General features: G+C 71.8%; 56 protein-coding genes and 1 pseudogene. 25 read left to right on the top strand and 32 right to left on the bottom strand.

Annotated features, from left to right (window positions below; translation table 11 throughout):
* Position 1: 1 nt before the first annotated feature.
* Complete coding sequence (locus ACLF3M_RS20310) at positions 2–1,705, bottom strand: dihydroxy-acid dehydratase (protein ID WP_430658800.1); 1,704 nt, start codon at positions 1,703–1,705, stop codon at positions 2–4.
* Positions 1,706–2,013: 308 nt separating this feature from the next.
* Between ACLF3M_RS20310 and ACLF3M_RS20305 the strand changes: the two genes are divergently transcribed.
* Entirely contained in the window at positions 2,014–3,468 is a 1,455-nt protein-coding gene (locus ACLF3M_RS20305) for an MFS transporter (RefSeq protein WP_430658799.1), read from the top strand.
* A 39-nt stretch (positions 3,469–3,507) separates the two neighbouring features.
* Positions 3,508–4,008: a flavin reductase gene (locus ACLF3M_RS20300; protein ID WP_430658798.1), complete on the top strand. Its 501-nt coding sequence runs from the start codon at positions 3,508–3,510 to the stop codon at positions 4,006–4,008.
* A 53-nt stretch (positions 4,009–4,061) separates the two neighbouring features.
* On the opposite strand, the gene ACLF3M_RS20295 is transcribed toward ACLF3M_RS20300, so the two are convergent.
* Complete coding sequence (locus tag ACLF3M_RS20295) at positions 4,062–5,708, bottom strand: tannase/feruloyl esterase family alpha/beta hydrolase (protein ID WP_430658797.1); 1,647 nt, start codon at positions 5,706–5,708, stop codon at positions 4,062–4,064.
* A gap of 107 nt (positions 5,709–5,815) precedes the next feature.
* On the opposite strand from ACLF3M_RS20295, the gene ACLF3M_RS20290 reads away from it, so the two are divergent.
* The gene (locus tag ACLF3M_RS20290; RefSeq protein ID WP_430658796.1) at positions 5,816–6,352 is read left to right on the top strand and encodes a DUF3237 domain-containing protein; all 537 of its coding nucleotides are present in this window, start codon (positions 5,816–5,818) and stop codon (positions 6,350–6,352) included.
* A gap of 5 nt (positions 6,353–6,357) precedes the next feature.
* Here ACLF3M_RS20290 and ACLF3M_RS20285 read toward each other — a convergent pair whose 3' ends face one another.
* Together ACLF3M_RS20285 and ACLF3M_RS20280 are read right to left on the bottom strand one after the other, a co-directional pair.
* Positions 6,358–7,926 (bottom strand): sulfatase-like hydrolase/transferase, encoded by a 1,569-nt coding sequence (locus ACLF3M_RS20285; RefSeq protein ID WP_430658795.1) that lies wholly within the window; start codon positions 7,924–7,926, stop codon positions 6,358–6,360.
* Positions 7,923–8,471 (bottom strand): ankyrin repeat domain-containing protein, encoded by a 549-nt coding sequence (locus ACLF3M_RS20280; protein WP_430658794.1) that lies wholly within the window; start codon positions 8,469–8,471, stop codon positions 7,923–7,925. Before ACLF3M_RS20280 ends, ACLF3M_RS20285 begins: the two co-directional genes overlap by 4 nt.
* 62 nt (positions 8,472–8,533) lie before the next feature.
* Here ACLF3M_RS20280 and ACLF3M_RS20275 point away from each other — a divergent pair, with 62 nt between their 5' ends.
* The 5 genes from ACLF3M_RS20275 to ACLF3M_RS20255 all read left to right on the top strand — a co-directional run bounded on the left by ACLF3M_RS20275 (position 8,534) and on the right by ACLF3M_RS20255 (position 12,423).
* Positions 8,534–8,788 (top strand): hypothetical protein, encoded by a 255-nt coding sequence (locus tag ACLF3M_RS20275; RefSeq protein ID WP_430658793.1) that lies wholly within the window; start codon positions 8,534–8,536, stop codon positions 8,786–8,788.
* Entirely contained in the window at positions 8,737–9,480 is a 744-nt protein-coding gene (locus tag ACLF3M_RS20270; RefSeq protein ID WP_430658896.1) for a tripartite tricarboxylate transporter substrate binding protein, read from the top strand. Before ACLF3M_RS20275 ends, ACLF3M_RS20270 begins: the two co-directional genes overlap by 52 nt.
* A 349-nt stretch (positions 9,481–9,829) precedes the next feature.
* Positions 9,830–10,564, top strand: a complete 735-nt coding sequence (locus tag ACLF3M_RS20265) for a hypothetical protein (RefSeq protein WP_430658792.1) — start codon at positions 9,830–9,832, stop codon at positions 10,562–10,564.
* Positions 10,565–10,588: 24 nt separating this feature from the next.
* Positions 10,589–11,812 carry an MFS transporter gene (locus ACLF3M_RS20260; protein WP_430658791.1) on the top strand — a complete coding sequence of 408 codons (1,224 nt, stop codon included), beginning with the start codon at positions 10,589–10,591 and terminating at the stop codon, positions 11,810–11,812.
* A complete protein-coding gene (locus ACLF3M_RS20255; RefSeq protein WP_430658790.1) occupies positions 11,809–12,423 on the top strand; it encodes a hypothetical protein in 615 nt (204 codons plus the stop codon). Before ACLF3M_RS20260 ends, ACLF3M_RS20255 begins: the two co-directional genes overlap by 4 nt.
* Positions 12,424–12,477: 54 nt before the next feature.
* On the opposite strand, the gene ACLF3M_RS20250 is transcribed toward ACLF3M_RS20255, so the two are convergent.
* Together ACLF3M_RS20250 and ACLF3M_RS20245 are read right to left on the bottom strand one after the other, a co-directional pair.
* Complete coding sequence (locus ACLF3M_RS20250; RefSeq protein ID WP_430658789.1) at positions 12,478–13,596, bottom strand: branched-chain amino acid ABC transporter substrate-binding protein; 1,119 nt, start codon at positions 13,594–13,596, stop codon at positions 12,478–12,480.
* A 130-nt stretch (positions 13,597–13,726) separates the two neighbouring features.
* Positions 13,727–14,017 (bottom strand): 4a-hydroxytetrahydrobiopterin dehydratase, encoded by a 291-nt coding sequence (locus tag ACLF3M_RS20245; protein ID WP_430658788.1) that lies wholly within the window; start codon positions 14,015–14,017, stop codon positions 13,727–13,729.
* A 52-nt stretch (positions 14,018–14,069) separates the two neighbouring features.
* Here ACLF3M_RS20245 and ACLF3M_RS20240 point away from each other — a divergent pair, with 52 nt between their 5' ends.
* On the top strand, positions 14,070–14,465 hold the full coding sequence (locus ACLF3M_RS20240; protein WP_430658787.1) for a metallopeptidase family protein: 396 nt from the start codon (positions 14,070–14,072) through the stop codon (positions 14,463–14,465).
* On the opposite strand, the gene ACLF3M_RS20235 is transcribed toward ACLF3M_RS20240, so the two are convergent.
* Complete coding sequence (locus tag ACLF3M_RS20235) at positions 14,462–15,208, bottom strand: trypsin-like serine peptidase (RefSeq protein ID WP_430658786.1); 747 nt, start codon at positions 15,206–15,208, stop codon at positions 14,462–14,464. The genes ACLF3M_RS20240 and ACLF3M_RS20235 overlap by 4 nt on opposite strands.
* Before the next feature lie 59 nt (positions 15,209–15,267).
* A complete protein-coding gene (locus tag ACLF3M_RS20230; RefSeq protein WP_430658785.1) occupies positions 15,268–15,975 on the bottom strand; it encodes an NAD-dependent deacylase in 708 nt (235 codons plus the stop codon).
* A 54-nt stretch (positions 15,976–16,029) separates the two neighbouring features.
* Here ACLF3M_RS20230 and ACLF3M_RS20225 point away from each other — a divergent pair, with 54 nt between their 5' ends.
* On the top strand, positions 16,030–16,824 hold the full coding sequence (locus ACLF3M_RS20225; RefSeq protein ID WP_430658784.1) for an alpha/beta fold hydrolase: 795 nt from the start codon (positions 16,030–16,032) through the stop codon (positions 16,822–16,824).
* On the opposite strand, the gene ACLF3M_RS20220 is transcribed toward ACLF3M_RS20225, so the two are convergent.
* The 17 genes from ACLF3M_RS20220 to ACLF3M_RS20140 all read right to left on the bottom strand — a co-directional run bounded on the left by ACLF3M_RS20220 (position 16,802) and on the right by ACLF3M_RS20140 (position 33,608).
* A complete protein-coding gene (locus tag ACLF3M_RS20220) occupies positions 16,802–17,917 on the bottom strand; it encodes an MFS transporter (protein ID WP_430658783.1) in 1,116 nt (371 codons plus the stop codon). The two genes, ACLF3M_RS20225 and ACLF3M_RS20220, sit on opposite strands and share 23 nt — an antisense overlap.
* Positions 17,918–17,924: 7 nt before the next feature.
* Positions 17,925–18,191 carry a glycosyltransferase family 9 protein gene (locus ACLF3M_RS20215; RefSeq protein WP_430658782.1) on the bottom strand — a complete coding sequence of 89 codons (267 nt, stop codon included), beginning with the start codon at positions 18,189–18,191 and terminating at the stop codon, positions 17,925–17,927.
* Entirely contained in the window at positions 18,131–19,252 is a 1,122-nt protein-coding gene (locus ACLF3M_RS20210) for a tetratricopeptide repeat protein (protein ID WP_430658781.1), read from the bottom strand. The genes ACLF3M_RS20215 and ACLF3M_RS20210 overlap by 61 nt, the downstream gene beginning before the upstream one ends.
* A 25-nt stretch (positions 19,253–19,277) precedes the next feature.
* Positions 19,278–20,528 (bottom strand): threonine ammonia-lyase, encoded by a 1,251-nt coding sequence (locus ACLF3M_RS20205; RefSeq protein WP_430658780.1) that lies wholly within the window; start codon positions 20,526–20,528, stop codon positions 19,278–19,280.
* A 78-nt stretch (positions 20,529–20,606) separates the two neighbouring features.
* Positions 20,607–21,080, bottom strand: a complete 474-nt coding sequence (gene greA / locus ACLF3M_RS20200; protein ID WP_430658779.1) for a transcription elongation factor GreA — start codon at positions 21,078–21,080, stop codon at positions 20,607–20,609.
* Positions 21,081–21,221: 141 nt separating this feature from the next.
* On the bottom strand, positions 21,222–24,473 hold the full coding sequence (carB, locus tag ACLF3M_RS20195) for a carbamoyl-phosphate synthase large subunit (RefSeq protein WP_430658778.1): 3,252 nt from the start codon (positions 24,471–24,473) through the stop codon (positions 21,222–21,224).
* Positions 24,474–24,478: 5 nt separating this feature from the next.
* Positions 24,479–24,778 carry a hypothetical protein gene (locus tag ACLF3M_RS20190; RefSeq protein ID WP_430658777.1) on the bottom strand — a complete coding sequence of 100 codons (300 nt, stop codon included), beginning with the start codon at positions 24,776–24,778 and terminating at the stop codon, positions 24,479–24,481.
* Between the two features lie 25 nt (positions 24,779–24,803).
* Positions 24,804–25,172: a hypothetical protein gene (locus tag ACLF3M_RS20185; RefSeq protein WP_430658776.1), complete on the bottom strand. Its 369-nt coding sequence runs from the start codon at positions 25,170–25,172 to the stop codon at positions 24,804–24,806.
* The gene (locus tag ACLF3M_RS20180) at positions 25,172–25,333 is read right to left on the bottom strand and encodes a hypothetical protein (RefSeq protein WP_430658775.1); all 162 of its coding nucleotides are present in this window, start codon (positions 25,331–25,333) and stop codon (positions 25,172–25,174) included. The genes ACLF3M_RS20185 and ACLF3M_RS20180 overlap by 1 nt, the downstream gene beginning before the upstream one ends.
* A 1-nt stretch (position 25,334) precedes the next feature.
* Positions 25,335–25,967: a LysE family translocator gene (locus ACLF3M_RS20175; protein WP_430658774.1), complete on the bottom strand. Its 633-nt coding sequence runs from the start codon at positions 25,965–25,967 to the stop codon at positions 25,335–25,337.
* 1 nt (position 25,968) lies between these two features.
* Complete coding sequence (locus ACLF3M_RS20170) at positions 25,969–26,724, bottom strand: SDR family NAD(P)-dependent oxidoreductase (RefSeq protein ID WP_430658773.1); 756 nt, start codon at positions 26,722–26,724, stop codon at positions 25,969–25,971.
* A 36-nt stretch (positions 26,725–26,760) separates the two neighbouring features.
* The gene (locus ACLF3M_RS20165; RefSeq protein ID WP_430658772.1) at positions 26,761–27,216 is read right to left on the bottom strand and encodes a hypothetical protein; all 456 of its coding nucleotides are present in this window, start codon (positions 27,214–27,216) and stop codon (positions 26,761–26,763) included.
* Between the two features lie 2 nt (positions 27,217–27,218).
* Positions 27,219–28,577: a glutamine-hydrolyzing carbamoyl-phosphate synthase small subunit gene (carA, locus tag ACLF3M_RS20160; protein ID WP_430658771.1), complete on the bottom strand. Its 1,359-nt coding sequence runs from the start codon at positions 28,575–28,577 to the stop codon at positions 27,219–27,221.
* Between the two features lie 131 nt (positions 28,578–28,708).
* Positions 28,709–29,509 (bottom strand): Bax inhibitor-1/YccA family protein, encoded by an 801-nt coding sequence (locus ACLF3M_RS20155; RefSeq protein ID WP_430658770.1) that lies wholly within the window; start codon positions 29,507–29,509, stop codon positions 28,709–28,711.
* Positions 29,510–29,648: 139 nt separating this feature from the next.
* Positions 29,649–30,152 (bottom strand): nucleoside deaminase, encoded by a 504-nt coding sequence (locus ACLF3M_RS20150; protein ID WP_430658769.1) that lies wholly within the window; start codon positions 30,150–30,152, stop codon positions 29,649–29,651.
* 20 nt (positions 30,153–30,172) lie between these two features.
* Complete coding sequence (locus ACLF3M_RS20145; protein ID WP_430658768.1) at positions 30,173–32,674, bottom strand: ABC transporter permease; 2,502 nt, start codon at positions 32,672–32,674, stop codon at positions 30,173–30,175.
* A gap of 217 nt (positions 32,675–32,891) precedes the next feature.
* On the bottom strand, positions 32,892–33,608 hold the full coding sequence (locus ACLF3M_RS20140; RefSeq protein WP_430658767.1) for an ABC transporter ATP-binding protein: 717 nt from the start codon (positions 33,606–33,608) through the stop codon (positions 32,892–32,894).
* A gap of 61 nt (positions 33,609–33,669) precedes the next feature.
* Between ACLF3M_RS20140 and ACLF3M_RS20135 the strand changes: the two genes are divergently transcribed.
* The 6 genes from ACLF3M_RS20135 to ACLF3M_RS20110 are packed head-to-tail and all read left to right on the top strand — an operon-like array spanning position 33,670 to position 36,658.
* Positions 33,670–34,302, top strand: coding sequence for an arylesterase (locus tag ACLF3M_RS20135; protein WP_430658766.1), 633 nt, complete (start codon positions 33,670–33,672; stop codon positions 34,300–34,302).
* Between the two features lie 27 nt (positions 34,303–34,329).
* Positions 34,330–34,866 (top strand): RNA 2',3'-cyclic phosphodiesterase, encoded by a 537-nt coding sequence (gene thpR / locus ACLF3M_RS20130; protein WP_430658765.1) that lies wholly within the window; start codon positions 34,330–34,332, stop codon positions 34,864–34,866.
* A gap of 45 nt (positions 34,867–34,911) precedes the next feature.
* On the top strand, positions 34,912–35,283 hold the full coding sequence (locus ACLF3M_RS20125) for a hypothetical protein (protein WP_430658764.1): 372 nt from the start codon (positions 34,912–34,914) through the stop codon (positions 35,281–35,283).
* Positions 35,284–35,319: 36 nt separating this feature from the next.
* Positions 35,320–35,820, top strand: coding sequence for a YcnI family protein (locus ACLF3M_RS20120; RefSeq protein WP_430658763.1), 501 nt, complete (start codon positions 35,320–35,322; stop codon positions 35,818–35,820).
* A gap of 11 nt (positions 35,821–35,831) precedes the next feature.
* A complete protein-coding gene (locus ACLF3M_RS20115) occupies positions 35,832–36,179 on the top strand; it encodes a hypothetical protein (protein WP_430658762.1) in 348 nt (115 codons plus the stop codon).
* A gap of 11 nt (positions 36,180–36,190) precedes the next feature.
* On the top strand, positions 36,191–36,658 hold the full coding sequence (locus ACLF3M_RS20110) for a copper chaperone PCu(A)C (RefSeq protein ID WP_430658761.1): 468 nt from the start codon (positions 36,191–36,193) through the stop codon (positions 36,656–36,658).
* A 9-nt stretch (positions 36,659–36,667) separates the two neighbouring features.
* On the opposite strand, the gene ACLF3M_RS20105 is transcribed toward ACLF3M_RS20110, so the two are convergent.
* Complete coding sequence (locus ACLF3M_RS20105) at positions 36,668–38,269, bottom strand: HWE histidine kinase domain-containing protein (RefSeq protein ID WP_430658760.1); 1,602 nt, start codon at positions 38,267–38,269, stop codon at positions 36,668–36,670.
* Positions 38,270–38,430: 161 nt separating this feature from the next.
* On the opposite strand from ACLF3M_RS20105, the gene ACLF3M_RS20100 reads away from it, so the two are divergent.
* Complete coding sequence (locus ACLF3M_RS20100; protein ID WP_430658759.1) at positions 38,431–39,300, top strand: oxygenase MpaB family protein; 870 nt, start codon at positions 38,431–38,433, stop codon at positions 39,298–39,300.
* Positions 39,301–39,310: 10 nt separating this feature from the next.
* Here ACLF3M_RS20100 and ACLF3M_RS20095 read toward each other — a convergent pair whose 3' ends face one another.
* Positions 39,311–39,805, bottom strand: a complete 495-nt coding sequence (locus ACLF3M_RS20095; protein ID WP_430658758.1) for an Lrp/AsnC family transcriptional regulator — start codon at positions 39,803–39,805, stop codon at positions 39,311–39,313.
* A 182-nt stretch (positions 39,806–39,987) separates the two neighbouring features.
* Here ACLF3M_RS20095 and trxB point away from each other — a divergent pair, with 182 nt between their 5' ends.
* Together trxB and ACLF3M_RS20085 are read left to right on the top strand one after the other, a co-directional pair.
* Complete coding sequence (gene trxB / locus ACLF3M_RS20090) at positions 39,988–40,965, top strand: thioredoxin-disulfide reductase (RefSeq protein ID WP_430658757.1); 978 nt, start codon at positions 39,988–39,990, stop codon at positions 40,963–40,965.
* Between the two features lie 126 nt (positions 40,966–41,091).
* Entirely contained in the window at positions 41,092–41,997 is a 906-nt protein-coding gene (locus tag ACLF3M_RS20085) for a LysR family transcriptional regulator (RefSeq protein WP_430658756.1), read from the top strand.
* Between the two features lie 308 nt (positions 41,998–42,305).
* Here ACLF3M_RS20085 and ACLF3M_RS20080 read toward each other — a convergent pair whose 3' ends face one another.
* From ACLF3M_RS20080 to ccmA, 3 genes are read right to left on the bottom strand one after another with little or no spacing between them, the layout of a single operon-like run.
* The gene (locus ACLF3M_RS20080) at positions 42,306–42,719 is read right to left on the bottom strand and encodes a hypothetical protein (protein ID WP_430658755.1); all 414 of its coding nucleotides are present in this window, start codon (positions 42,717–42,719) and stop codon (positions 42,306–42,308) included.
* A 32-nt stretch (positions 42,720–42,751) separates the two neighbouring features.
* Positions 42,752–43,411: a heme exporter protein CcmB gene (ccmB, locus tag ACLF3M_RS20075; RefSeq protein WP_430658754.1), complete on the bottom strand. Its 660-nt coding sequence runs from the start codon at positions 43,409–43,411 to the stop codon at positions 42,752–42,754.
* Positions 43,408–43,998 (bottom strand): heme ABC exporter ATP-binding protein CcmA, encoded by a 591-nt coding sequence (gene ccmA, locus ACLF3M_RS20070; protein ID WP_430658753.1) that lies wholly within the window; start codon positions 43,996–43,998, stop codon positions 43,408–43,410. Before ccmA ends, ccmB begins: the two co-directional genes overlap by 4 nt.
* 189 nt (positions 43,999–44,187) lie before the next feature.
* Here ccmA and acnA point away from each other — a divergent pair, with 189 nt between their 5' ends.
* From acnA to ACLF3M_RS20055, 3 genes are all read left to right on the top strand, one after another.
* A complete protein-coding gene (gene acnA, locus ACLF3M_RS20065; protein WP_430658752.1) occupies positions 44,188–46,884 on the top strand; it encodes an aconitate hydratase AcnA in 2,697 nt (898 codons plus the stop codon).
* Between the two features lie 188 nt (positions 46,885–47,072).
* Positions 47,073–47,966, top strand: a complete 894-nt coding sequence (locus ACLF3M_RS20060) for a diacylglycerol/lipid kinase family protein (RefSeq protein WP_430658751.1) — start codon at positions 47,073–47,075, stop codon at positions 47,964–47,966.
* On the top strand, positions 47,963–48,715 hold the full coding sequence (locus ACLF3M_RS20055) for a metallophosphoesterase family protein (protein ID WP_430658750.1): 753 nt from the start codon (positions 47,963–47,965) through the stop codon (positions 48,713–48,715). The genes ACLF3M_RS20060 and ACLF3M_RS20055 overlap by 4 nt, the downstream gene beginning before the upstream one ends.
* On the opposite strand, the gene ACLF3M_RS20050 is transcribed toward ACLF3M_RS20055, so the two are convergent.
* Entirely contained in the window at positions 48,705–49,871 is a 1,167-nt protein-coding gene (locus ACLF3M_RS20050) for an MFS transporter (protein ID WP_430658749.1), read from the bottom strand. The two genes, ACLF3M_RS20055 and ACLF3M_RS20050, sit on opposite strands and share 11 nt — an antisense overlap.
* A gap of 88 nt (positions 49,872–49,959) precedes the next feature.
* Between ACLF3M_RS20050 and ACLF3M_RS20045 the strand changes: the two genes are divergently transcribed.
* The 3 genes from ACLF3M_RS20045 (at position 49,960) to fdxA (ending at position 53,648) form a co-directional block, all read left to right on the top strand.
* Complete coding sequence (locus tag ACLF3M_RS20045) at positions 49,960–52,932, top strand: helicase-related protein (RefSeq protein ID WP_430658748.1); 2,973 nt, start codon at positions 49,960–49,962, stop codon at positions 52,930–52,932.
* 1 nt (position 52,933) lies between these two features.
* The gene (locus ACLF3M_RS20040; protein WP_430658747.1) at positions 52,934–53,221 is read left to right on the top strand and encodes an RNA-binding S4 domain-containing protein; all 288 of its coding nucleotides are present in this window, start codon (positions 52,934–52,936) and stop codon (positions 53,219–53,221) included.
* 94 nt (positions 53,222–53,315) lie between these two features.
* Positions 53,316–53,648, top strand: a complete 333-nt coding sequence (fdxA, locus tag ACLF3M_RS20035; RefSeq protein WP_430658746.1) for a ferredoxin FdxA — start codon at positions 53,316–53,318, stop codon at positions 53,646–53,648.
* A 75-nt stretch (positions 53,649–53,723) separates the two neighbouring features.
* Here fdxA and ACLF3M_RS20030 read toward each other — a convergent pair.
* Positions 53,724–54,564 (bottom strand): annotated as a pseudogene (locus ACLF3M_RS20030) (hypothetical protein); the annotation flags it as partial.

Below are 54,564 nucleotides of genomic sequence, written 5' to 3'. Positions count from 1 at the left end.
TCTACTCCGGCGGCCGCAGGAAGGCGAGATCGGCGCCGAGCGGCGCCTGCGTCACCTGCTCGTGCACCAGCCGGTCCCAGCCCCGCGCGGGCGCCGGCGCGGGCGTCCAGGCCGCGCGGCGCCGGGCCATCTCGGCTTCGTCCACCAGCAGGTCGAGCCGGCGATCCTGCACGGACAGCCGGATCCGGTCGCCGGTGCGTGCCAGGGCGAGCGGCCCGCCCACCGCGGCTTCCGGCGCGACATGCAGCACGATCGTGCCGAAGGCGGTGCCCGACATCCGGCAGTCGCTGATCCGCACCATGTCCTTCACCCCGGCCCGCGCGAGCTTCTTCGGGATCGGCAGGTAGCCGGCTTCGGGCATGCCGGCCGCGCTGCGCGGCCCCGCGCCCTTCAGCACCAGGATGTCCTGCGCCGTGACGTCGAGCTCCGGGTCGTCGATGCGGTTCGCGAGGTCCTCGAGCCCGTCGAAGACGACGCAGCGCGCCTCCGTCTCGAACAGCGAGGGGGTGGCCGCCGACCGCTTCAGGATGGCGCCGTCCGGCGCGAGCGAGCCGCGCAGCGTCACGATCCCGCCGACCGGCGAGATCGGCTTCTCCCGCGCGCGGATGATGCGGCGGTCGACATAGTGCGACCCGTCGCCGATGCGCGTCCGCAGGGGCACGCCGTCCAGGTCGGGCGTGTCGAGATGCAGCAGGTCCCGCAATTCCCACAGCAGGGCGCGCATGCCACCGGCGGCGTGGAAATCCTCCATGTAGCCCTCGCCGGTCGGCTTCAGGTCCACCAGCACCGGCGTGGTCTCCGACAGCGCGTCCAGACGGTCGAGGTCGAAGGCGATCCCCGCCCGCCCCGCGACGGCGGCGAGGTGCACGACCGCGTTGGTGGACCCGCCGAGCGACAGCAGCACGCGCATCGCGTTCTCCACGCTTTCCTTTGTCACCAGCGCGGCAGGCAGCATGGGGCGCGCGATCAGCCGCACGGCCTGGGCGCCGGCTTCCTCGGCGATGCGCAGCCGGTCGGCATGCACGGCCGGCGCGCTCGCGGCATCGAGCGGCATGAAGCCGAGCGTCGCGGCCAGGCAGGCCATGGTGCTCGCCGTGCCCATCACGCCGCAGGTGCCGGCGGTGGTGGCGAGCTTGCCTTCCAGGACGGCGATCTTCTCGGCCGGGACCTCGCCCGCGCGGTAGCGCGCCCAGTAGCGGCGGCAATCCGTGCAGGCCGACAGGCGCTCGCCCTCGAAGGACTGGGCCAGCATCGGGCCGGTGACGAGCATGACGGACGGCGTGCCACTGCTGACGGCCGCCATCAGCTGCGCCGGCACGGTCTTGTCGCAGCCGCCGACCAGCACGGCGGCGTCCATGGGCTGGGCGGTCAGCATCGCCTCGGTGTCGAGCGCCATGAGGTTGCGGTAGTGCATGGAGCAGGGGTTGAGCGAGGGCTCGCAGAGGCTGACCGTCGGGAAGGCCAGCGGCAGCCCGCCGGCGGCCAGCACGCCGCGCTTCACCGCCTCGACCAGCTCCGGGACGGTGCGGTGGCAGTTGTTGTAGTCGCTCGCGGTGTCCGCGATCGCGACCACCGGCTTGTCCAGCATGGCCTGGGAATAGCCCATGGACTTGGCGAAGGACCGCCGGAGGTAGAGCGCGAAGTCCCGGTCGCCGTAGTTCGACGAGCGGTTGGCGAGGCCGTGCGGCTTTGGCGTGTCGTTCATCGCGGGACAGTCGGGCCGGTCGCGCAGGCTGTCCAGCGTGCTTGCGATAAAGATAATATTCCTATATCATGGGCCGATGCCCGTTTCCCCTGTGGTCGCTGCCCGACGCCGTCCGCCCTTCGCGGGTGGGCCGCGCCTCACGTGGCCAGGAAGGGGTAAACCCCCGGCTGCCAGTTTGTCCGAAGCCGCCGCACCACTAACGCTTAAAATCCTAAAATCCCAAAAGGCTAGGGTCTTCCCGCTTCGCCCCCGCCGGGAACATCGGCCGCCCTCCCGCGCTGCCTAACCGAAATACGGGAGGAGCAACCATGCGCGACACCGCCGGGACGGCCGATGGCACCGCCTTCCGCACCGACGTCCCCGCCAGGCTCGACCGCCTGCCCTGGGACCGCTTCCACACCCTGGTCTGCGTCGCGCTCGGCGTGACCTGGATCCTCGACGGGCTGGAGGTGACGCTGGTCGGCAGCCTGGCGCCGGCCATCGCCGCCAGCCCGTCCCTGCAACTGACCGAAACCCAGGTCGGGCTGACGGCCTCCGCCTATCTGGTCGGCGCGGTGCTCGGCGCACTGGGCTTCGGCTGGCTGACCGACCGGCTGGGCCGGAAGAAGCTCTTCACCCTGACGGTGCTGGTCTACCTGGTGGCGACGATCGCGACCGGCTTGTCCTGGGACTTCTGGTCGCTGGCCTTCTTCCGCTTCCTGACCGGCGCCGGGATCGGCGGCGAATACGCCGCGGTGAACAGCGCGATCCAGGAACTCATCCCCGCCCGCCGCCGCGGCCAGACCGACCTCATCATCAACGGCACCTTCTGGGCCGGCGGCGCGCTCGGCGCGGTGATCTCGCTGGTGGTGCTCAGCCCCGCGCTGGTGGACCCCGAGATCGGCTGGCGCGCCGCCTTCGTCGTGGGTGGCGCGCTGTCCTTCTGCATCCTGCTGCTGCGCCGCTGGATCCCGGAAAGCCCGCGCTGGCTGATGACGCATGGCCGGCCGGAAGAGGCCGACCGCATCGTCCGCGACATCGAGACATCGGTGGAATCCCGCTACGGCCCCCTGCCGCCGCCATCCTATGGCGGGATCACGCTGCATCGGCGCGATCATGTCAGCATCTCGGAGGTCGTCTCCGTGATGTTCCACCGCCACCGCGACCGCAGCATCCTCGCGCTGACGCTGATGGCCTGCCAGGCCTTCTGCTACAACGCGATCTTCTTCACCTATGCCCTGGTCCTGACCAGGTTCTATGGCGTGCCGAACGAGCATGTCGGCTGGTACATCCTGCCCTTCGCCTTCGGGAACCTGATGGGGCCGCTGCTGCTCGGGCATCTCTTCGACAGCGTGGGGCGGCGGCCGATGATCACCGCGACCTATGCCCTGTCGGGCATCCTGCTGGCGGTGACGGGCTTCGCCTTCGCCCAGGGGTGGCTCTCGGCGGTGGGGCAGACGCTGGCCTGGACGGTGATCTTCTTCTTCGCCTCCGCCGCCGCCTCCGCCGCATACCTCACCGTGGGCGAGGCCTTCCCGCTCGAGATGCGGGCGATGGGCATCGCGGTCTTCTACGCCTTCGGCACCGGGATCGGCGGGGTGGTCGGTCCCGCGCTGTTCGGCTGGCTGATCGAGGGCGGAGCGAGGACCGACATCATGTGGGGCTACCTGTTCGGGGCCGCGCTGATGCTGGTCGCGGCCGGGACCGAATGGCGCCTCGGCTTCGCCGCCGAGCGCCGCCCGCTGGAGGACGTTGCCGAGCCGGTGTCGGCCCGCCCGCGCTGAGTTCTTTTCAACCGCCCGGGAACGTCCCATCTTGGCTAAATGGCGGTGAGCAGGCAGGAATTCCGCGAGGCGATGTCACGCCTCGGCGCGGCGGTGAACGTGGTGACGACCGATGGTGCGGCCGGCCGGACCGGCTTCACCGCCAGCGCGGTCTGTTCCGTGACCGACGACCCGCCGACGCTGCTGGTCTGCGTGAACCGGTCCAGCAAGGGCAACGCGCTGTTCAAGGCGAATGGCGTGCTTTGCGTGAACACCATGGCCTCGGGGTTCGGCGACCTTTCCGACGCCTTCGCCGGCAAGGGGGGCCTGGAGGGCGAGGGCCGCTTCGCGCTGACGCAATGGAGCACGCTGGCCACCGGCGCCCCCGTCTTGCACGAGGCCGCCATCGTGTCCTTCGACTGCCGCATCGCCGAGGTGCTGGAGAAGGGCACCCACAGCGTGCTCTTCGCCGAGGTCGAGGCCATCCGCTGCGGAAAGACCGGCCGCGCGCTGATCTACTACGGCCGCGGCTATCACCCGATCGGGCAGGACGCGGCCTAGCCGGCGATCGCCTGCCGCAGGCGGGCACGCCAGGCCGTGATACGGGTCCAGGATCACTCGGCGCGGCATTCGAAGCTCGCCGCTTCGCTCTCGTTACCCCCGACATACCGCGCGACCTGCGGATAGGGACAAAGCGGCCGCGACCGGCCGGGGAAGGCGGGGCCGCGCGCCAGGATGTGCGACGGCGCCTCGCCGCGTTCCACCCAGCCCTCGATCGCGGCGATCGCGTCGAAATTCTCGAAGGCCGGGCCGCCGCCACAATGGTTCATCCCCGGCACCATGAAGAGCCTGGCGAAGCGCCCGGTCGCCTCCGCCCCGCCATTCTCCGTGGCCAGGCGGTCCCAATACGCGGTGATGTCGTTGGCCGAGAACACCGGGTCGGCATTCCCGTGGAAGACGATCATGCGCGCACCGCGGTCGGCGAAGGACGACATCATCGTGCCCACGGCGTCGTTGATCGCCGCGGTTTCCGCCGTCGCCGCGGTGTCGCGGTCGAAGTCGAATTCAGTCATGCGCAGGTCGGGCCGCGGCGGCGTCAGGAAATAGTAGCCGAGCGACTGCGCGGCGAGCGTCCAGTTCAGCGCATTGTTCTGCCCGTCCGGTGCCGTGCCGATCTTCCAGATCCGCCAGCCCGGCGTCGCGATGCCAGGATCCCAGGGCCAGGACGCATAGACCGGATTGCCACGCGAATCCCGCGCGCCGCCGAAGACGCGCTCCAGCGCCTCGACCTGCGCGGGCGCGAGGCATCGATCGGTCTTCGCCCCGTCGCAGCGCAGCGAGGCCAGCCGGAAGCGGCAGGCGCGTGGCGCCTCCACCACGCCATCTGCCAGCCCATCCGCCGCATCGCATTGCGCGACGATGGCATCGGCGACCAGCCGCAGGTCGCCTGGCGTCAGCGATTGCGCCAGGATCGGGCGCCCCTGGTCGTCGCGCGGCGCGGCCCGCACCAGCGCCTGCACGTCCCAGGCCTGCGCGACGGCCGCGCGCGACAGCCGAAAACCCGGATTGCCCGCGACGATGCCGTCGAACATCAGGGGATAGCGCTGCGCCGCCAGCATCCCCTGCCGCCCACCATTGGAGCAGCCCATGAAGTAGCTGCGTTCCGGCATCCTTCCGTAATGCGCGGCCATCATCACTCGCGCCTGATCGTTCACGACGGGCAAGGACGCGAAGGCGTAATCGAGCCTGGCCTGCTGATCCAGCGCGAAGGTCGCGTCGCGGCTGTCACCGCTCTGGTGGCCCCAATCCGTGGACACCACGGCATAGCCGCGCATCAGCGCCGGCGCGGCATCGGCGCCGGAGACGGGAATGGCGCCGACGGCCTGCAGCAGCACGCCATCCATCCCGCCGCCACCCTGGAACAGCATGCGGCCGTTCCAGCCCTCCGGCATGCGGATCTCGAAACCGATGCCGTAGCTCACGCCATTCACGCCGGTGCGCGGCGCGATCATGCCCTGCACCAGGCAATGCGCCGGCATCGCGGCGCGGTTCTCGCCCGCCAGCGCGGCGCGGCCGCGGTTCTCCGCGGGCTGCACGCCGGCCGGCACGCTCTCCGCCCTGGTGATCCGCAGGTCGGGCCGCGCCAAGGCGGTGAGGTCGGCGCAGGCGCGGCCCTGGGCCGCGGCGTCGGGCGCAATGCCGGCGAGACCCACCAGGGCAGCGCCGGCGAGCAGCGCGCGGCGCGGGGCGAACGGGATCATGGTCGCGACCTCCCTTCCTCAAATTTCGCCGTTGCGGCGTCTTGTTATGCAGCATAACGATAGAGCCGCGCCGTGGACAAGGCCGAAGCGGCGCGAGGGACGTAAGGATGGAAGACACCTATCGCCGCGCGCTGCTCGCGGCCGGGCTGGCCGGGGCGGCGCTGCTGCCCGCCGTGGCGCAGGCGCAGGGCGGGCCGCTGGTCGCCGACATCCCCATCGCCGTGCCGCGCTGCGAATTCGTCTACGAGGCGATCGTGGACATCGCGCCGACGATGAACCTGGGCGAGGGGCCCGCCGGCGAACGCCGCATGGTGCCGATCACCGGCGGGACCTTCGCCGGCCCGCGGCTGCGCGGCCGCGTGCTGGCGGGCGGCGCGGACCGGCAGCTGTGGCGCAAGGACGGCGTGCGGCAACTGGACGCGCTCTACGAAATGCAGGCCGAGGACGGCGCGGTGATCACCGTGCACAACAAGGTCGTGGTCGCGCCGGTGCAGGGCGCGCCGGACTACCGCTTCTCCACCATCGAGCTCGTCGCGCCGGAAGGCCCGCATGCCTGGCTGAACCGGCTCGCCTCCGTCGGCACGCTGACCAGCCTGCGCCCGCAGCGGGAGGCGGTGCTGGTGCGGGTGTTCAGCATCGGCTGAACCCCTCACCACTCCCCGTAGAAGACGCCGGCCGCCTTGTGCCGGTCGGTGCGGAACTCGGCCTCCGCCCAGGTCAGCGTCGTGCGGCGCTTCAGCCGCATGAACCAGGCGAGCAGCTTGTCCCGCATCGCCTCGCGAACCCCCTCCAGCGACGCGTCGGCGCCGAGGTCGTGGAACTCGTCGGGGTCGGCGGCGAGGTCGAACAACTGCGGTCGGTAGCCGCTGGACCAGTGCACGTATTTCCACCGGCGGTCCCTCACCATCCAGGCGTAGTGCTGCCCGGTCGGTTGACCCAGCCGCCGCCGCACGCCGCGGAAGGTCCAGTCGAGCTCGCTGAACACCTCCTCGCGCCACGCCGGGGATGCGCCGCGCGTCAGCGGCAGCAGCGACCGTCCTTCCACGACATGCTCAGCGGGATCGAGCGCCAGCGCATCGAGGATCGTCGGCACGACGTCGATCGCCTCGACGAAGCGGTCGTCCACCGTCCCGCGCGTTGCATCCGCCGCGGCCGAGGGGTCGTAAAGGAGGAACGGCACCCGCTGGATGCACTCATGAAACAGCTCCTTCTCGCCGAGCCAGTGGTCGCCGAGATAATCCCCGTGGTCGGAGCAGAACACCACCAGCGTGTCCTTCCAACGCCCGAGCTTCCCCATCTCCTCCCATACGCGGCCCAGGTGATGGTCCAGCTGCGAGATCAGTCCCTGATAGGCCGGGCGCACCGTGCGGATGCAGGCATCGTCCTGGAAGGACACCGAGACCTCCTCGTCCTGCCAGGACCGCATCACGGGATGCGCGTCCGGCCCGCGTTCGTCGGGATGGCGCGAGACCGGCAGGCACTCGTTCTCGGAATACATCGCGTGCCAGGGCGCCGGCGCGATATAGGGCCAGTGCGGCTTCACGTAGGAGAGGTGCAGGACCCAGGGCTGGTTGCCCTGTCGGCGCATGAAATCCAGCGCGACGCCGGTGGTGTAGGCAGTCTCGCTGTGCTGTTCCTTGACGCGCGCGGGCAGGCGGGCGTTGCGCATCTTCCAGCCGTTCAGCACGCGGCCCTGCCCGTCCTCCACCGCAATGACGTAGTCCGTCCAGGGGTCCTTGCTGTCATAGCCCTGCGCGCGCAGCCAGGCGGCGTACGCCGAGTCAGGCTCTGCATGGTGGCCGTCATGGCGATCCACCAGCGTGAACCAGCCCTCGTCGAGCAGCGCCTTCAGGTCGTGCTGCCCGTCCAGCGCCAGGCGCTTCATCCCGCGCGCATCCGGCAGCACATGCGTCTTGCCGGCCAGCGCCAGCGTCCGCCCTGCCTCGCGCAGATGCCAGCCGAGCGTCACCTCGCCGACCGACAGCGGCACCCGGTTGTGCGTCGCGCCGTGCGAGGCGACGTAACGCCCGGTGTAGTAGCTCATCCGCGAAGGGCCGCAGATGCCGGATTGCACATAGGCCTGGGAGAACCGCACGCCGCGCGCGGCCAGCGCATCCAGGTTCGGCGTGCGCAGGAAGGGATGGCCGGCGCAGCCCATGTGGTCCCAGCGCAGCTGGTCGCACATCACGAACAGCACGTTGCGGATCGCGGCGGTCATCCCGCGATGGCCTTTCGCATGAGCTGTGCCGCTTCCGCGAAGCCGATGGCCTCGGCGTCCTCCAGCGGCGTGCTGTAGTCGTCGATGCGCGTGCGCGCAGCGGGGTCCGCACCATGGGCCAGCAGCAGGCGCACCGCCTCGATGTCGCGCCGCGCCACCGCCAGGTGCAGCGGCGTCCAGTCGTTGACGCCGCGCTGCGCGGGATCGGCGCCGCGCGCCAGCAGCAGCGCGAGCACGGCGTGGCGGTCCTCGCGCGGCAGGTCGATCGCCTGCAGCAGCGGCGGGAAGCCGTCCAGCGCCGGGGCGCTGGGATCGGCGCCGAGATCGAGCAGCCGCTCGATGAAGGGAAGCGGTCCCTGCATCAGCGCGATGTCGAGCGGCCGGTCGCCGCAGCCCATGAAGTCCACATCAAGCGTCGCGTTCGGAAACCCCTCGGGATCGCCGAGCGCGGCGCGGAATGCGTCGAGGTCGGAATCTCGGCACGCCTGCTCCGCCGCGACGATGCGGCGATACACGCGGCAGCGCTCCTCCCTGCTGTCGATCATCGCCAGACGACCCTAGCCTCGCATCCACGCCGCGTGTAGTCGGCATCGCGGGAGGAACGACCATGACCAGCCGCCGCGCCCTGCTCGCCACCCCCGGGCTGCTCCTGGCGCGCGGCGCCGCCGCGCAGGCCGATCCCGCGCGGCTCGTCGTCAACTTCACCGCGGGCGGCTCGCTGGACGGCACGGCGCGGCTGCTCGCCGAGCAGGCCGCGCGTGACGGCCGCGGCACGGTGGTGGTGGAGAACCGCCCGGCGCCGGCGGCAACATCGGCGCCGCCGCGGTCGCCCGCGCCAGGCCGGACGGGCGCACCATGCTGATGGCGCTCGACACCGCGCTGACGGTGAACTCCCACCTCTACCGCGACCTCGGCTACGACATCCGCGACCTGGTCCCCGTCGCGAATCTCGGCAGCTTCCAGGTCGTGCTGCTTGTGCATCCCTCGCACCCCGCGCGGAGCCTGGCCGAGTTCCTGGATGCCGCGCGACATGCGCCGCTGTTCTACGCCTCGGGCAGCATCGGCTCGCCCGGTCATCTCGCGATGGAGCATCTTCGCCAGCTCGCGGGCCTGCCCCTCGCGGCGCTCGAGCATGTGCCCCAGCGCGGCAACCCCGAGGCCCTGACGGCCATCGTCTCGGGCCAGGTGCCGGCGGGCTTCCTCGCGCTCGGCGGCGGGCCGGACCTGGTGCGGTCGGGGCGGCTGCGCGCGCTCGCGGTCTCCGGCAACCGCCGCATGGCGATGCTGCCAGAGGTGCCGACGGTCGCCGAGGCCGGCGTGCCGGGTTTCGAGGTGCGCGTCGCCAACATCCTGCTCGCGCCGCGCGGCACGCCGCAGCCCGCGACCGAGGACTGGGCCGCGCTGGCGCGTGCCATGCTGGCGCAGGACGCCGTGCGGCAGCGCCTGGCGGGCTGGGGGATCGAGCTGCCCGACACCGACGCCGTGGCCTTCATCGCCGCCGCCGATGCCCGCTGGTCGCGCGTGGTGCGCGAGGCCGGGATGCGCCTGGACTAGGGTTGCGCTCGACATGCCGGCCAGGGAGGATTCGCGGGCCAGGCGGCGTTCGTTGCGCGGACGCGATCGCCGGCCTCGCCCACCGCGGCGACGTCCCGGGAAATTGAAGCGGAGGCGCCCGCCCTCATCCATTCGGAGGAAGCGACGCGGCGAGGCGCCGTGCTCGACTGCGCGCGCGCGTCCAGTGCCGGAACCGGGGCGCGCGCCCCGGAGCCTGAGCATGCGCCACTCCCCCGCGCCGTGCGTCGCTGACCCGTGGTCCGACGGGTTTCGGACAAGCTTCGTCCGCGCTTCGGGATTCCACCTCGCTGCCGGCGCTTATCTCGCGCATCCAATACGGGGTGCGGCGATGCGGATGGTGCGACTGGTCGTTCTGCTGGGGCTGCTGGCCGCGCCTGCCGCGGCACAATCCACGTCCGAACTGGTCCGTGTCGCGGAGCCGGCGGGCCTCGGTCGCCTGGTGCGGTCGGACGGTCCGCCCGACGCGCCTCTCGTCGTCATGCTGCCCGACGCGCTGGGCGATGACGGCCGCAGCGAACCCTATGTCGACTCGCTGCTCGCCCGCGGCATCGCAAGCCTCGTGCTCGGCCTCGACGAGGACCTGGAAGGCGCGCCCTCGCCATCCGATCCCGCCGCCTCGGCCGAGGCGCTGGCCGGCGCGGTGGCCTGGGCGCTCGGCCGCGGAATCCCGGCCTCGCGCATCGGCGTGATGGGCTTCGGCCTCGGCGGCCGCGTCGCCCTCGCCGCCGGGGGCTGGCTGCCGGCGGCCGCGCTCTATCCCCGCTGCGCGGGGCTGAAGGTGGCGGCGGGCCACGCGGTCATCCTGCAGGGCAAGGAGGACGCGGCGGGCTGCGCGGACCTCGCCCTTCCCGCCGCGACGGAGTTCCAGGCGATCGCCGCGGGCCATGGCTGGGACGTGCCTGGGGCGATCTGGCCTTCGCCCGGACCGGTGCTGCCCGATCCCGCGGGCGGGCCGCGCCTGCAGGCGAGGGAGGACCTGACGGCGACGCTGCAGGCCGCGGAGTTCCTGGCGGAGTGGTTCGAGACGGCGCTCGGCGGCCACATACACCGCGCCGGCCGCTGACGCGCCCCGCATCCCGTTTCGGTCATGTCCCGTTTCGACCGCGCGCGCCGCGTGCCTTCGCATGCCGTGCCGCGTGCCCTGCAGGGCGGGCCCGCGCCCGCCGGCGCCGGCTGGATGGTCGTCGCCGGCGCCTTCCTCGTGACCATGGTCGGGTACGGCGCGATCTACTCCTACGCTGCCTTCGCCGAGGACATCGCCGCGGAATTCGGCGTCGGCCGCGGCTCCGTCTCGCTGATCTACGCGCTCAGCGGCGGCGCCTGCTTCTTCGTCAGCGCGATCTCGGGCCAGATCGCGGACCGCGTGGGCGCCCGCCCGATCGCCATGGCCGGGATGCTGGCCGTCGGCTTCGGGCTGCTGCTGGCGGCGACCGCCTCCTCCCTCGTCGAGGTCTATGTCGGCTACGGCCTTCTCATCGGCATCGGCACGGGCTGCGGCTATGTCCCGGCGGTGGCCTCCGTGCAGCGGTGGTTCGTGGCGCATCGCGGCCTCGCCTCTGGCCTCGCGGTCAGCGGGATCGGCGTCGGCACGGTGCTGGTGCCGCCCCTGGCGGAGTGGCTGGGCTCGCATGGCACCTGGCGCAGCGGCTTCGTCGTCTTCGGCGCGGCCTGCGCGGCGGTGGGCGTCGCCGGCGCGGCGCTGCTGCGCGCCCCGCCGGGACCGCCGCCGGCGGCGCTGCCCTCCACCACCCCGCGCGACCGGCTGTTCCGACAAGCCTATCTCGGCACGCTGCTGGTCTCGGTGCCCGCGACGCTGCCGCATGCGCTGCTGGTCGCCACCGCGCGCGACATGGGTCTCACCCGGCACGAGGCGGTGGCGCTGCTCGGGCTGGTCGGGCTCGGCACGCTGGCGGGGCGTTTCCTGCTGGCGGCGGTCGCGGATCTGCTGGGGCGGCGCGCGGTCTTCCTGGCCTGCTGCTGGGGCATGGCGCTGTCCATGCTGCCCTGGGCCTTCGCGCAGGACGTCGCCGTGCTGCATGGCTTCGCACTGGCCTTCGGCGCGCTGCAGGGCGGCTTCGTCGCGCTGCTGCCGGCCTTCGTCGCCGACCGCTTCGGCGCGCGCGGGCTCGGCGGCGTGCTGGGCCTGCTCTACACCAGCCGTGGCATCTCGCTGCTGGCCGCCCCGCCGGTCGTGGGCTGGGCTTTTGTGCTGCTGGACGGGCATGCGGTGCCGCTGCTCGCCGTCGCGCTGCTCGGCCTGGCCGGGACGTTGCTGCTGCGCGCCACGGGGCGGCGGGCGGGCGAGGCATGATCGCTGCGCTCGCGCATTTCGCGCTCGGCTACTTAGCCGTGCTGGCGGCACCCGGGCCGAACATGGTCGCCATCGGCGTGCTTGCCGCGCTGCGCGGCTCCCGCGCCGTGCTGCCCTTCGTCGCCGGCATCGCGGTCGGGGCGGGCTCGCTCGCGCTTGGCCTGATGCTGCTGTTCGGCGCACTGGACATCGATGACGAGGCGATGCGCGCGGCGCGCGCGATCGGCGGCGTGCTGCTGCTGCTGGTGGCGCTGCGGGTGTTGCGCTCGCCGGCGCCGGTGGCCCGCAGCGCTCCGCCAGGCGAGGAGTCCGTGGGCGGCGCGCTGCTCGGCTTCGGGGCGGGCTTCTGCACGGCCGCGACCAATCCGATCACCGCAGCCTATTTCGTCGCGCAGTTCCTGGGCCCGCTGGCAGAGACCGGGGCCGCGCCGCTGGCCGTGCCGCTCGTGGCGCTGCAGGCGCTCGGCTTCGGGGTCTTCGTCGCGCATGTCTTCGGGCAGGCCGGCGCGCGGCGCTTCGCGCTGGCCTGGCACCGGCCCATCTGCGTCGTCGCGGGCGGCGCTTTGGCGATGCTCGCGATGGCGATGCTGCTGCCGGCGGTGCGCGCGTGAAAAAGGGGCCGGCACCTTCCGGCGCCGGCCCCTTCCGTCGTCGCGGCCGGACGATCACATCTCGGCGTAGCTGCCGTTGCGCCAGACGTAGAAGACGTAGTCCGGCACCGTCACGTCGCCCTTGTCGGTGAAGGAGATGTCGCCCAGCACGGACTGCCAGGGGCCGTTCTGCTTCAGCGCGGCCGCTATGCGGCGGGGATCGACGCCGTTGGTGCGCGCCGCCGCCGCGGCCCAGACCTGGATCGCGGCATAGGTGTAGAGGACATAGCCCTCGGGGTCGACGTTGCGGGCGCGGAAGCGCTGCACGACCTGCGCCGCGGTCGGGCGCTTGCGCGGGTCGGAGCTGAAGGTCATCAGCGTGCCCTCGCCGGCGGCGCCGGTGATCTGCCAGAACTCGTTCGTCACCAGCGCGTCGCCGCCGATGAGCGTGATGTTCATCCCGCGCTCCTTGGCCTGGCGCAGGATCAGCCCGCTCTCCGTGTGGTAGCCACCGACATAGACGACCTGGATGTTGGCCTGCTGCAGGCGGGAGACGATGGCGGAGTAGTCGCGCTCGCCGGGCGTGTAGGCGCTGAACAGCGCCTCCGTCACGCCCGCCGCGTTCAGCGCCTTCTTCGTCTCCTCCGCCAGGCCGCGGCCATAGGCGGAGTTGTCGTGCAGGATCGCGACGCGCTGTCCCTGCATGTTCCGCGCGATGTAGTTGCCCGCGACCTGGCCCTGCTGGTCATCGCGGCCGCAGACGCGAAATGTGTTCCACTTGCCCTGGTCGGTATAGGCGGGGTTGGTGGAGGCGGGGCTGATCTGCAGCACGCCTTCCTCGGCGTAGACGTCGCGCGCCGGAATCGAGCTGCCGGAGCAGAAATGGCCGGCCACCAGCGCCACGCGGCGCCCGGCGAGCTGGTTGGCGACCGAGACCGCCTGGCGCGGGTCGCAGGCATCGTCGCCGACCTCGAGCGCGAGCTGGCGGCCGAGCACGCCGCCGGCGCCGTTGATGTCGGTGACCGCCTGCTCGGCGCCGGCGCGCATCTGGCCGCCGAAGGCCGCGTACTGGCCGGTCATCGGGCCGGCGGTGGCGATGCGGATCGGGCCTGAGGCCTGGGCGAAGGCGCCGCGGCTCGCCAGCACGAGCGGCGCGCCGAGCGCGCCCGCCACGATCGTCCTGCGCTTCATCATTCGCGAATCTCCCTTTGTTTCGGGCGCCTGCCGGCGCCATCCCATGCAGCCTAGCCTGCCCCTGCCCCGGCTGGGAACAGGCGGGGCGGCCTGGCGCTTGCAAGCCCGGCTTGCACCGGGGCGGAGGACGTCAGCCCAGCAGCCGGTCGATCGCCCGGGCGAGCGCCACGTCGCGCTCGGACAGGCCGCCCGCGTCATGGGTGGACAGCAGGATCTCCACGCGGTTCCAGACATTCGACCATTCGGGGTGGTGGTCCTGCTTCTCGGCCAGCAGGGCGACGCGCGACATGAAGCCCCAGGCCTCGGTGAAGTCGGCGAAACGAAAGCTCCGCGCGATGGCGTCGCGGCCTTCCACCACGCGCCATTGCGGCAGGGTATCGGGCAGCGCCGCGCGGGCGGCGTCATCGAGCTTCGCGACCATTCGTCTCCCTCTGCGGCTTGACGGGACCGGCGGGGATAAGGTGGATGCGCCGATGTCGCGCTTCCACCACCCCCCCACCCTCGAGGATATCGTGGAGATGGCCGAGCAGGCCTTCGCCGCCATCCCAAAGGAGCTCCGCGACCTCGTCCGCGGCGCCGCCATCGTTGTCGAGGACGTCGCCGACGAGGACACCGTCGCCGAGATGGGCTTCGAGAGCCCCTGGGCGCTGACCGGGCTCTATCGCGGCGTGCCGATGACGCAGAAATCCGTGCTGGACGCGCCGATGGAGCCCGACACGATCACGCTCTACCGCGAGCCGATCCTGCTGGAATGGATCGAGACCAACGAGGACCTGTTCCGCCTGGTGCGCAACGTGCTGATCCACGAGATCGCGCATCATTTCGGCTTCTCCGACGACGACATCGCGCGGCTCGAGGGGGACGACTAATAAAGGCCGCCGATCGAGGCCGCCGGCACGGCGTTGCCGAGCGCCATCTCGCGGTTCACCGCCGAGAGGATGCCCACCACCATCCATCGCGTGCCGTCCGGGCTCCTCGCCAGCAGCGGCGCGCCTGACGCGCCCCGCGTGCCCGCGCAGTCATGCACCAGCACGACGGAGCCCGACGGCTCCCGCCCAAGCCCCAGCACGCGGCAGGCCGTGTCGGCCATGATCACCTCGGGCCGGTCCTGCTGGTAGCCGCCGAGCATCACCGGCGTGCGCGGGGCCGGCGCCTCCCGCCACAGCGGCAGGACGATGTCGGGCGTGCCGATCGGCTCCAGCAGCTGGAGCACCGCCCAGTCCGCGCCCATCGGGCCCCTGCCGGGCTCGAAGCCCTGCCCGACGCGATAGGAGCCTACGCGCGAGACCGCGTTGAAGCTGCCGCGCTCGTAGCCCAGCAGGAAATGCACGCTGCCCGGCTCCACGAACTGGCCGGTGCGCGGCGAGACCATGCAATGCGCCGCCGTCAGCACCAGGCTCGTGCCCACCACGACGCCGGTGCATTGCCCGCCGAAGCTCGTGTGCACGCGGCCGAGCGAGCGCCACGGCGCCTGGCGCGTGCTGGCGGGCTGGCGCGGATCGGCGCTGCCGATGCCGGGCAGCGGCACGGCCTGGTGCGGGCGCGGCTGCTGCGCCGCCGCCGGCGCCCCGATCAGCAGTAAGGCCAGCAGGATCCTGGCCGCGATGGCCATGCGCGATGCCCCGTCGTGACGCGCTGAAATTGACCCTGCGGCGCGCAAAGGCAAGGCGGTCAGGTCGCCGCGAGGAGATCGGCGACGAAACGCGGCACGGTGTCCGTCGCCTTGCCGTGGCGGGCCTCGTCGAACAGGCGCGTGCCGTCGGTGCGATCGACGTTCAGTTCGACTGTGCGGGCGCGGTGAGCGACCTCGGCCACGAAGCCGGCGGCGGGGTGGACCAGGCCGCTGGTGCCGATCGCGGCGAAGATGTCGCACTCGTCGAGCGCGGCGGCGATGCGGTCCATCTCCAGCGGGATCTCGCCGAACCAGACGACATGCGGGCGCATGCCGCCAGCCCCGCCGCAGGCGGGGCAGGAGGTCGTGGTGGACAGGTCGCCGGCCCAGGGCGTGACGGCGGCGCAGCGCGTGCAGCGCGCCTTGCGGAGCTCGCCATGCATGTGGAGCAGTCGCTTCGATCCCGCACGATCGTGCAGGTCGTCCACGTTCTGCGTGACCAGCAGGAAGTCGCCGGGCCAGCGCGCGTCGAGCTCGGCCAGCGCGCGATGCGCCGCATTGGGCTGCACGGCGGGATCGGCGAGCTGCTCGCGGCGGGCGTTGTAGAAGCCGTGCACGCGGGCGGGGTCGCGCGCGAAGGCCTCGGGCGTCGCGACATCCTCGATGCGGACACGGGACCAGAGCCCGCCGGCGTCGCGGAAGGTGGCGAGGCCCGATTCCGCGCTGATCCCGGCGCCGGTGAGGATGACGAGGGAAGGGGCGGGCATGGCGGGAGTGTAGCGCGGGCCGGTATCCTCGCGCCAAGCGACAGGAGCAACACGATGCGACGTCACGCCGACCTGCCGGGCGTCCGGCTCTGCTTCACCGACACCGGCGGCGAGGGCCCGCCCGTCGTGCTGCTGCACGCCAATACCGGCACCTCCGAAATTTGGTCGAAGCAGATCCCCGCCCTCGCCGCCGCGGGGTTCCGCGCCATCGCCTTCGACCGCCGGGGCTGGGGCGGCAGCGTCGCGGTGCCCGAAACCGGCCGGCAGCCCGGCTCGATCGCCGAGGACCTGGATGCGCTCGCCGATCACCTCGACCTGCCGCCCTTCCACCTCGTCGGCGTCGCCGGGGGCGGCTTCGCGGCGCTGGACCATGCTTGCTGGCGGACCGACCGCGTGCGCAGCCTGACGGTCGCCGCCAGCAACGGCCAGTTCGCGGAGCCGACGCTGCAGGCGCTCTACGCCCGGCTCGCGCCGCCGGAGTTCAAGGCGCTTCCCGCCGTGCTGCGCGAGGTCGGCGCCGCCTTCCGCGCCCTCGACCCCGAGGGCACGGCGCAGTGGATCGAGATGGAGCGGGCGTCGCAGCAGAAGGGCGCGCCGGCGCAGCCCATGCGCACGCCCAACAGCTTCGCCAAGCTTGCGGCCATCGCCTGCCCGGTGCTCGTGATCGCGGCCGACGCCGATCTCTACGCGCCGCCGTCCCTGATGAAGCTGTGGGCGGCGCATCTGCCGCGGCACGAATGGACGGTGATCGAGGAAGCCGGCCACGCCGTGAACTGGGAAAGGCCCGAAGCCTTCAACGCGCGGCTGATCGCCTTCCTGCGCGCGGTCAGACCCTCGGCAGGCGCCTGACCAGCAGGACCAGCAGCAGCGCCAGCGCGACCAGCACCACCGGCACCGCGCCCGCGCCGAGCAGGTCGGCGACCACCCCCATCAGCCCCGGCAGCAGCGCGACGCCGGCCATCGCGCTCGCGACCTGGAAGCCGATGGCGTGCACGGTCTGCGCGCCGAGCCGCCGCGGCGTCAGCGCCATCATCGTGGGATAGACCGGCGCCAGCAGCACGGCCATGACCAGCAGCGCGGCGAGGTCGGCGATGCCGAAGACGAACAGCGCCGCGCCGGCCGCCATCGGCGGCATCGCCAGCCGCAGCAGCCGGTCCGGCCCGATGCGGTCCACCACGAAGCCCATAGCGATGCGCGCCCCGGCGAGCCCCGCCCAGAACAGCGTCGCCGCCGCCGCGCCCTCGGCCGGCGTCGCGCCGCGGGCGGCGAGGATCGTCGCGGCCCATTGCCCCGCGCCGGATTCCAGCCCGCAATAGACGAAGAACACCGCCATCTGCAGCCGCGCCACGGGGTTGCGCAGTACGGCCAGCGCAGTGACGTGCATGCCCGCTTCCGCCGGCGCCGCGTCGTCCCACCGTCTCCGCGTCGCGACGAAGGAGAGCGAGAGCAGGCCAAGCGTCGCCCCCACCGCGGCATAGGCGGCCTGCCAGCCCGCGCCCCTGGCCAGCAGCAGCGCCGCCGCGCCGGGCCCGAGCGTCGCGCCGATCCCCCAGCACGCATGCAGCCAGTTCAGGTGGCGCGGCGCGAAATGCCTGGCGGAGTAGGCGTTGAGCGCCGCATCCACCGCGCCGCCGCCCAGCCCCGCGAGCACCGAGCAGGCCACGAAGACCGCGAAGGGCGGCGCCGTCGCCTGGCCCAGCGCCGCGACAGCCGTCGCCGCCACGCTCGCGGCCAGCACGCCGCCGATGCCGAGCGTCTCGATGATCCGCCCCGCCGTCAGGCCCGCCACGATGTAGCCCGCCGACAGCCCCGCGAGGAGCAGGCCGAGCGCGGCATTGGGCAGGCCGTAGAAGGGCGCGACCTCGGGCCACAGCGTGCCGGGCAGCGGGTCGGGCAGGCCGAGGCCGATGAAGGCGAGATAGGCGAGGGCAAGGAGGGGCACGGGTGCGTCAGACGTCGCGCAACGCGCCGGCCGCCCGGGCCACCACGGACGCCCAGTCACCGCGCGCGGGCTGTCGGAACTGGCGCAGCGACGGATACCAGGCGCTGTCCGCTCGCCCGATCCCCCAGCGCCAATCCGTGTCGAAGCGGTTCAGCAGCCAGAGCGGCCGCCCGAGCGCGCCGGCGAGATGCGCGATTGCGGTGTCCACCGTGATCACCAGATCGAGCCCGGCGACCAGCGCCGCGGTGTCCGCGAAGTCGCCGATCTCCGCCATGGGGTCGAAGGCGGCGAAAGCCGCCGGGAGCGACTCGCCGGGATCCTTGGCCAGCGCCGTCCAGGCGATGCCCGGCACCTCGGCCAGCGGCGCGAGCAAGGGGAGCGGGATCGAGCGCATGGCGTCCACCGTCGCGTCCCCGGCCCGCCCGAGGCCGGGTTGCCGCGCCAGCACAACCCGACCCGCAGCCCCGGCCGCGCGCCGAGCCGCCGCGACCAGGCCAGGCGCGCCTCCGGCAACGGCGAAAGATAGGCGGGCGGCGCGGGCAGGGTCGCGAGCGTCGTGCCCAGCACGCGCGGCAGGCTCATCAGCGGGATGGTGGGGGTGCCCGCGGCGATGCGCTCGCCGCCCTTCAGCACCTCTGCGACGGCGGGGGCGGACGCCGCCAGGCGCCGGAGCGGCGGCTGGCAGAGCAGCAGCACGCGCGCGCCGCGCGCGGCGGCGCCTTCCGCGAAGCGCAGGAACTGGATGGTGTCGCCGAAGCCCTGCTCGGCCCGGGCCAGCAGCTGCGTGCCGGGCGGCAGCGCCGCGCCGTCCCATTCGGGCAGGCTGATCGGGGGCAAGGGCGGGGCGGGGCTTCGGAAGCGGCACTCATAGCGGCGGAAGCCCTCGGCGTAGTCGCCGAGGGTCAGCAGGGTCAGCGCGAGATTGAACGCGGCGAGTGCGTGGCCGGGGTCGCGGGCAAGGGCCTCGCGATAGGCCTGGGCGGCTTCCTCGTGCCGCCCGGCGCGGGCCAGGGAGACGCCGATCGCATGGTGCGGGTCGCCGCTGGCCGGCACCAGCGTGGCGGCATGGCGGCCGGCGGCGATCGCTTCCTCGGTCCTGTCCTGCGCGCGCAAGGCGGCGCCGAGGGCGATCCAGCCGCGGATCGCGGAAGGATCGAGGGCCAGTCCGCGCCGCGCGGCATCCTCCGCCTCGGCCGGGCGGTTGCGGGCGACGCGCAGGCTGGCGAGGTCGAGCCAGGCGGCGGCGCGCGCGGGATCGGCGGCGAGAATGGCCCGCCTGTCGGCCTCGAGCCGCTCCAGCGCGTCGTCGTCGAGGTCGTTGGCGGTGGCGCTCACGAGCGAAGGGATGGCGGGGCGCGCCCTAACCCCGCCTCACCACGTATTTCCCGGCCTGCAGCGCCGCGATGATCGAATTGCCGAGCGCGGCGTCTCGCACCTCCACCATCAGGTGCAGCTCCGTGCTCTGCACCGTCGGGGCGCCGAAGAGCTGCTGGTGCTGCACCTCGATCACGTTGCCGCCGAGGTCGGAGATCCGCCTGGCGATGTCGGCCAGCATGCCCGGGCGGTCCGGGATCTCGAAGGTCAGGCGCAGGATGCGGCCGTCGCGCAGCAGCTGGCGCAGCAGCACGTTGGAGAGAGCGCGCGCGTCGATGTTGCCGCCGCAGACCGGGATGCCGACCGACTTGCCGGAGAAGCGCTCGGGGAAGGCCAGCACGGCGGCGAGCCCCGCGGCGCCGGCGCCCTCGGCCACCAGCTTGGCGCCCTCGGCGAGCAGGGCGATGGCTTCCTCCACGGCACGCTCGGGGACGACCAGGACCTCGGTCCTGTGGCGCTGAAGCCAGTGGAAGGGCAGTTCACCGACGTCGCGGACCGCGATCCCCTCGGCGACCGTCGGGCCGCCGACCTGGATGGGCTGCCCGGCGAGCCTCTGCGCCATGGCGGGGTAGTGCTCGACCTCGACCCCGTAGACGACGGCGCCGGGCTTGAGCTCCTTCGCCGCCGCGGCGCAGCCTGTGAGCAGCCCGCCACCGCCGACCGGAACGGCGAGCGTGTCGATGGCGGGGAAATCCTCCAGCATCTCCAGTGCGGCGGTGCCCTGGCCCGCGATCACGGCGGGGTCGTCATAGGGGTGGATGAAGGTCAGGCCCTCCCGCGCCGCCAGGTCCCAGGCGTGTGCGGCGGCCTCGGCCAGGGTCTCGCCGACCAGCACGACCTTGGCGCCCCAGCCCTCGGTCCGGGTGACCTTGGTGGCGGGGGTGTATTTCGGCATGACGATGGTGGCCGCGATGCCGGCGAGCGACGCATGGCGCGCCACGGCCTGGGCGTGGTTGCCGGCGGACATGGCAATGACGCCGGCGGCACGTTCCCGCGGCGTCAGCAGGGCGATGCGGTTCGCCGCCCCCCGTTCCTTGAAGGCGCCGGTGGCCTGGAGGTTGTCGAGCTTGAGGTGGATGGTCGCGCCGGTCGCCTTGGACAGCGCGTCGGAGCGGATGGTGGGCGTGCGCAGCACTGCGCCCTTGATCCGCGCGGCCGCGGCGCGGATGTCGGCAAGGGTGACGTGCGGGGCGGCGGCGCCCTCGAGCAGGGCGGCGGTGCTGGTCAGCGGGGACATGAGACGCTCAAGCGATTGCGAGAGCGTGTTTCCCCCACCGGGCCCCTACACCGCAAGTGCGGAGGAGGGAATGGCTGGTCAGCCGAAACGGACGGCCGCGATCTCATAGACGCGGGAGCCGCCGGGGGCCGGCACCTCGACGCTGTCGCCGACCTTCTTGCCGAGCAGGGCCTTGGCCAGCGGCGAGGAGAGCGAGATCGAGCCGGCCTTCATGTCGGCCTCATACTGGCCGACGATGCGGTAGGTCTTCTCGTCCTCCGTCTCCTCGTCCACCACGGTGACATGCGCGCCGAAGCGCACCTGGTCGCCGGACATCCTGGAGGGGTCGATCACCTCGACGGAGGGGATGATGCCCTCGAGCTCCGCGATGCGGCCCTCGATGAAGGACTGGCGCTCCCGCGCGGCGTGATACTCGGCGTTCTCGGAGAGATCGCCATGCGCGCGCGCTTCCGCGATGGCGCGGATGACAGCCGGGCGTTCCTCGGCCTTGAGCTGGCGCAGTTCCTCCTGGAGGCGATTGAGCCCCTCCGCGGTCATGGGGAACTTCTGCACGTCACGTCCTTCCTTACACGACCCCGCTAGGGCCGAACTGATATCCAAGCACGAAAGATCCGGCGGGGGGGAAACAGATTGGGCGGGGAGGGTTTCCCCTCCGCCGCCCGGAACCGGTCGGCGCCGGCGACAATCCGCCGACTAGAATGAACGCCGAAAATAGGCCTGGAGCGGCGCAACATCAAGTGTGCCGCCCTTCAAGGCCGCGATGGCATGCACCGCCGCCCGGGCACCCGCCATGGTGGTGTAGTGCGGCACCCCGTGGGTCAGCGCGCTGCGGCGGATGTCGAAGCTGTCGGAGACGGACTGCCCGCCGCTGGTCGTGTTGATCACGAGCTGGATGGCGTCCGACTTGATGGCGTCCACGCAATGCGGCCGGCCTTCCGCGACCTTGTTGATCACGGTGCAGTCGAGGCCCGCATCCTTGATGCGCGCCGCCGTCCCCCGCGTCGCGGCCACCTTGAAGCCCATGTCGAGCAGCCGGCGCGCCAGCGTCACCGCGCCCGTCTTGTCGCCGTCCTTCACGGAGATGAAGGCCGTGCCGGCTTCCGGCAGCTTCACCCCCGCGCCGAGCTGGGACTTCAGGAAGGCGCGCTCGAAGGAGCTGTCGAGGCCCATCACCTCCCCGGTGGACTTCATCTCCGGCCCCAGCAGCACGTCCACGCCGGGGAAGCGGTTGAAGGGGAAGACCGCTTCCTTGACTGCGACATGCGGCGCGATGGCGGCATCGTCCAGGTCGAACTCCTTGAGGCTCGCGCCGGCCATGACGCGCGCGCCGATCTTGGCGACGGGCACGCCCGTGGCCTTGGCGACGAAGGGCACGGTGCGGGATGCGCGGGGGTTGACCTCCAGCACATAGACCTCGCCGTCCTTCACGGCGTACTGCACGTTCATCAGTCCCTTGACCTTGAGCGCCTTGGCCATGGCTTCGGTCTCGGCCTTCAGCTCCGTCACCAGCGCGGGCGAGAGGCTGTAGGGCGGCAGCGAGCAAGCAGAATCGCCGGAATGGATGCCGGCTTCCTCGATGTGCTCCATCACCCCCGCGACATAGACCTCGCCCTGCGCGTCGGCGATGCAGTCCACGTCCACCTCGATCGCGTCCACCAGGTACTTGTCCACCAGGATCGGGTTGTCGCCGGAGACCTGCACCGCGACCGCGCCGAAGCGGCGGAGCTGCTCGCGGTCGTAGCAGATCTCCATCGCGCGGCCGCCGAGCACGTAGGACGGGCGCACCACGACGGGATAGCCGATCGCATCCGCGACGCGCTCGGCCTCGTTCAGGTCGCGCGCGGTGCCGTTGGCAGGCTGCTTCAGGCCGAGGCCCTTCAGCAGTTGCTGGAAGCGCTCGCGGTCCTCCGCGATGTCGATGGAATCCGACGACGTGCCGAGGATCGGGATGCCGGCCTTGTGCAGCGCCTGGGACAGCTTCAGCGGGGTCTGGCCGCCATACTGCACGATGCAGCCCAGCACCTCGCCGTTCTCCTGTTCCTTGCGGACGAGCGCGATGACGTCTTCCGCCGTCAGCGGCTCGAAATACAGGCGGTCGGAGGTGTCGTAGTCGGTCGAGACCGTCTCCGGGTTGCAATTGACCATGATGGTCTCGAAGCCGGCCTCGCCCGCGTCCTGTTCCTTGAACGCATAGGCGGCGTGGACGCAGCAATAGTCGAACTCGATGCCCTGGCCGATGCGGTTCGGTCCGCCGCCGAGGATGATGATCTTCTTGCGGCCGGTCGGCCGGGATTCGCAGACCGGCGTGCCGAAGCCGCCTTCGTAGGTCGAGTACATGTAGGGCGTGTCGGAGGCGAACTCGGCAGCGCAGGTGTCGATGCGCTTGTAGACCGGCGTCACGTTCAGCGCCTGGCGCGCGGCCGCGACCTTGGCTTCCGTTGTCTTCGCGAGGGTCGCGAGGCGCCGGTCGCTGAAGCCCAGCGCCTTCAGCGCGCGGAAGGCCGTCGCGGTCCGCGGCAGGCCGTTCGCGATCACACCCTTCTCGGCCTCCACGATGCGGTCGAATTCCCGGATGAACCAGGGATCGAATTTGCTGGCCTGGTGGATCTCCTCGACCGACATCCCCGCGCGCAGCGCCTGCGCCACGACGAGCGCGCGGTCGGGCTTCGGCGTGGCGAGCGCGGTGCGCAGCGCGGTGTGGTCGGTGATGGCGAGGTCGTCGAGGCCCGAGAGGCCGGTCTCGAGGCCCCGCAGCCCTTTCTGGAAGGCCTCGCAGAAGCTCCGACCGATCGCCATGGTCTCGCCGACCGACTTCATGGACGTGGTCAGCGTCGCCGGCGTGCCGGGGAACTTCTCGAAGGTGAAGCGCGGGATCTTCACCACGACGTAGTCGATGGTCGGCTCGAAGCTCGCGGGCGTGACCCTGGTGATGTCGTTGGCGAGTTCGTCGAGCGTGTAGCCCACGGCGAGCTTCGCCGCGACCTTCGCGATCGGGAAGCCCGTCGCCTTCGACGCCAGCGCAGAGGAGCGGGACACGCGGGGGTTCATCTCGATGATGACCATCCGACCGTCCGCGGGGTTGATGCCGAACTGCACGTTCGACCCGCCGGTGTCGACGCCGATCTCGCGCAGGCACGCGATCGAGGCATCGCGCATGCACTGGTATTCCTTGTCGGTCAGCGTCAGCGCCGGGGCGATCGTCACGCTGTCGCCGGTATGCACGCCCATCGGATCGAGGTTCTCGATCGAGCAGATGATGATGCAGTTGTCCGCCCTGTCGCGGACCACCTCCATCTCGAATTCCTTCCAGCCGAGCACGCTCTCCTCGACCAGCACCTCGGTGGTCATGGACGCCGCGAGGCCGGCGGAGACGATCTGCTCGAACTCCTCGCGGTTGTAGGCGATGCCGCCGCCGGTGCCGCCGAGGGTGAAGGAGGGCCGGATCACGCAGGGCAGGCCGACCTGCTCGAGCGCGGCATGGGCTTCGGCCATGCTGTGCGCGATGGCGGAGCGCGGGCTTTCGATGCCGATCTTCGACATCGCGTCGCGGAACTTCAGCCGGTCCTCGGCCTTGTCGATGACCTCGGCCTTGGCGCCGATCAGCTCGCAGCCATACTTCGTCAGCACGCCCGCGGCGTCGAGCTTCAGCGCGGTGTTCAGCGCGGTCTGCCCGCCCATGGTCGGCAGCAGCGCGTCGGGACGTTCCTTCGCGATGATCTTCTCGACGATCTCGGGCGTGATCGGCTCGATGTAGGTCGCGTCCGCCAGGCCGGGGTCGGTCATGATCGTGGCGGGGTTGGAGTTCACCAGGATCACGCGATAGCCCTCGGCGCGCAGCGCCTTGCAGGCCTGGGCGCCGGAATAGTCGAACTCGCAGGCCTGGCCGATGACGATCGGGCCGGCGCCGATGATGAGGATAGACTTGATGTCGGTGCGCTTCGGCATCTCGGTCAGGCTTTCCGGGGAGGGACAAGGAGAAGGAGCAGGAAGGCGGGCAGAAGGATCAGCGCGCCCATGATCAGGGCGCCGGCCATGGCGTCGTCCACCAGGCTCATGCGTTCGAATCCATAGGCGTAAATTGCGCAGACCGCGGCGACGGCGCCGTAGCTGGCCCAGCATACCAGGAAGGGTCGCAGCCAACGCGGCGTGCCGACCATGGGGCGCGTCAGCTGCCAGAACAGGAACAGCGCGATTGGCGTGGCCAGGACGGCGCCGACGGCGCCGCGAAAGAGGGCATCGAGACCGGCCATCAGCGCGGCGCCTCCGACGGGTTGGTCATGACGTCACGGCGTCCAGGCCGAGCATCAGCGCCACCAGCGCCATCGCCATGCCGACCGCGCGCTGCTGCACCACCACGAGCGACGGCCGACGCTTCAGCAGCCCCGCGAAGCGCTCCGCCCCCAGCACGATCGCGGGGTCACAGAGCGTGTTCAGCCCGACATAGAAAATGCCGAGCGCGAGCCCCTGCGTCACCGCATTGCCGTCGCGCGGCATGTCCTGCGACACCGCGGGATGGCCGCCGCCCGGCTTCAGGTAGCCCGAGGCCAGCCACAGCAGCCCGACGGCGCCGGCGAGCCTCACGCCCTCCCACAGATGCGGCATCGCCGTCAGCAGGCTGGCGAGACCGCCCACCAAGACCAGCATCACCAGCAGCAGCCCCGCATGGTGCCGATCAGCGACACGAAGCCGGCATTGTGGCCCTGCGCCATGCTGCGCGACATCAGATAGGCCATGTTCGCGCCCGGCGTGGCCGCCAGCGCCAGGCCGACCAGCGTGAGCACAAGGAAGGTGTGCCACTCCGGCATCTCAGCCCCGGCTCTCGGTCGCGAGCTTGACGGCGAGCAGCGCGAGCGCCGCGCCGAGCAGCCAGCGCTGTGCCGCCATCCATAGCGGCTTGGTCGACAGGAAGCGCGCGGTGCCCGCCGCCCCCCAGACCAGCACCGCATCCCAGGCCGCGCAGACCGCGATCTGGATCGCGCCGAGCGTCGCGGCCTGCAGGAACAGGTGCCCGCGCTCGGGATCGAGGAAGGGCGGCAGCACCGCCATATAGAACAGCGCGACCTTGGGGTTCAGCGCCGCGGTGGCGAAGCCCACGCCGAAGAGGCGCGCGGCGGGTTCGCGTGGCAGCGGCCGCGGCGAGAAGATCGGCTGCCCGCCCGGCCTGACGCATTGCCACGCGAGATACGCCAGGTAGATCGCGCCGCCGATGCGCAGCATGTCCCACGCATAGGGGATCGCAAGCAGCGCCGCGGTGATGCCGGCCGCCGCGCAGAGCATGATGAACAGCGATCCCGCCTGGCACCCCAACAGCGAGATCATGCCGGCCCCCGTCCCCTGCGCCAGCGAGCGCGAGACGAGATAGAGCATGTTCGGCCCTGGCGTGACCGCCAGGCCGAGAGACAGCGCGGCGAAGACCAGCAGCGTGTCGGCGCTGATCATGTCAGCCCTGAGTGGAGTAGCCGCCGTCCACCGGAATTGCGGTCCCGGTGACGAAGGCTGCCGCGTCGGAGGCGAGGAAGGCCGCGATGCCCGCGAAGTCCCTGGGATCGCCCCAGCGCTTCGCCGGCGTGCGCGCCAGCACGCTGTCATGCAGCGTCGGCACGTCGATCCGCGCCTTGCGCGTGAGGTCGGTGTCGATCCAGCCCGGGAGGATGGCGTTCGCCGTGATCCCGTCCGCCGCCCAGGCCGCGGCGAGCGACTTCGTGTACTGCACCACCGCGCCCTTGGACGCCCCATAGGCCGGCGAGAAGGCGACGCCGAAGATGGACAGCATGGAGCCGATGTTGATCACGCGCCCATGCCCCGACGCCTTCAGCGCTGGATGCGCGGCGCGCGTCAGGCGCATCAGCGCGGTCAGGTTGAGGTCGATGACCGTCGCCCATTCCTCGTCGGTCACGATGTCGGGGCGCTTGCGGATGTTGGTGCCCGCATTGTTGACGAGGATATCGAGCCGCCCCGCCAGCGCGAGCACGTCGGCGACAAGCTTCTCGGGCGCGCCGGGCTTGGTCAGGTCGGCCTGGAAGGCGGCCGCAGCTTTGCCGAGCTCCGCGACCGCCGCCGCGTTCTTCGCGGCGTCGCGCCCGGTGACGATCACGCGCGCGCCGCACGCCGCGAGCCCGCGCGCGAGCCCCAGCCCGATGCCGCCATTGCCGCCGGTCACCAGCGCGACGCGGCCGGAGAGGTCGAAGAGTGACATCGCGTTCCCTTCAGCGCGATATGCGCACAAACCGGCTTACTCGCCGAGCTTGGAGATCAGCACAGCCCAATCCTCGTCGCCGAGGGGCGTCGCCGAGAATACGGTGATCGGTTGCAGCGCGAGCACATGGCTGATGTTTGTCTTGCCGGAACTCCTGAGAGTCGGGAGATCCTGCATCGCAGCATCTTTATGAAGCGCCTTACGCGGCGTGCCGAGTGGATGGATGCGGAATGGCAGCACCCACCGTTCGGGCCACACGTCGCTCACGGTTGCATCGAGATCGACAGCCGAGAAAACGACGAATGGTGTCGTCAGGCTTTGATTCTCGACGCAGTAAATGAGCCCAAGCGATCCAACTGGCATGTGCGCCGCCTTTGTCGCACGCTCAGCAGCGTAATTCCCGTCGGCATCAGCTACGGCCCAAAGGCCCGCACCAATGCCCGCCCAGATGTTCGTCCTGTTCTTCGACGCGAAGACGTAGACGTCAGGCATCGCTAAGCCGCCTTTTGCTTCTCGATCAACTCGACGAAGCGGTGAAACAGGTAGTGGCTGTCCGTCGGGCCCGGCGAGGCCTCTGGGTGATACTGCACGCTGAAGGCCGGCAGCGTCGTGCTCGCGATGCCCTCGTTGGTGCCGTCGAAGAGGCTGCGATGCGTGACCCGCACGCCCTCGGGCAGCGTTTCCTCGTCCACCGCGAAGCCGTGGTTCTGGGACGTGATCTCGACCTTGCCGGTCGTCAGGTCCTTCACCGGCTGGTTCGCGCCGCGATGCCCTCGGTCGAGCTTGAAGGTCCGCGCCCCAAGCGACAGCGCCAGCAGCTGGTGGCCGAGGCAGATGCCGAAGACCGGCACGCCCGACTTCAGCACGGCCTGGATCGCCGGCACGGCATAGCTGCCCGTCGCCGCGGGATCGCCGGGGCCGTTCGACAGGAACACGCCGTCGGGCTTGTGGCGCAGGATGTCCTCGGCGGTGGCGGTCGCCGGCACTACCGTGACGTCGCAGCCCGCTGCGGACAGGCAGCGCAGGATGTTGCGCTTGGCGCCGTAATCCACCGCGACAACCTTGTGCTTCGGCGTGGCCTGGGTGCCGTAGCCCCTGCCGATCTCCCAGGTTGTCTCGTTCCAGTCATAGGTCTGACGGGTCGTGACCTCCTTGGCGAGGTCCATGCCTTCCAGCCCCGGCCAGTCACGCGCCTGTGCGACGAGCGCGGCGATGTCGAACTTCCCGTCCGCCGGGAAGCTCAGCACGCCGGTCGGCGCGCCGCCGTCGCGGATGCGGGCGGTCAGCGCGCGGGTGTCCACGCCGGCTATTCCCGGCACGCCATGCGACTTCAGCCAGTCGTTGAGGTGCCGCGTCGCCCGCCAGTTGGAGGGTTCGGTCACGTCCTGCTTGACGATCAGGCCGCGGGCGACGGGCGTCGTCGCCTCGATGTCCTCGGCGTTGGCGCCGACATTGCCGATATGGGGGAAGGTGAAGCAGATGGTCTGGCCGGCATAGGACGGGTCTGTCAGCACCTCCTGGTAGCCGGTCATGGAGGTGTTGAAGCAGATCTCGGCGACCGTCGTGCCCGTCGCGCCGAAGCCGCGCCCCCAGAACACCGCGCCGTCGGCAAGGACGAGGGCGGCTGTCGCGCCCTCCGGGATGGCCGAGTCGGTCACGAGGGTCTCCATCCGCTTGGGCTTGGGCAGGTCGTCAAGGGCAAGGCCGGTGGCGGCGATCACCTCGGGCCAGTGCTTGGCGGGAATGGCCTTGGCCTGGCGCCATTTCCGCACGGCCTCGGTGCCGATGCCGAGACGGGTCGCGGCGGCCTCGGGCCCACCTAGCAGGGCGACGATGTCCTCGACGGTGCGCATGGCGAGGTTATGTGGGAAGTTTCTTCCCAAGTCCAGCGCGGCACCGCGCTGGGAATGGAATTCCCCTAGCGCAAGAAAAAGCCCCGGCGGGAGATCCCGCCGGGGCCGGTCGTCCCGAGCTTTCGCCGGGATCAGTCGCTGTTCTGGCGCACGCCCATGAACTGCAGCATGAACTGGAAGAGGTTGATGAAGTTCAGGTAGAGGCCCAGCGCGTCGAACACGCTGCGCTTGCCTGCCAGTTCCGTGCCCTCGGCATAGGCATACTCGATGTAGTCCGCCTTGATGCGCTGGGTGTCATAGGCCGTCAGGCCGACGAAGATCACCACGCCCATCACCGAGATCGCGAACTGCAGCGCCGAGCTGCCGATGAAGATGTTCACGATGCTGGCCAGCATGATGCCGATCAGGCCCATCATCATGAAGGTACCCATCCGCGTCAGGTCGGCCTTCGTGGTGTAGCCGTAGAGCGACGTCGCGCCGAACATCGCCGCGGTGATGAAGAAGGTCGAGGCGATCGAGGTCGCGGTGTAGATCGCGAAGATGTTCGCCATCGAGGCGCCCATCACCGCGCAGAACGCCCAGAACAGCGCCTGCGCCGTCGTCTTGCTCATCCGGTTGATGCCGAAGCTCAGCACCAGGATGAAGACGAGCGGGGCGAACATCGCGACCCAGCCCAGGATGGTCGGCGACACGGCATTGCCGCGCGGCGTGCGGACCACCTGGTAGAACAGCTCGGCCGCGCCGGTGTTCGCGATCAGGTAGGCCACGATGCCGGTCAGCAGCAGGCCGGAGGCCATCCAGTTGTAGACGCGCAGCATATAGGCGCGCAGGCCCTCATCGAGCTGCGCAGCGTCCACGGCCGCGGACCGCCCGAAGGGCTGGGCCCAGGCCGAGCCGCTCTGCTGGAAGCGGTTGTCGGGACCGAAAGCCATGGTGACAAGTTCTCCCGGCGGGACAGGGGTGAGAGGGCCGTCCCGGCGTGCGCATCATATGGAGTTTTCGTAATCCAGATCAACCCGGAAGCTGTGCGCGTGAAGGTGGCTGTAAGGTCTGGACCCCGTGAACTTCCCGTCAGGCGGCACCCTGGACCCAATAGCCCTGGTGCGGCGTCGCGCCCTCGGCTTCCAGGCAGGGGCCGACGACCTCGACCTTCTCGGCCGCGCTGTCCAGCACGGCGCTGCAGGACAGCGACAGGCCGGCGGTGTGGGGCTGGGCGTTCCTCAGGTGCAGGATCGCCGCGGCCGAGAGGCCGTAAACGACCCGCCCGACGCCGGTGTAGAAGATCGCCGCCGAGCACATGGCGCAGGGCTCGCCCGAGGAATAGATCGTCGCGCGGCGGAGAGACTCGCGCGGGACCTTGGCCGCGATCACGGCCTGGCAGGCATTCATCTCGGAATGCGCCAGCGTCCCGCCGCCGCCTGTACCCTGGGTGGAGAGGCCCTCGGCCAGGATCGTCCCGTCGTCAGCCACGATGACCGCTGAGAAGGGCCGGTCGCCCCGCTCCCGCGCCTTCATCGCAAGGGCGAAGGCGTGCCGCAGGCGGGCGGCGTCGGTGTCGTTCAGCGCGTCTTCCATGAAGGAATGGAACCCCGCCCTCACTCGTTCCGCAACAGCGGCGCCGGCCGGACCCGCAGCGCCAGCGCCGTGCCGACATAGCCGAAGCCGAGAGTCAGCAGAACGCAGCCCGCGACGACGAGCGCGAGCGTCCCGGGCAGGAACACCCACTCGCCCTGCATGACGAAGCGCACCACGGCCCAGGACGCCGCCGATCCCGCCGCCGCGGCCAGCAGCCCCGCCACCAGCCCGAGCAGCCCGAACTCGACCAGCCAGGCCGCGCGGATCTGCGATCGCGTTGCCCCCACCGTCTTCAGCACCACGGCATCCCGCACCCGCCGCCGCTGCCCCGCCGCCACCGCGCCGGCCAGCACCAGCATTCCCGCGAGCAGCGTGATCGAGGAGGTCGCCTGCAGCGCGACCCCGACGCGGGAGAGGAGGTTCGTCACCGCCTCGATCGCGTCGCGCACCCGGATGCCCGACACGTTCGGGAAGGCGTCGGTCAGCGCGCGCAGCACGCCGGTTTCGGCGGCGGGCGTGCTGCGGATCGTCGCGATATGCGTGTGCGGCGCGGCCTCCAGCAGCCCGGGCGAGGCCACCATGACGTAGTTGATCCCGAGGCCCCGCCACTGGATCTCCCGCAGGCTCGCCACCTTCAGGTCGATGTCGCGCCCGAGCACGTTGACCGTCACGACAGAGCCGATCCGCATGCCCCATCCCCGCGCGATGGCGGCATCGAAGGAGACCAGCGGCGGGCCGTCATAGTCGGCCGGCCACCACACGCCCTCGACCAGCCTCGTGCCTTCGGGCGGCACGGCGGCATAGGTCAGGCCGCGGTCGCCGCGCAGGGCCCAGCGGCTGTCCTCGGTCGCGACCACCTGCTCGGCGGGCACGCCGTCCACGGCGACGACGCGGGCGCGCAGGCTCGGCACGCGCTTGAGTTCCTCGACGCCCTGCTGCGCCAGCGCCAGACGGTCGAAGTCGCGCGCCTGCTCGTTCTGGATGTCGATGAAGAAGAAGCTGGGTGCGGCGCGCGGCAGCTGGTCGGCCAGCTGGCGCCGCAGATTGCCCTCGATCGTCGCGACGGCCGCCAGCGTGGTCAGCCCGATGCCGAGCGCGACGAGCATGGTCGGCGTCGGCGCGCCGGGGCGGTAGAGGTTGGCCAGCCCGAGCCGCCAGGCCGGCCGGCGGATGTGGCGGAAGCGCCGCGCCGTGCGCATCAACGCGCTCGCCCCCAGCCGGAACAGCAGCAGCGTCAGCGCCGCGCCGGCGACGAAGCCCAGCGCGAAGCGCGGCTGCTCGGCGTTGCCGACGACCAGCAGGACCAGCGCCAGCGCCGCAATGGCGGTCCAGCGGATGATGCGCGCGGAAGGCCGGCCTGGCGTCGCCGTCACGGTGTCGCGGAACAGCGCCGCGCCGGGTATGCGCTGCGCCCGCCCTAGCGGCCAGAGCGCGAAGGCGAGCGCCGTCAGCAGCCCATAGAGCGCGGCCAGCCCGAGTTCGCGGGGATAGAGCCCCATCCGCGGCGGCACCGGCAGCGCGCCGGCCAGCGCCTGCGCCGCGAGCCAGGTCAGCCCGATCCCCGCCAGCAGCCCGATCGCGATCCCCGCCGCGGCGAGCACCAGCACCTGGATCAGGTAGGTCGCCAGGATCGTGCCGCCCGGCGCGCCGAGGCAGCGCAGCGTCGCGATGGTGCGCGCCCGCGCCTCGAGCCAGGCGCGCACGCCGGTGGCGACGCCGATCCCGCCGACCAGCAGCGCCGTCAGCCCCGCCAGCGTCAGGAAGGACGCCGCGCGGTCGAGGAAGCGGTTCACCCCGGGCTCGGCCTGGCCGGCATGGCGCACGCGCCAGCCGCCATCGCCGACCGCGGATCGCCAGGCCTCGCCGAAGCGCGGCGCGTCGGTGCCGGGGGGCAGGCGCGCGCGGATGTCGTAGTTCACCAGGCTGCCGGGCTGGATGAGGTTCGTCGCCGGGATGGCGTCGGCCAGGACCAGGGCGCGCGGGCCGAGCACGGTCGGGCTCGCGATACGGTCGGGCTCGGTCACGATGACGCCGGCGAGCGTGAGAGAGGCGTCGCCAATGCGGACCGCGTCGCCCGGCCGCAGGTGCAGCCGCTCCACCAGCGAGGCTTCCAGCGCGACCGAGCGCGGCGTCAGCCGCGCCGTGTCGGGCGCGAGGACCAGCTCGCCATAGAGGGGGTAGGCGCCGTCCACCGCCTTGAGCTCGACCAGGGAGCGTTCCCCCGACGGCGCGACGGCCATGGCGCGCATCTCGATCACGCGGGACAGAACGGCGCCGCGCGACGCCGCCCAATCCGCAGCCTCCTGCGGCATGGGGCGCTGGGAGGTCCGGACTTCGACATCGCCGCCGAGCAGCCGCGCGCCATCGGCCGCCATCCCGGCCTCGGTGGCCGCGCGCAGCGTGCCGACGGCCGCGATTGCCGCGACGCCGAGGGCGAGACAGGCGAGGACGATGCGGAGCGATTTCAGGCCGCCGCGCAACTCGCGGCGGGCGAGACGCCAGCCTTGCAGGAGGTGGGTCATGGGAGGATCGAGCCCTCCCCCTCACCTTCTTTTCCCCTCCCCCTCAAGGAGGGGGAGGCAGGGTGGGGGTGGGTCAACATTCTTGAACTGACAGGAAACGCGGCAGCCCGGAATCGGAGAACGTGAGAATGGAGACCCACCCCCACCCAGCCCTCCCCCGCCCTGCGGGGGAGGGAAAAGAAAGGGGCGGGGGAGGTCGCGATCACACAGCCACCCATCACTCCGCCGCCATCCGGATCGCCGCCGTGTCGCTGACGATCCGCCCGTCCTCGATCTTCACCTGCCGCCCGCAGCGCTCTGCCAGCAACGGGTCATGCGTGATCAGCAGCAGCGTCGTGCCCATCCGCGTGCGCAGCCCGAACAGCAGGTCCATGACCGCCGCCCCCGTCGCGCGGTCCAGGTTCCCCGTCGGCTCGTCCGCCAGGATCACGCGGGGCTCCGCCACCACGGCCCGGGCCAGCGCGACGCGCTGCTGCTCGCCGCCCGAGAGTTGGCCGGGGTAGTGCTCCAGCCGATGCCCCAGCCCGACCTCCCTCAGCGCCGCCGCCGCGCGGTCGAACGCATCCCGCCGTCCCGCGAACTCCAGCGGCACCGCGACATTCTCCAGCGCCGTCATCGTCGGGACCAGGTGGAAGGCCTGGAAGACGATCCCAATGTTGTCGCGGCGAAACCGGGCCAGCCTGTCCTCGTCCATTGCGCCGAGATCCTGGCCCGCCACCACCAGGCGTCCGCCGGTCGGCTTCTCCAGCCCGGCCAGCAGCATCAGGAGCGAGGTCTTGCCCGAACCCGACGGCCCGACGATGCCCACCGCCTCCCCGGCGGCGACCGACAGGTCGACCCCGCGCAGCACCTGCACCGGGCCCGATGCCGCGACGGCGGTGAAGACAAGCGCCTCGGCGGCGATCAGGGGTGCTGTCACTGACTGTTCTTCCATCGGCGGTTCCGCCCGATATGGTCGCCGCGCTGCGCTGCAAAAGGCCGCGGCCGGTGTCGCAATGTTGCTGGCAACCAGTGTCGTTCCCGGCGCCGCCCATGCCCAGGCCACCCAGGGCGGGGAGATCCGCCTGTTGATGCTGGGGGATTCCATCACCGCCGGCTACGGCCTGGCGCGCAACGAGGGCCCGCCCGCCCGCATCCAGGCTCTGCTGCGGGAGCGCGGGCGCAACGTGCGGGTGCTCGACGCCGGCGTCTCCGGCGACACCTCGGCCGGCGGCCGCGCGCGCATCCAATGGGCGCTGGCCGACCGTCCGCAGGCCGCGATCGTCGCCCTCGGCGGCAATGACGGGCTGCGGGGCCTGACCCCGGCCCAGATGAAGGCGAACCTCGAGGCGATCCTGGATGCGCTGAAGGCCCGCGGCATCCCGACGCTGCTGGCCGGCATGATCGCGCCGCCCAATCTCGGCCGCGACTACGGCCAGGAGTTCTTCGCGGTGTTCGAGACGCTGCACCGCGAGCGTCCCGACCTGGTCTTCTACCCCTTCCTTCTCGACGGGGTGGCCGGCGACTCCGCGCTGAACCAGGCAGACCGCATCCACCCCACCGCCCAGGGCGCCGACCTCATCGCCCGCCGGATGCTGCCTTTCATCGAAACCCTGCTGGACCGGGTGCGCGTTTCGGCGGCAGGCTGAACCCGCTCGATTCGTGCGGAGGGCTCCATGCTGCGTCTCTTCGTCGCCCTCTCCCTGCCCGCCGAAGTGAAGTCCCAGCTCGCCGCGCTCGCCGGCGGCATCCCCGGCGCGAAATGGGTCCCGCCCGAGAACTACCACCTCACGCTGCGCTTCATCGGCGAGATCGAGGCCTGGCAGGCGGAGGAGGTGGACCATGCGCTCGCCGCCATCCGCGCGCCCCGCTTCGACCTGGCGCTGGCCGGCATCGGCACCTTCGAGAAGGCCGGGCGCATCCAGTCCCTCCATGTCCCCGCAGAGCCGTCCGAGGCGCTCGGCCGCCTGCAGCGCAAGGTCGAGACCGCCCTGCAGCGCGTCGGCCTCGAGCCCGAGCGCAAGCGCTTCGCCCCGCACGTCACCCTCGCCCGCACCGACAAGGCCGAGACCTTCAAGCTCGTCTCCTTCCTCCAGGCCCACGCCCTGTTCCGGCCGCCGCCGGTCGCGATCGAGCATTTCACCCTCTTCTCCTCCCGCCTCGGCAAGGAAGCCGCGCATTACATCCCCGAGGTCGAATACGAGCTTGCGTGAGCAAGCTTCCCGCGTGGCAGGCCTGGTGGTAACGATGCGCCCGTGGTGCGCCGCCGTCCCGTCCTGACGAGCCTGCTGGCCGCCCTGCTGCTGCTGCAGTGGGGCACGGCCTTCGCGCATTGTCTCCAGTTGGGCCTGAAGCTCGCGCCCGCCGAGGCCTTCGCGCTCGAGATCTGCACGCCCGACGGCATCCACCGCGTCGTCCTCGAGGACGAAGGCGGAGAGCGGAAGGCGCTGCCCGCCGCGGTCTGCCCGGCCTGCCTGGGCCCGGCGGCCTTCGCGCTGCCCCCGCCGCCCGTCGCGCTCGCCGCGCCGGTCCAGCTTGCGCAGTCGGCCGACCCGCCGCCCGCGCCGCCTTCGTCGCCGCGCCCGGCGCCGACGCCGCACTGCCAGCCCAGGGCCCCGCCGACGACCTGATCCGCCTGTCTGCACTACGGATCGAGGAGTCGAACCATGTCATCCCGAAGCGCCATCCTGGCGCTCGGCCTGCTTGCCGCAGGTCCCGCCGCCGCGCATGTCTCGCTGGAGGTCCAGCAGGCGCCGGCCAATTCCACCTATCGCGCGGTCTTCCGCATCGCGCATGGCTGCGACGGCGCCGCCATGACCCGCTTCACCGTCCGCCTGCCCGATAGCGTGACCGAGGCGCGTCCCATGCCGAAGCCCGGTTGGACCCTGCGCACCACCGCCCGCGGCGCGGCGCCGGAGGGCCACGGCAACGTCCCGCCCCTGGCCGAGATCACCTGGGAGGGCGGGCGGCTCGACGACGCGCACTACGACGAATTCGTCATCCGCCTGCGCTTGCCCGACCGCCCCGGCGAGCTTTTCTACATTCCGGTCGTGCAGGACTGCGAAGGCGGGACGACGGCGGCCTGGGTCGAGATCCCCGAGCCAGGCGTCCGCGTCACGCAATACCGCTACCCCGCGCCGGCTCTCCGCCTGGCGCCGCGCAACTGAGGAGGCGAGAGATGGACCAGACCCGACGCGTGCTGCCGCTTGCCGCCGCCGCCGCCGCCGCCGCGGCGGCCCTGTCGAAGCCGGCCGCGGCCTGCGACCCCGACCTCATGGACGCGCACCTCACCGCCGTCTGCGACGGCGCGCTCGCGCCGGCCCGCGCCGCGCTGGAAGAGGCGCTGCAGCACGCGACGCCAGAGGAGCAGCTGGTGATGCAGCGCGCCCTGACCGTCGCGAACGCGACCTGCACCACGGGCGATCCCGTCGCCGGCGCGCGCATCGCGGCCGTGCTGGCGCGCATCGCCGGCCGGATCGAGGGCCGGGCGGGGCTCAAGCCCACCGACCTCGACGCCCTGGCCTGAGGTAGGACGCCATGACCGCGATCGCACGGCGCGCCGCCCTCGGCGCGCTGGCCGGCTTCGTCGTCCTCCCCGCCGCCGCGCAGCAGCCTGCGGTTCGGGTGGAGCAGCCCTGGACCCGCGCGGCCGGCGCGGGCGCCACCGGGGCGGGCTTCATGATCCTGCGCAACACCGCCGCGGTTCCGGACCGCCTGGTCTCGGCCCGCAGCCCGGCCGCCCGTGCGGTGGAGCTCCACACCAGCTACCGCGAGGGCGACGTGATGCGCATGCGCCCGGTCCAGGGCATCGACCTGCCCGCGGGCCAGGCGGTGACGCTGGCCCCCGGCGGCTTCCACCTCATGCTGGTCGGCCTGGCGGCGGCGACCCGCCAGGGCGAGCAGGTGCCGCTGACGCTCGTCTTCGAAAAGGCGGGCGAGGTGACGGTGCAGCTGCCCGTGCAGTCCGCCGGCGCGCGCGGGCCGGCGGCCGCCCACCAGCACTGAGGGCGCGCCTCACTCCGTAGCGGGCAGCGGCAGCTCGATCGAGCAGGCGAGCCCGCCATTCTCCCACGCCATGGCGAGCCGGCCGCCGAGCTGGCTGCGCACCACGCGCTCCAGCAGACGCGTCCCGAAGCCCCGGCGGTCGGGTTCGCCCCGAAGCTGCGGGCCGCCGCGTTCCTGCCAGTGCAGGAAGAGCGTCGGCTCGCCGCGCAGCGCCCAGCTCACGCTGACCCGCCCGCCCGGCACCGACAGCGCGCCATGCTTGACCGCATTGGTCGCGAGCTCGTGCAGCGCCATGGCCAGCGGCTGCACGAGCGGGGCCGGCAGGTGCAGCGCCGGACCGCGCAGCGTCGCCGCGCCCTTCTCCTCCGCGACGAAGGGCGCGAGCTCGGCTTCCAGCAGCGCGCGCAGATCCGCCCCGCGCCAGCGATCCTCGGCCAGCAGGGTCTGGGCGCGCGCCAGCGCGGCGATGCGGCCTTCCACGTCCTCGGCGAAGCGATGCGGATCGCTTTTCGGCGTCAGCCGCAGCGTGGCCTGCACGACCGTGAGCAGGTTCTTCGCGCGGTGGTCCACCTCCCGCGCCAGCAGCCGCACGCGGGCCTCGTTCGCCCGCGCCTCGGCGGTGCGTTCGGCCACCCGTGCCTCCAGCACGTCGTTCAGCGCGCCGAGCGCGATGGCCCGCCGCCGCTCCAGCAGCGCCAGGCCGAACAGCGCGAGGGCAAAGCAGGCGGCGAAGGCGCCGAGGATCGCCGTCCGCCGCCGCCAGGGCGCAAGCTCCGCCTCGACGGCCATGCCATGCGCGATCACCAGGTCGGGGAAGCGCGCGATGCCGCGAAAGGAGAAGACCCGCTCCCTCCCGTCCAGACGGGACACCCCGGTGGCGGTGCGGCGTTCGGTCCCGGCGGTGATGGCCTGCATCACCCAGCCCTCCGGTTCGAGCCGCGGCTGCTCCGCCCCCGGGTCGAAGGCGGGGCGGCGCGCCAGCACCGTGCCGTCGCGGCGCAGCAGCGTCACGGCGTCGCCGGGATCGGGCGCCGCCTGTTGCCAGGTCTCGACCAGCGAGGACAGGCGCAGCACCGCCGCCACGACCCCGTCGAACCGCCCGTCCGGCGTGTCGCGCCGGCGCGTGACGAGCAGGATGGGCGCGTCGTCCACACGGCTTCGCAGGGGACCGGCCACCAGGGGCGCGTTGCCCGGCGTGTCGCGGTGGTGGCGGAAATAGTCGCGGTCCGCGACCGAGATGGCGGCGGGCGTTGGCCGGTCGGAATCCAGCACCGGCCGGCCCGCCGCATCGATCACGACGATGCCGATCTCCCCGCCGGCCTCCCGCGCAAGCCGCGCGAGCCGCGCCTGCAGTTGCGGCGCCGCCCGGCGGATCGCCTCGGCATCCAGCCCGGCCAGATCGTCCGCCACCGCGCCGAGCGCGAGCGCCTGGAACTGGAACACCTTCTCGGCATGCGCATGCAGCGTGTCGAGGGTCGCAAGCAGGTCGCGCTTGGCGGCCTGCAGGGTCTGCCGCCGGTCCTGCACCGCGATGCCGGCGAAGAACAGCAGCGGCAGGACCAGCGAGGCGAACAGCAGCAGGTCGGCGGCGCGCCTGGCGCGGCGAGGCATGAAACGTCCTTGTTCCGCGTGGCACCGCGCGGCCGGGCCTCAGGAAAGTCCGACCCTGCACTACCCGCTATGCGGGCTGCAATAAGGTGAGACTTCACGTAATGGTTGTGGGATCGAGCCGGCGCCTTGCCACCGCGCCGGGCCGCCCCAAGCTCAGCGTCATGTCCTATCCCCAAGGCGCCGCGCCCCTGACCTTCGCCGACCGGCTCGCCCGCCCGGTGAAGCGCGTCATCGCCCGCGAGGTCGTCGCGATCTTCAATGATCCCGCGCGCGGCGAGCGCCCGGTCCGGCGCCGGCCGGACGGGCCCTTCGGGCCAGCCTCGGTCGCGTGGCGCGTGCATGGCGACGTGACCTCGATGATGGTCGGCGGTGTCGCGGCGCTCATGCTGCAGATGCTGCACCCGGCGGTGCTGGCCGGGGTGTGGGACCATTCGAGCTTCCGCCAGGACCTGAACGGCCGCCTGCGCCGCACCGCGCGCTTCATCGCGCTGACCACCTATGGTGCGGCGGAGGAGGCGGAGGCCGCGATCGCCCGGGTCCGCCGCATCCATGCCGCGGTCACGGGCACGCTGCCCGACGGCACGCCGTATCGCGCCGACGACCCGCGCCTGCTGGCCTGGGTGCATGTGACGGAGGTCACGAGCTTCCTCGATGCGTGGATCCGCTACGCCGAGCCCGCGATGCGGCTGGCCGACCAGGACCGCTACGTCGCGGAGATGGCGCGGGTCGGGGCGGCGCTCGGCGCCGATCCCGTGCCGCGCAGCCGCGGCGAGGCGCGGCGTCTGATCGCGGCCATGCGCCCCGAACTCCGCGTCGACCACCGCACGCGGGAGGTCGCGCGGATCCTCATGGCCCGCCCCGCGCCGCGGCCCTCGGCCGAGCCGATCCAGGCGCTGACGCTGCGCGCGGGGCTCGACCTGCTGCCGGGCTGGGCGCGGCGGATGCACGGCCTGCCGCCGGCGCTCGACGCGCCGCTGGTGCGCGCCGGCACGCTCGGCGTCGCGCGGACGCTGCGCTGGGTCTTCGGATAGCGGCGGCCGGTCAGGCCGGCTCGCTCTCCCGGTCCACCGGCACGCCCGACAGGTCGCGCGCGGTGCGGATGGTCGGCATGGTTTGCACCCGCAGCACATGTGCCGATTCCGTGAGGCGGGAGGTCAGCTCGTTCTCGTGCTGGGTGTCGCGGGCGACGAGGCGCAGCATGAAGTCGCCGCCGCCGCGGATCATGTGGCACTCCCGCACCTCGGGCCAGGTCGCGACCATCCGCTCGAAGGCGGACAGCACAGCTTCCTTCTGGGTCTCGAGGCCGACGAGCGCGAAGAAGGTGATCTGCCAGCCCAGCGACTGCGGATCGAGGTCGGCATGGTAGCCGCGGATGTAGCCCCGCTCCTCCAGCCGCCGCACGCGGCGCAGGCAGGGCGGCGCCGAGAGGCCGACCCGCTTCGCCAGTTCCACATTGGTCATCCTCCCATCCTCCTGCAGTTCGGACAGGATGTGCAGGTCGACCGAGTCGAGGTCCGCGTCGGCGCTCCGTCGCATGGTAAGGTCTACGTCCCCCGGCAAGACACGGACTCGTTTGCCCGAGCCCCAACGGGCTGAGCAAGGGTTCACACATGGTAAGGTGACCGTAAGGCTATCCGAATTGCGCGCGCCACGACAGGTTGAGGAAGCCGCGGGATCGGCCGATATGAAGGTGGCGAGATCCCCAGGAACGCGATTCCGTGCAGACCCGACGCACCAGGCTTCTGATCATCGGCGCCGGCCCCGCCGGCTACACCGCCGCGATTTATGCCGCCCGAGCTGGACTTGAGCCCTTGGTTGTTGCTGGGCTGCAGCCGGGCGGACAACTTACCATCACGACAGATGTAGAGAACTATCCGGGCTTCGCCGGGCCGATCCAGGGGCCATGGCTGATGGAGCAGATGCAGGCCCAGGCCGAGCATGTCGGCGCCGAGGTCGTTTCTGACGTGATCGTGAAGGTGGACCTGTCCCGCCGGCCGTTCAAAGCGACTGGAGACGGCGGGGATCTGTACCTCGCGGATTCGCTGGTGATCGCGACCGGCGCGCAGGCCCGCTGGCTCGGCGTGAAGGGCGAGAAGGAATTGTCGGGCTTCGGCGTCTCGGCCTGCGCGACCTGCGACGGCTTCTTCTACCGCGGCAAGACGGTCGCGGTGATCGGCGGCGGAAACAGCGCGACGGAGGAGGCGCTCTACCTCTCGAACCTCGCGAGCCACGTCACGCTCGTCCACCGTCGCGCCGAGCTGCGGTCGGAGAGGATCCTGCAGCAGCGGCTCTTCGCCAGGCCGAACGTGTCCTTCGTCTGGGACAGCCTGGTCGAGGAGATCCTGCCCGACGCCTCCGGCCGGGTGCCGGTCGCCCGAGGGCTCGCGTTGCGCAACCTTCGGACGGGCGAGATCTCGGAACTCGCCGTGCAGGGCGTCTTCGTCGCGATCGGGCACGACCCCGCGACCGCGCTCTTCAAGAGCCAGGTCGAGATGGACGCCGAGGGCTACATCGTCACGACCCCGGGCACGACGCGCACCTCGGTCGAGGGTGTCTTTGCCGCCGGCGACGTGCAGGACCGCATCTACCGCCAGGCCGTCACCGCCGCGGGCACGGGCTGCATGGCTGCGCTGGAGGCCGAGAAGTTCCTCGCTCACATGCCGGCGGAGGCGGCGGCCATCGAAGCCTGGGACTGAGGTCCGCGGGCCTGGCGGTGGCCGGGCCGCTGCCGAAACGCGGGCGCGGCGCGCATTGCGCTCTATCCACATGCGCCCACGTCATGGCACGCTGCCAGTCACGCAGGGCAGGGAGACTCCGTCGGGATGCCGCTGGACTGGGACAAGTTGCGCGTGTTCCACGCCGTGGCGGAAGCCGGGTCCTTCACCCATGCCGGCGAGACGCTGAACCTCAGTCAATCCGCCGTCTCCCGCCAGATCCAGGCGCTGGAGGAGGCGCTGGCGGTGCCGCTGTTCCATCGGCATGCGCGCGGCCTGATCCTGACCGAGCAGGGCGAGACGCTGAACCGCGCCGTGCGCGAGGTCTTCGCCAAGCTCGCGATGACGGAGGCGCTGCTCACCGAAAGCCGCGAGAAGCCGACCGGCCGGCTCAAGGTCACGACGACGACGGGCTTTGGCAGCAAATGGCTGGCGCCGCGGCTGCACCGCTTCCTGCAGATGCATCCCGACGTCACGCTGACCGTGCTGCTCGACGATGCCGATCTCGACCTCGCGATGCGGGAGGCCGATGTCGCGATCCGCATGCATCCGCCGCGGCAGCCCGACCTGATCCAGCGCAATCTCGGCAGCTTCTCCTGGCGGGTCTGCGGCGCGCCGGACTACCTGAAGAAGCACGGCATGCCCCAGCGTGCCGAGGATCTCGATGCGCACCGCATGATCGTCTACGGCGACTACCGCCCGCCCGTGGAATCCGTGAACTGGCTGGCCGAGGCGGGCCGCCGTCCCGGCCAGCCGCGCCGCGCGGTGCTGGAGATGAACTCTCTGCCCGGCATCCTGGAAGTCGTGCGCAGCGGTTTGGGTCTCGCCGCGCTGCCGGACTACATGGGCGATGAGCTCGACGGCCTAGTGCAGGTGCTGCCGGAGCTGAAGGCTCCGAAGATCGAGGCGTATTTCGTGTACCCCGAGGAGCTGCGTCATTCGAAGCGCGTGGCAGTGTTCCGCGACTTCCTGGTGGCGGAGCTGGCGGCGCCTGCGAGGCTTGCCGCGCAATGAGGCGAAGCGATGGCGGATGAACCGCCATCCATGTGCCTGCTGCATGGCCGCTGAACCGTTTTCGCGACTGCAGCATCGGGAAGCGCCGATTATGTTCTTGGTGTCCCGACGGTGACGCCGGGACAGGGCAGTCGGAGCACTTCTCCGGACCCCTTCGTCTCCCAGACGTGAAGCCTCCCTGTTTGACTTGGCCGCTGTCCCCCCGGGTCGGCGGCCTTTCTTTTTGGCCGGGGCGCAAGCGAGTTTGCGCAGGATGCGATCTCCGAAGGCAAGGGCGTGCAAGTCCCGCTGCGGCGCCGCGAAGGCCGTCAGCTGACCTCCGGAAACAGCGGCAACGCCACCGCATCCCGCCGCGCCCGTCGCGCCGGGGCGGCCTGCGCGCGCAGCCGCAGCAGCTCGTCCAGTAGCCGGTCCATGGTGCGCCAGAGCGGTTCGTCGCCCTGCCGCTCGGCCATCACCAGGCGATGCGCGGCCAGCGTCACGTTCAGCGTGCCGCGCGTCGTCTCCGGCCGGCGCGAGCGCATCTGCACCAGCGCCTTCTCGACCTCGGCCATCGGCGCGCCTAGCCGCTCAGCGATGTCCTCGGGGTCGGCGCCCTTGCGGCGCAGCGCGCGGGCCTTGGTCGCCTCCTCCGGCGTCAGCGCGATCGCCGGCCGCAGCGCGGCGGTGCGCCGCGACATCTCGCCGGAACCGGCGCCGGGCGGGCGGCCCTTGAAGGTCATGCACGCGATACGCGGGAAACCCCGCGCCGGTTTCACTCCGCCCTGAGGGCCGCCCCCGCGGCGATCGGCGCCATGGGCAACGCGACGGCCAGCAGCGCGCCGAGCAGCAGCAGGTAGGGCCGGGCCGGGAGGTCGGCGGCCGCCGCCTCGATCGCCGCCGCGCCGAAGATCACGGCGGGGATGGAGAGCGGCAGCACCAGCAGCGGCAGCAGCACGCCCCCGCGCCGCGCACCCAAGGTCAGCGCCGCGCCCGCCGTGCCGAAAAGCGAGAGCACAGCGGTAGCCAGCGCAAGTGACAGCACCGCCGCGCCCCACGCTTCGACCGGCAGGTTGAGCAGCGCGGCCGCGACCGGCGTCGCCGCCATCAGCGGCAGGCCCGTCGTCACCCAGTGCCCGGCCGCTTTCGCGATCGCCAGCGCCGAGGGCGGCAGGCCCGAGAGCAGTAGCTGGTCGAGCGACCCGTCCTCGGCCTCCGCCCCGAACAGGCGGTCCAGCGGCAGCAGCGCCGCCAGCAGCGCCGCGGCCAGCATCGCGCCGGGCGCCACCCGGGCCAGCGTCTCCGGCGCCGGGCCGATGCCGAAGGGGAATAGCGCGCAGACCAGGACGAAGAACAGCACGGCGGCGAGCGTGTCCGCGGGGTGGCGCAGCGCCAGCAGGACCTCGCGGCCGAAGACGGCGACGAAGGCCCTCACAGCCGCAACTCGCCGGCGTCAGGCAGGGGCAGGGGCAGGTGCGTTGCCGCCAGCACCATCCCGCCTCGCCCGCGATGCGCCGCCAGCAGTGCGCCGAGGCGTTCCACGCTCGCCGCATCGAGCCCGACCGTTGGCTCGTCCAGCAGCCAGAGCCCCGCTGGCGACAGCGCCAGCCGCGCCAGCGCCAGACGCCGCTTCTGGCCCGAGGACAGCACCCGCGCCGGCAAATCCGACAGTTCCGCGAGGCCCAGCGCCGCCAGGGCAGGGGCCACCTCGCCGCCCCAGAGCCTGGCGTAGAAGGCCAGGTTCTCGGCGGCCGTCAGCGACGGCTTCAGCGCATCTCCATGCCCGAGGTAGCGCAGCCGCCTGGCATGGCCGATGCGATCGGCGAGCGCGTCCTCCCCGTCCCAGAGCAGCCTTCCCTCGGCGGCCGGTATCAGCCCGGCCAGGACCCGCAGCAGCGACGACTTGCCTGCCCCGTTCGGCCCGGTCAGCAACAGGGCCCCACCTGCCTCAAGCCTGAAGGACAGGCCGGCGAAGACCGCCCTCTCCCCCCGCCAGCAGGCCAGTTCCTGCCCCTCCAGCATCCGCCCGGCCGCCCCCAACCTTCCGGCTGCCGGCCCTCTGGCCGGCTACCTGGGCTTGTGGTTTAAGCCGCATGCTGCGGGCGCGAAAGCGGCCGGGGCGATGTATCGCGCCAGGGTCGGCGGAAGGCACCCGGCAGTTCCGGGTCGCATCCGGCCGTGGCGCCAAACGCGACACGGGGATCCCGGACCATGCGCATGATCGGGCAGGACAGCCTGAAGACGCGCCGCACGCTCAATGTCGGCGGCAAGGAATACCATTACTTCAGCCTGCCCGAGGCGGCGAAGCAGATCGGCGACATCTCCCGCCTGCCCTTCGGCCTGAAGGTCCTGCTGGAGAACGTGCTGCGGTTCGAGGACGGGCGCAGCTACACCGTGGACGATGCCAAGGCGATCGCGGGCTGGCTGAAGGACGCGCGCTCCGACAAGGAGGTGCCGTTCCGCCCCGCCCGGATCCTGATGCAGGATTTCACGGGCGTCCCCGCGGTCGTGGACCTCGCGGCCATGCGCGACGGCATCACCCGGCTCGGCGGCGACCCGCGGAAGGTGAACCCGCTGGTCCCGGTGGACCTCGTCATCGACCACTCCGTCATGGTCGACGTGTCGGGCACCAAGGACGCGCTGCAGAAAAACGTGGACATCGAATTCGAGCGCAACGGCGAGCGCTACGAGTTCCTCCGCTGGGGCCAGTCGGCCTTCGCCAATTTCCGCGTCGTCCCGCCGGGCACCGGCATCTGCCACCAGGTGAACCTCGAATACCTCGCGCAGGTCGTCTGGACCTCGCAGGACGGGCCGGACGCCTACGCCTTCCCCGACAGCTGCTACGGCACCGACAGCCACACGACGATGGTCAACGGACTCGGCGTGCTGGGCTGGGGCGTCGGCGGGATCGAGGCCGAGGCCGCGATGCTCGGCCAGCCCATCGCGATGCTCATCCCCGATGTCATCGGCTTCAAGCTGCATGGCAGGCTGAAGGAGGGGGTGACGGCGACCGACCTCGTGCTGACCGTCACGCAGATGCTCCGCAAGAAGGGCGTGGTCGGCAAGTTCGTGGAGTTCTTCGGCCCGGGCCTGGACGAACTGCCGCTGGCGGACCGCGCGACCATCGGCAACATGGCGCCGGAATACGGCGCGACCTGCGGCCTGTTCCCCGTGGACAAGATCACGATGGACTACCTGCGCCTGTCGGGCCGCGACGAGCACCGCATGGCGCTGACCGAGGCCTACCTCAAGGCGCAGGGCATGTGGCGCGACGCCTCGACGCCCGACCCCGTCTTCACCGATACGCTGGAGCTCGACCTCTCGACCGTCGAGCCCTCCATGGCCGGCCCGAAGCGCCCGCAGGACCGCGTCGCGCTGACCAACATCGCGGCGAGCTTCGCCAAGGATCTCGCCGCCGGCACGATGGGCGTGCCCGGCGACCAGGCCGACCTCCGCGTGATCGTCGAGGGCGCGAACTACGACCTCGGCCATGGCGACGTGGTGATCGCGGCGATCACGAGCTGCACCAACACCTCGAACCCCTATGTTCTGGTCGCGGCCGGCCTGGTCGCGCAGAAGGCCAATGCCCGCGGCCTGAAGCCGAAGCCCTGGGTGAAGACCTCGCTCGCGCCGGGCTCGCAGGTCGTCACGGAATACCTGAACAAGTCGGGCCTGCAGAAGGACCTCGACGCGCTCGGCTTCCAGACCGTCGGCTATGGCTGCACGACCTGCATCGGCAATTCCGGCCCGCTGCCCGATCCCATTGTGGACGCGATCGAGAACAACAAGCTCGTCGTCGCCTCGGTCCTCTCGGGCAACCGCAACTTTGAGGGCCGCGTGCACCAGAACGTGCGCGCGAACTACCTGGCCTCGCCGCCGCTCGTGGTCGCCTATGCGCTGGCCGGCACGACGAAGCTGAACCTGACGACCGATCCGCTCGGCACCGGCAGCGACGGCAAGCCCGTCTACCTCAAGGATATCTGGCCGACGCAGAAGGAGGTGAACGACACCGTCCATGCGGTGCTCACCCGCCAGATGTTCCAGGGCCGCTACGGCGACGTCTTCAAGGGCCCGCAGCAATGGCAGGCGATCCGCGTGGATGCCGACAGCGACACCTATCGCTGGAACTCGGGCTCCACCTACGTCCAGAACCCGCCCTATTTCGAGGGCATGACGATGGACGTGAAGGCGATCGAGCCCGTGAAGGGCGCGCGCATCCTCGCCATCCTCGGTGATTCCATCACCACCGACCACATCTCGCCCGCGGGCTCGATCAAGAAGGCCTCGCCAGGCGGCGAATACCTGCTCGAGCACCAGGTGCGCCAGGCCGACTTCAACAGCTATGGCGCGCGCCGCGGCAACCACGAGGTGATGATGCGGGGCACCTTCGCCAACATCCGCATCCGCAACGAGATGGTGCCGGGCGTCGAGGGCGGGATGTCGAAGCACTATCCCTCGGGCGAGCAGGGCCCGATCTACGATGTCGCCATGCGCTACAAGAAGGACGGCGTGCCGCTGGTGGTGTTCGGCGGCAAGGAATACGGCACGGGCTCCTCGCGCGACTGGGCGGCGAAAGGCACCTTCCTGCTCGGCGTGAAGGCCGTGATCACCGAGAGCTTCGAGCGCATCCACCGCAGCAACCTCGTCGGCATGGGCGTGCTGCCGCTGGTCTTCCGCGAGGGCGAGGACCGCAGGACGCTCGGCCTGAAGGGCGACGAGGTCATCGACCTCCTCGGCATCGAGGAGCTGAAGCCGCGCATGACCGTGGAGATGGTGATCCACCGCGCCGACGGCTCGACCCACCGCACGGGGCTGATCTGCCGCGTCGATACGGCGGACGAGGTCGAGTACTACCGCAACGGCGGGATCCTGCACTACGTGTTGAGGGGCATGGCCAAGGCGGCCTGACGCCGGCCGGAGCGGCGCGGTCCGGGCCGGACCGCGCCCGTCCGCCGTCTCGCTCGCGGGCGGCGAACTCCGTGCCGATCTTCGCGCCTGTTGGTTCGTCGTGCTTGCGAAGGCACGGTCGCCATGCGCGAAGCGCGGCGAGCCTGTCCACCTCGCAACCGCGGCGGCGCCCCGGCCGTTCCGCCGGGATGCGCATCGCCGTCGTCCTCAACGCCTCGGCCGGTTCCCTGCTCGGCCGCCACGAGGCGGAGGAGGAGGTGGCACGGCACCTCGCGGCCGCCGGCCTCGACGCCATCCTCGTCCCCGACCACCCCGAGGGCCTCTGCGCGCGGCTCGACGACGCGATCGCGCATGGCGCCGATGCCGTGGTGGTCGGCGGCGGCGACGGCACCATCGCGGCAGCCGCGGCGCGGATGATGCACACGCAGACCGCCCTCGGCATCCTGCCCCTCGGCACGATGAACATGCTGGCCAAGGACCTCGGCATCCCGCTCGCGCTCGAGGCGGCGGCGGAGGCGCTGGCGCATGGCGAGATCCGCGCGATCGACGTCGCCGAGGTGAACGGCCACGCCTATCTCTGCAACTCCGTCATCGGCTCGCCCTCCTGGCTCGGCCGCCACCGCGAGAGGCACCGTGGCAAGGCGTCGCTCCGCACGCGGCTCGCCTTCGCGCTGGCGGGTCTGCGCGCCTTCTGGCGGCACCGGCCGCTCAGGCTGCAGGTCGAGCTCGATGGCGGGCGCGCCGTCAGGCTCTGGACCCGCGCGCTGTCGGTCGCGAACAACCGCTTCGCCGAAGGCTTCGGCCTGGTGATGGCGCGGCCGCGGCTCGATGGCGGGGAACTCGCGGTCTATGTCGCGCGGCGCTACGGGCTGTGGTGGTGGGTGCGGCTCTTCGCGGGCATGTTCCTCGGCACCTGGCGAGGATCGCGCCTGGTGCATGAACGCGCGGCGCGGAGCGTCGTCATACGCTCGCCCCGGCGTGGGCTCCGGGTGATGAGCGACGGGGAGGCGCGCATCCTCTCGCCGCCGCTGACCTACCGCATGCACCCGCGCGCGCTGCGCGTGATCGTGCCGAAGGCGTGACGCGCATCGCGCATCTGACCGACCTGCATTTCGGCGCCGAGGACCTGGCCGTCGTCGCCGCGCTGGTCGAGGACGTCGCGGCGGCCGCGCCCGACCTCGTCGCGGTCTCCGGCGACCTCACGCAGCGCGCGCGGCATGGCGAGTTCCACGCCGCGGTCCAGTTCCTCCGCGCGCTCGGCGCGCCCGTGCTCGCCGTGCCGGGCAACCACGACGTGACGCCCTTCGACCTCTTCGAGCGCTTCGCCGATCCCTGGCATCGCTGGCGCCGCCATGTCGGGAAGGAGACGGAGCCGGTCTGGATGGACGACGAGGTCGCAGTGATCGGGCTGAACACCGCGCGCCGCGGCGGGCTCTACCTCAACTGGGCGCGCGGCGTCGTCGGGCGTGCCAGGCTCGCCAGGCTGGAGGCGCGGCTGGCCGCCATCCCGCCGCATCTCTTCCGCATCGTCGTCGCGCACCATCCCTTCGCCGCGCCGGCACTGAACCCCGCCGCACGGCTGGTCGGCGGGGCGGCGCCGGCGCTCGCCGCCTTCGCGCGGCACGATGTCCGCATGGTGCTCAGCGGCCACCTGCACCTGCCCGATGTCGCGCCGGTGGCCGGCGCGCGCATGATGCTGGTGCAGGGCGCGACGGCGACGTCGCATCGGCTGCGTGGCGCGCCGAATGCCTGGCACCTCGTCACGGTGGAGCAGGCCGAAGCGCGCGTGATCTCGCGCCGATGGGACGGCGTGCGATGGATCAGCGCCTGAGCGCGCGACCGAGCGCCAGCGTCGCCGGCACGGAAAGCGCGCAGAGCAGCGCCATGAACCAGAACCCGCCCCCGCCATAGGCCGCGAAGAGCGGCCCGCACAGCAGTGTCAGCACCCCCATCGACAGCCCCGATCCCAGCGAGGCATGCAGCGCCTGCGCCGTGCCGGCCTGCGTCCCCGGCACGATGCGCCCCAGCACCATCATCGTGGCGAGGTGCTGCGCGCCGAAGGTGCCGGCATGCAGGACCTGCAGCGGGAACAGCACCCACGGATCCGTCGTCACCGCCGTGATGCCCCAGCGCAGAACCCCGCTCAGCCCCGCGATCAACGAAAGCCGGGCCGGCCCCAGCCGCTCCACCAGGCGCCGCCCCCACATGAAGAGCGCGATCTCCGCGATCACGCCCACCGCCCAGAGCGCGCCGATCGTCCCCGCCCCGATGCCCGCGGCCTGCCAGGTCAGCGTGCCGAAGGCGTAGTAGAAGGCATGCGCGCCCTGCGTCAGCGCCGAGACCAGGATCAGCCAGCGCAGCGGCGGGATCGACAGCGGCTGCAGGAACCCCGCCAATCCCCGTGGGCCCGCGGCGGCGGCCGCCACCTTAGGCAGCAGCGCCGCCGCGCCGGCCGAGGCCAGCAGCCCCGCGGCCATCAGCGGCACCACCACATCCGTCCCGAGCCAGCCCGCCGCCTGCCCCGCGAGCAGCGAGCCGAGGATGAAGGTGACGGACCCCGCCGCCCGCGCCCGCCCGTAGTCGAAGCGGTACTCGCGGATGGCCGCGAGCGTCATCGAATCCGCCAGCGGCATCACCGGCGCCATGGCGGAACTCAGCACGGCATGCACCGCCAGCATCGCCAGGAACCCCGCGCCGACCAGGAAGCCAAGGCAGGCGAGCGCAGAGATCGCCGCGCAGGCCACCAGCACCGCCCTCGGCGCCGCCAGCGCATCCGCCACCCGCCCGCCAGCCGGCCCGGCCAGCAGCCGCACCGCCGACCCCGCCGACAGCACCACCGCGACCTCGGTCGGATCCAGCCCCCGCGCGGCCAGCACGGCCGGCAGGAACGGCAGCATCACGCCGAAGGCGAAGAACTGCGTGGCGTAGAGCAGGGCGTGGCGCTGCGCGGGATTCACCATCCGAAACTGCCCCGGCGCCAGCGGCACGCCAACCCGTCACCTCCCCCGAGGTTGCCAAGGGCGGCTTGCCGTGCGACGGGTTCCGGCCCCCCTGGGATCACTGCCGACTTACACGATGTCAGACCGCCAGATGTTCCCCGCCCGGGTGCGGGCCGTGCTCGGCCCCACCAACACCGGCAAGACGCATCTCGCCATCACGCGCCTGCTGGCCCATGCCTCCGGCATCATCGGATTCCCGCTGCGCCTGCTCGCGCGCGAGAACTACGACCGCATGGTCGCGGCAAAAGGCGAGAAGCACGTTGCGCTCATCACGGGCGAGGAAAAGATCGTCCCGCCCGAGGCGAAGTGGTTCGCCTGCACGGTGGAGGCCATGCCGCTCGACCGCCGCGCGGAGTTCGTCGCGGTGGATGAGATCCAGCTCTGCGCCGATGCCGATCGCGGCCACATCTTCACCGACCGCCTGCTGCATGCGCGCGGCCTGGTCGAGACGATGTTCCTCGGCGCCGAGACGATCCGCCCGCTGCTGCACCGCCTGGTCCCGCAGGCCGAGATTGAGACGCGCCCGCGCCTGTCGCAACTCACCCATGCCGGCCAGCAGAAGCTGACCCGCCTGCCGCCGCGCAGCGCCATCGTCGCCTTCAGCGCGACCGAGGTCTATGCAATCGCCGAAGCCGTGCGCCGCCGCCGCGGCGGCTGCGCCGTGGTGATGGGCCGCCTGTCGCCCCGCACGCGCAACGCGCAGGTGGCGCTCTATCAGAACCGCGAAGTGGACTTCCTGGTCGCCACCGATGCGATCGGCATGGGCCTCAACATGGACGTGGATCATGTCGCCTTCGCCTCGCTGCAGAAGTTCGACGGCCACCAGATCCGCGCGCTGACCGCCCAGGAAGCCGCGCAGATCGCGGGCCGCGCGGGCCGCGGCATGCGCGACGGCACCTTCGGCGAGACCGCGGAATGCCCGGCCCTGCCCGACGAGATCGCCAAGCAGATCGAGAACCACGATTTCGAGCCGCTGTCCCAGCTCGCCTGGCGGAACAGCGACCTCGACTTCGCCAGCGTGGATGCACTGCTCGACAGCCTGGCCGCGCCGCCGCCGATGGGCGGGCTGGCCAAGGGCAACGACGCGGTGGACCACGTCACGCTGCATGCCCTGGCCCGGGAGGCGGAGATCCGCGAGCTCGCCCAGGGGCGCGCCCGCGTGCGCCTGCTCTGGGAGGCCTGCCAGGTCCCGGACTTCCGCAAGATCGCCGACGACAGCCACATGCGGCTCTGCGGCAGGATCTTCGGCCACCTCGCGAAAGACGGCCGCCTGCCGACGGATTGGATCGCGAGCTCGATCGCCGGCCTCGACAACATCGAGGGCGACCTCGATACGCTGATGGCCCGGCTCGCGAACATCCGGGTCTGGTCCTATGTCGCCGCCCGCGCCGACTGGGTCGCCGACGCCGCGACCTACCAGGCGGAGGCGCGCAAGGCGGAGGACAACGTCTCCGACGCGCTGCACGAGAAGCTGATTACCCGCTTCGTGGACCGCCGCGCCGCGCATCTGATCCGGCGCCTCGACGAGGACGACGCCAACCTGCTCTCGGCCGTCACGCGCCAGGGCGAGGTCGTGGTCGAGGGCCACACGGTCGGCCGCGTGAAGGGCTTCCACTTCGAGCCCGACCCCGCAGCGACCGAGGCCGAGGAGAAGCGCCTGGTCCTGCGCGCCGCCCGGCGCGCCCTGCGGGAGGAGATGCCGCGGCGGCTGGCCTCGCTCGAGGTCGCGAAGGACGAGGTCTTTTCGCTGACGCCGCAGCACCGCGTCATGTGGGACGGCGCCGAGGTCGCAAGGCTGCGCCCGGGGCCGGAGCCGCTGAAGCCCCATGTGGACCCCGTCGCCACCGAGTTCCTGGACAACGCGCAGCGCGAACGCGTGCGCGCCCGCATCGTCGCCTGGCTCGAGGCCATGGTGAAGCGCGACCTTGGCGTGCTGCTGGCGATCGAGGCCAAGGCGGCCGAGGACAACACGCTGCGCGGCCCGGCCTTCCGCCTGCGCGAGGGGATGGGCCTGGTGCCCGGCGCGACGGAGCGCGACGTGCCGGCCGAGCTCCGCACGCGGCTCAAGGCGATCGGTATCCGCGCGGGGCGCTATGCGCTCTACGTGCCGGATGTGCTGAAGCCGCGTGCGATGGGGCTGCGCGCGCAGTTCTGGGCGCTGCGCCACCACCTGCCCACACCCTCGCTCCCCAATCCCGGCCTGGTGTCGGTCACCCTGCCGGAGATCCCGCAGCCGCCACCCGAGGACACGCAGGCCCCGCGCCCGCCCGAGAGCTGGCCGCCGCAATTCGCCGCCGCGATGGGCTGGCTGCAGGCGGGCCATGTCCTGCTGCGGCTCGACGTGGTGGAGCGGGTGGCCGGCGAGCTCGGCTTCCTGACCCGCCGGGCGCCGGCGCCGGTGCCGGACGGGCTGGCCTCGCGGCTGGGGCTCAAGGGCGACACCCTGTCCATCGTGCTGGAGGCCATGGGCTTCAGGCTGATCCCGGCCGAGACGCTGGCGGACGACCAGTTCGGCCCGCCGGCGCCGGCCCGGATCGGCGTGTTGCGCGTCGAACGGCCGCAGCGCCCGCCGCGGCAGGAACGGCCGCCTCAGGCGCGGCAGGACCGACCGGCGCAGCCGCGGCAGGAGCAGGGGGATCGCGGCCCGCGTTGGGATCCCGCGACGATGTTCGGGCCGCCCATCCCGCGCGAGCTCCGCGCGCCGCGCCCCGACCGCGGCCCGCGCCGCGATCCCCGCCGTGACGGGCCGCGCCCCGACCGCCCGCGCCAGGACGGCCCGCGTCCGGACGCGCCGAGGCCGGAGGGCGCGCCGGTGGAAGGCGCCGCGCCCCAGCGGGAGCCCCGGCCGGACCGCCCGCGCGACCAGCGTGGCGACCGCCCGCGCCCCGAGGGACCGCGCCGCGACGACCGCGGGCCGCGTCCCGACCGGCCGCGCTTCGACGGCCCGCGGCGCGATCGCGACGACCGCGGCCCGCGCGAATACGCCTCCGGCCCCAAGCCGGATTCGCCCTTCGCGGTGCTGGCGCAGCTGAAGCTCAAGAAGGACTGAGGTGGAGGCCGAGGCGGGACCTGGCTGGCAGCGTCTCGACCTCTGGCTCTGGTGCGCGCGGCTGGCCAAGACGCGGTCGGAATGCGCCCGCCTCGTCGCCGGCGGCGCGGTGCGGCTGAACCGCCAGCCCACGGACAAGGCGCATGCAAGGCTTCGCGCGGGCGACGTGCTGACGCTCGCGGTGCAGGGGCGCGTGCGGGTGTGGCGCGTGCTGGAACTCGCGTCGCGCCGCGGGCCGGCGGCGGAGGCGCGTCTTCTCTACGAGGACCTGTCGGAGGAGAAGTCGTAGCGTTGCCGGCGGGCGGCTTGCCTTGTGCTGCGCGACAGTCCAATCCTCTGCCCGCCGGGACGGGATTTCGCCGCCCCGTCCGCTGGAGGCTGCGGTGACCTACGTCGTCGTCGAGAACTGCATCAAGTGCAAGTACATGGACTGCGTCGAAGTCTGTCCCGTGGACTGCTTCTACGTCGGCGAGAACATGCTGGTGATCCACCCCGACGAGTGCATCGACTGCGGCGTCTGCGAACCCGAATGCCCCGCCGAGGCGATCCTGCCCGACAGCGACGACAAGGCGACGGCCTGGGTCGAGTTGAACCGGACCTACGCCACGCAATGGCCGAACATCACCCGCAAGGGCGAGGCGCCGGCCGATGCGGATGAGTGGAAGGACAAGCCGGGCAAGCAGGCGTTGTTCAGCCCCGAGCCGGGCAAGCCCTGAACCGGGCAATCTTTCGCTGCTGTAAGCTTCCTGGGCCGGTATCGGTCCGGGGATGGTCAGCCCTGCCGTTTTGCATTATCTTTTCAACGGGATCGGGAACGAGGCCGGGCTCCGGGCGCTGCCAGGAGGGGTCTTTCCGTCCGTCCGGAGGCGTCCTGAGACGCCGTTCCGCTGGGCGGGCGGACACGATCGCTGCGACAAGGGCCGGGGTCGCGGGAGCCCGGAGCGCTGACGAGCGGGTAGCGTGATGAAGGCAACCGCCGAGGTGAAGAAGCGCCTGGCCGCCAAAGCCAAGGCGAAGCCCTCGAGGCCAGCGAAGCCGGCGGCGAAGGCCGTAGCGGCCAAGCCCGCATCGAAGGCCGCGAGGAAGCCGGTCGCCAAGGCCGCGCCCGCCGCGCGGCGCGTCGCCGTCAAGGCGGCGCGGCCGGTTGCTGCCAAGGCGGCGCGCCCGGGGACAAAACGCGCGGCGGCGAAGCCCGCCCCCAAGGCGAAGCCGAAGGCGGCCGCCAAGGCCGCGGCCAAGCCAGCCGTGAAGAAGGCGGCGCCCAAGGCCGCAAAGAAGGCCGCGCCGAAGAAGCCCGCCTCCGCCAGGGCGGCGCCGCCGACGGCCGCGAGGAAGCCGGCCGCCAGGGTCGCGCCGAAGGCCCCGACCCGGGCCGCTTCGAAACCCGCCGTCAGGCCGGCGCCGAAACCCGCCGCGAAGCCCGCGGCGAAAGCGGCCCCGAAGCCCGTGCCGAAGAAGGCGCCGCCGCCGAAGCCCGCCGCCCCGCCACCAGCCGCAAAGCCCGCCCCAGCCTCCGCTCCGGTCCGGGCCGCGCCCGCGAAGGCCCCGCTGCCCGACCCGAAGCCGGTCCAGGTCGCGTCCCCCAGGCCCGCCCCGGCGCCGCCAACGGCTCCCGCCGCACCGCCGGCCCCG

It is taken from the genome of Falsiroseomonas sp. HW251 (genome assembly GCF_050563545.1).
Lineage (GTDB): Bacteria > Pseudomonadota > Alphaproteobacteria > Acetobacterales > Acetobacteraceae > Falsiroseomonas.
The sequence above is the reverse complement of the archived record's forward strand: the minus strand, read 5'-3'. Positions and strand labels throughout refer to the sequence as shown.

Bases quoted from the DNA above. Each gene is read 5' to 3' on its own strand.
- carA (WP_430658771.1), bottom strand. From the start codon at position 28,577: ATGCGCACCGTCGAGGACATCGTCGCCCTGCTAGGTGGGCCCGAGGCC.
- ACLF3M_RS20185 (WP_430658776.1), bottom strand. From the start codon at position 25,172: ATGCTGGTCTTGGTGGGCGGTCTCGCCAGCCTGCTGACGGCGATGCCG.
- ACLF3M_RS20230 (WP_430658785.1), bottom strand. From the start codon at position 15,975: ATGCCCGCCCCTTCCCTCGTCATCCTCACCGGCGCCGGGATCAGCGCG.
- ACLF3M_RS20045 (WP_430658748.1), top strand. From the start codon at position 49,960: ATGTCAGACCGCCAGATGTTCCCCGCCCGGGTGCGGGCCGTGCTCGGC.
- ACLF3M_RS20235 (WP_430658786.1), bottom strand. From the start codon at position 15,208: ATGGCCATCGCGGCCAGGATCCTGCTGGCCTTACTGCTGATCGGGGCG.
- ACLF3M_RS20180 (WP_430658775.1), bottom strand. From the start codon at position 25,333: ATGCCGGAGTGGCACACCTTCCTTGTGCTCACGCTGGTCGGCCTGGCG.
- ACLF3M_RS20260 (WP_430658791.1), top strand. From the start codon at position 10,589: ATGTCCCGTTTCGACCGCGCGCGCCGCGTGCCTTCGCATGCCGTGCCG.
- ACLF3M_RS20205 (WP_430658780.1), bottom strand. From the start codon at position 20,528: ATGTCCCCGCTGACCAGCACCGCCGCCCTGCTCGAGGGCGCCGCCGCC.
- ACLF3M_RS20095 (WP_430658758.1), bottom strand. From the start codon at position 39,805: ATGCGACGGAGCGCCGACGCGGACCTCGACTCGGTCGACCTGCACATC.
- ACLF3M_RS20145 (WP_430658768.1), bottom strand. From the start codon at position 32,674: ATGACCCACCTCCTGCAAGGCTGGCGTCTCGCCCGCCGCGAGTTGCGC.
- ACLF3M_RS20255 (WP_430658790.1), top strand. From the start codon at position 11,809: ATGATCGCTGCGCTCGCGCATTTCGCGCTCGGCTACTTAGCCGTGCTG.
- ACLF3M_RS20175 (WP_430658774.1), bottom strand. From the start codon at position 25,967: ATGATCAGCGCCGACACGCTGCTGGTCTTCGCCGCGCTGTCTCTCGGC.
- ACLF3M_RS20280 (WP_430658794.1), bottom strand. From the start codon at position 8,471: ATGATCGACAGCAGGGAGGAGCGCTGCCGCGTGTATCGCCGCATCGTC.
- carB (WP_430658778.1), bottom strand. From the start codon at position 24,473: ATGCCGAAGCGCACCGACATCAAGTCTATCCTCATCATCGGCGCCGGC.
- ACLF3M_RS20085 (WP_430658756.1), top strand. From the start codon at position 41,092: ATGCCGCTGGACTGGGACAAGTTGCGCGTGTTCCACGCCGTGGCGGAA.
- ACLF3M_RS20305 (WP_430658799.1), top strand. From the start codon at position 2,014: ATGCGCGACACCGCCGGGACGGCCGATGGCACCGCCTTCCGCACCGAC.
- ACLF3M_RS20100 (WP_430658759.1), top strand. From the start codon at position 38,431: ATGTCCTATCCCCAAGGCGCCGCGCCCCTGACCTTCGCCGACCGGCTC.
- ACLF3M_RS20150 (WP_430658769.1), bottom strand. From the start codon at position 30,152: ATGGAAGACGCGCTGAACGACACCGACGCCGCCCGCCTGCGGCACGCC.
- ACLF3M_RS20170 (WP_430658773.1), bottom strand. From the start codon at position 26,724: ATGTCACTCTTCGACCTCTCCGGCCGCGTCGCGCTGGTGACCGGCGGC.
- ACLF3M_RS20190 (WP_430658777.1), bottom strand. From the start codon at position 24,778: ATGGCCGGTCTCGATGCCCTCTTTCGCGGCGCCGTCGGCGCCGTCCTG.
- ACLF3M_RS20165 (WP_430658772.1), bottom strand. From the start codon at position 27,216: ATGCCTGACGTCTACGTCTTCGCGTCGAAGAACAGGACGAACATCTGG.
- ACLF3M_RS20060 (WP_430658751.1), top strand. From the start codon at position 47,073: ATGCGCATCGCCGTCGTCCTCAACGCCTCGGCCGGTTCCCTGCTCGGC.
- ACLF3M_RS20105 (WP_430658760.1), bottom strand. From the start codon at position 38,269: ATGCCTCGCCGCGCCAGGCGCGCCGCCGACCTGCTGCTGTTCGCCTCG.
- ACLF3M_RS20300 (WP_430658798.1), top strand. From the start codon at position 3,508: ATGGCGGTGAGCAGGCAGGAATTCCGCGAGGCGATGTCACGCCTCGGC.
- thpR (WP_430658765.1), top strand. From the start codon at position 34,330: ATGCTGCGTCTCTTCGTCGCCCTCTCCCTGCCCGCCGAAGTGAAGTCC.
- ACLF3M_RS20265 (WP_430658792.1), top strand. From the start codon at position 9,830: ATGCGGATGGTGCGACTGGTCGTTCTGCTGGGGCTGCTGGCCGCGCCT.
- ACLF3M_RS20215 (WP_430658782.1), bottom strand. From the start codon at position 18,191: ATGGCGGAGATCGGCGACTTCGCGGACACCGCGGCGCTGGTCGCCGGG.
- ACLF3M_RS20240 (WP_430658787.1), top strand. From the start codon at position 14,070: ATGTCGCGCTTCCACCACCCCCCCACCCTCGAGGATATCGTGGAGATG.
- acnA (WP_430658752.1), top strand. From the start codon at position 44,188: ATGCGCATGATCGGGCAGGACAGCCTGAAGACGCGCCGCACGCTCAAT.
- ACLF3M_RS20115 (WP_430658762.1), top strand. From the start codon at position 35,832: ATGGACCAGACCCGACGCGTGCTGCCGCTTGCCGCCGCCGCCGCCGCC.
- ACLF3M_RS20110 (WP_430658761.1), top strand. From the start codon at position 36,191: ATGACCGCGATCGCACGGCGCGCCGCCCTCGGCGCGCTGGCCGGCTTC.
- ACLF3M_RS20135 (WP_430658766.1), top strand. From the start codon at position 33,670: ATGTTGCTGGCAACCAGTGTCGTTCCCGGCGCCGCCCATGCCCAGGCC.
- ACLF3M_RS20080 (WP_430658755.1), bottom strand. From the start codon at position 42,719: ATGACCTTCAAGGGCCGCCCGCCCGGCGCCGGTTCCGGCGAGATGTCG.
- ACLF3M_RS20140 (WP_430658767.1), bottom strand. From the start codon at position 33,608: ATGGAAGAACAGTCAGTGACAGCACCCCTGATCGCCGCCGAGGCGCTT.
- ACLF3M_RS20295 (WP_430658797.1), bottom strand. From the start codon at position 5,708: ATGATCCCGTTCGCCCCGCGCCGCGCGCTGCTCGCCGGCGCTGCCCTG.
- ACLF3M_RS20310 (WP_430658800.1), bottom strand. From the start codon at position 1,705: ATGAACGACACGCCAAAGCCGCACGGCCTCGCCAACCGCTCGTCGAAC.
- ACLF3M_RS20155 (WP_430658770.1), bottom strand. From the start codon at position 29,509: ATGGCTTTCGGTCCCGACAACCGCTTCCAGCAGAGCGGCTCGGCCTGG.
- ACLF3M_RS20285 (WP_430658795.1), bottom strand. From the start codon at position 7,926: ATGACCGCCGCGATCCGCAACGTGCTGTTCGTGATGTGCGACCAGCTG.
- ccmA (WP_430658753.1), bottom strand. From the start codon at position 43,998: ATGCTGGAGGGGCAGGAACTGGCCTGCTGGCGGGGGGAGAGGGCGGTC.
- ACLF3M_RS20225 (WP_430658784.1), top strand. From the start codon at position 16,030: ATGCGACGTCACGCCGACCTGCCGGGCGTCCGGCTCTGCTTCACCGAC.
- ACLF3M_RS20290 (WP_430658796.1), top strand. From the start codon at position 5,816: ATGGAAGACACCTATCGCCGCGCGCTGCTCGCGGCCGGGCTGGCCGGG.
- ACLF3M_RS20245 (WP_430658788.1), bottom strand. From the start codon at position 14,017: ATGGTCGCGAAGCTCGATGACGCCGCCCGCGCGGCGCTGCCCGATACC.
- ACLF3M_RS20250 (WP_430658789.1), bottom strand. From the start codon at position 13,596: ATGATGAAGCGCAGGACGATCGTGGCGGGCGCGCTCGGCGCGCCGCTC.
- ACLF3M_RS20275 (WP_430658793.1), top strand. From the start codon at position 8,534: ATGACCAGCCGCCGCGCCCTGCTCGCCACCCCCGGGCTGCTCCTGGCG.
- ACLF3M_RS20120 (WP_430658763.1), top strand. From the start codon at position 35,320: ATGTCATCCCGAAGCGCCATCCTGGCGCTCGGCCTGCTTGCCGCAGGT.